Origin of the sequence: Dakarella massiliensis (assembly GCF_001182045.1) — a bacterium.
Classification (GTDB): Bacteria; Pseudomonadota; Gammaproteobacteria; order Burkholderiales; family Burkholderiaceae_F; genus Mesosutterella; species Mesosutterella massiliensis.
Window position 1 is genome coordinate 920,078 of record NZ_CVTY01000007.1, and the last position, 55,788, is coordinate 975,865.

Here is a 55,788-nt window from a genome sequence, read left to right on the forward strand (position 1 = left end):
ACGTTTTTCAGAAGATAGGCCATCTTCGGAATTGGTTTCCGGGTCGACTCATCAATCCGGAAACCGAGCTTCGCCGCGATGCGGACCGCGCGCATCATGCGAACCGGATCCTCGCGGTAACGCGCCTCAGGGTCTCCGATGATCCGCAGGCACTTATCCTTCAGATCCTCGTAACCGTTGTGATAGTCGAGCACTTCCTGTGTCGACGGATCGTAATAGAGGGCGTTGATCGTGAAGTCGCGGCGCGCCGCGTCTTCCCACATTTCGCCGAAGATGTTATCGGAAATCACGCGCCCCGCGGCGTCCTTTCTCACACCTTCGGTGTCCAGCGAACGGAACGTGGCGCACTCAATCACTTCACGCCCGAAAATCACGTGCACCAGACGGAAACGGCGGCCGATGATGATGGCACGCTTCTGGCAGGCCTTCACTTCTTCCGGCGTCGCGTCCGTCGCAACGTCAAAATCCTTCGGCTTGACGCCAAGCAGCATGTCGCGCACAGCGCCGCCCACCACATAAGCCTTGAAGCCGCGGCGCTGAAGCGCTTCACAGGTCCGGATCGCCTGCCAGGCGACGAGCTCCGGCCGGATTCCATGCACCGAGGCGGGAATGATCCGGGGAGTCTTCTGAATAACTCCGCCGGCGGAACCGCCAAGGAGACTTTTTACTTTACGTACAAATTTCTGCAAAACAGCCATTTTGAATAATTTTTATTAAGCATCTATCTTCTGGCGGTCACCCGGGAGGGCTTCTAGCCGCAACCGATCCCCCTGAAGTCAGTCGGTCACCATTTTAGGAGCGGACTCCTCGCGCACAGCGGCGTTCCTTGGAGGAAAACACTGACGCAGCAGAGTACGGGTGATCTTTTTTGAAGCTCCGAGCGCGAAGCGCTCCACTTCGAAGAGCGCTTCGGAAAGCGTTCCCATATCGCGGGGAAGATGTTCCAGCATCCACTGACGCGCGTCATCGGGCAGATCAATCCGGCTCTCTTCAGCAAGCTTTCTGAGCGCCGCATCCTTCTGCTCATCGGTAAGCGGATGCACCTGAAACACGAGTCCCCAGGAAAGACGTGAAATCACGTCCGGCCTTCCCTTCATCTGAAGCGGCGGAAGATCTCCTGCCGTAATCAGACGGTACTGCCCGAACGGGCCGCCGTCAGAATGACTGCGCACGTCGTTCATCAGTTCAAAGAGTTTCTGCTGAGACTCCTCTCCCAGCTCCTCAACATCATCCACGGTATAAATCAGGCGGCTCTCGGAAAAAGCGGGAACCCGCTCGACGCCGGCCAGAGGATCCATGGCATGGAGAAGATGCGTGCAGCCGACACCCGTCTCGCCCCACAGATACAGAAACTGAGGACCGGAGCCGGTTTCCGCCATCGTACGCAGCACGGACATCAGTTCCGCGTTGTCTCCGACAGCGAAATTATCGAGGCTCGGCGCAGGTCTAATCTGCAAGTTCAGAGTGAGCTGCTCTTGTTCCATGAATGAATATCCGGGGGACGCAGGGCAAAAACTACCCTTCCGTCTGAGGATGCATCGAATAAAATCTCTTAGAATGAGGGTAATGCGATAAACGGAAGTTTAGCGCGCCCACCTTTTCTCATGTTTCTTTGAGACATTTCTACTCATGACTCAACTCTCCTATGATGCAGCCGGCGTTTCCATTGATAACGGAGACGAACTGGTTGAGCGCATCAAGCCTTTTGCCAAGCGTACTCTGATCCCGGGCGTTCTCGGTTCCATCGGCGGCTTCGGCGCACTTTTCGAAATCAGCAAGGAATACAAGGAACCCGTCCTCGTGTCCGGCACTGACGGCGTCGGCACGAAGCTGATGCTCGCCTTCAAGCTGAACCGTCACGATACGGTCGGTCAAGATCTGGTGGCGATGAGCGTGAATGACGTTCTGGTGCAGGGTGCGAAGAACGTCTTCTTCCTCGACTACTTCTCCTGCGGCAAGCTGGATGTCAGCATCGCGGAGCGTGTCGTGAAGGGTGTCGCTCACGGCTGCGAACTTGCTGGCTGCGCGCTGATCGGCGGCGAAACCGCTGAAATGCCGGGCATGTATCCGGAAGGCGAGTATGACCTCGCGGGCTTTGCGGTCGGCGTGGTTGAGAAGAGCCAGATTATTGACGGCTCCAAGGTGAAGCCTGGTGACGTGGTCCTCGGCCTTGCCTCCTCCGGTCCCCACAGCAACGGTTTCTCCCTCATCCGCAAGATCGTTGAGGTGAGTGGCGCCTCCTGGGATATGCCGTTTGACGGCGCGACGCTCGCTGACCGTCTGATGGAGCCGACCCGCATTTACTGCAAGCAGGTCGCAAACGTGATGAAGAAGGTGCCGATCCATGCGATGGCCCACATCACGGGCGGCGGTCTCGTGGAAAACGTGCCGCGCGTTCTGCCTGAAGGCACGCAGGTCGTGATCCACCGTGACTCCTGGAAGCGTCCGGCGATTTTCGACTGGCTGCAGAAGGAAGGCAATGTGGCCGAAGACGAAATGCTCCGCGTCTTCAATAACGGTATCGGTCTCGTCGTGATTGTTCCGGCTGAAGCCGCTGACGCCGCTGTCTCTGCCTTTGAATCTGAAGGCGAAAAGGTTTATCGTCTAGGCGAAGTGGTCAATCGCGCAAACGCAGCTGATCCTGGCTGCGTCGTGATCTGACGAAGTAAAGACGGCCTGCTGTTCGCCCTCAGGCCGCCTCGCAGAAAAGGTCGGAACTTATTCCTCGGTTCCGGCCTTTTTTCATGCCTGGGAGGCAGGCCTCTGCAGATCCCAGTCAAGCGACAGCGCGTAGGCTTTCGCGTCCCGGAGCCCCGCCTCGGTATAGGGATCAAACGCCCGGATCTCATCCTTCATGGAGCGAAGCCATGTGATCTGGCGCTTCGCGAGCTGCCGCGTCGCGGCAATCGCCTTATCGCGGAACACCGCGTAGTTGGTTTCGCCTGCCAGGTACTCGAGCGCCTGACGGTATCCGACAGAACGCATCGCGGGAGACTCCCGGTCAAACCCCGGAAGCCCGGTGAGACGCCTCATTTCGTCGAGGAACCCGGCTTCGAGCATCGCGTCAAACCGCTCGGCAATCTTCGCGTGGAGCGCCGCGCGGTCTTCAGGAAGAAGCGCTATCGCGGCAATCCGAAAGGGCGGAGCTGAATGCGGCTGCTCCGCGATGATCGCGGACATCGGACGCCCGGTCATCCGGTAAACCTCAATCGCGCGGCTGATCCGCTGCCGGTCATTCGGTTTCAGACGCGCCGCGGTCTCGGGATCCACTTTGGCGAGCTCCTCCCGCATGGCGGGCCACCCCTTTTCCTCTCCTTCCACTGTCACCGCTTCCCTCACGGCGGGATCCGTCGCCGGAAGCTCGGCGAGTCCGTGCAGCAGCGCGTTCGCGTAAAGCATTGTACCACCCGCGAGAATCGGAAGCGCGCCGCGGGACCGGATTTCCGGAATGAGCCTCAGGCAGTCCTCCGTAAAGTCCGCGACGTTATACGGTTCACCGATATCGCGGATATCAATCAGGTGGTGCGGCACACCGGCCCGCTCCGCTTCGGTCGGCTTGGCGGTCCCGATATCCATTCCGCGGTAAACGAGCGCTGAATCCACCGAAATCACTTCGGCCGGAAGCTCGGATGCGATGGAGAGTGACAGCGCCGTTTTGCCGCTTGCGGTCGGCCCGAGAATCATCAAGGCGTCAAAGGCCATCAGCGCCCCCTCAGGAAAAGCTGGTCAAGATCGTCAAGCGACATCTGAATCCACGTCGGACGCCCATGATTGCACTCATCCGCGCGGTCTGTCTTCTCCATTTCACGGAGCAGCGCGTTCATTTCATCAAGGTTCAGAATGCGGTGGGCGCGGACAGCGCCGTGGCACGCCATGGTGGAAAGAATTTCGTTCCGATGCTTCTCAAGCACCTGCGTCCCGCCAAACTCCCGGAAGTCATCCAGAATGTCGCGGATAAGCCGCGGTCCCTCGTGCTCAATATCCGCGACGATCACGGCCGGAACGGTGCGGAGCGTAAGGTGCTCGGGAGACGCTGCGCCGACATCGAGCCCGAGGCTCTGAAGCTCCGCCTCATGCTCCTCGAACGCCGCCATCTCAAGCGGATTCACGGAGAAAACAAGAGGAATCAGAAGCTGCTGCGTCGGGATGCGGGAGGCATCCATCTGACGCTTCAGTTTTTCGTAGCAGATCCGCTCGTGGGCCGCGTGCATATCAACGATCACAAGGCCCTCGCGGTTTTCGGCGAGCACATAAATGCCGCCGACCTGAGCGAGCGCGCGCCCGAGCGGAAACGGGTTCTCGTCTGTCGGAATCGGGACGCCCTCAGGCACCTCAACGCCTCCCGTATGGCCGGCGGGCGTGCTGACGGTGAGAGGTGCCGCCGCGGGAACGGCTGCCGTCGGTGATGCGGGTTCAGGGGCGCTGCCTGACGCCGTTTCAGGAGCCGAAACCGGCGGCTGAGACTCCGTATGAGCAGGCTCTGACCCCGTATCAAAAAGCTTCAGATAGGCGGATCCGGGGAGCGGCGGTTTCTTCCGGTCCCAGCTCAGCGTTTCACTGCGGCTCTGCTGACCGTACCCCGGTCTCGGGCGGCTTTCAAAGACGTTATCCCGGATCTGCGGTGCGGACGAATGGCTGAAAAGCGGCTTCTGGGCGGCCGGAACAGGGCTCACACCGCCCGACACCTCGGCCTTCACGCCGGATGCCGCGCCGCCCGAAAGCCCGGAAGGCGCGGAGCCGCTTGAAATTGCGGGGGCGAGCGCCGCCTCCACCGCATGGAATACAAACTGATGCACCCGCTGTCCCTCGCGGAAACGGACTTCACTCTTTGTCGGATGCACATTCACGTCGACCTGCATGGGGTCAACGTCAAGGAAAAGGCAGAAGGAAGGCTGCGCGCCGTTATAAAGCACGTCACTGTAACCCTGCTTCACGGCGTGCAGCAGCGTCTTATCCTTCACGCAGCGGCCGTTCACGAAGAAGAACTGCGCGTCACTCTTCTGACGCGCCGCGGTTGGCGTCCCAACCCAGCCGGTTACGGTGAGACCGGGGGCCGACGCATAGACTTCGCGCGACGCATCCGCGAATTCCTTCGGGAGAATCATGTTCGCGCGTTCCCGCGGCGCCTGGGCGGGGAGCGCGTGAATCACGCGGCCGTTCGCCATGAAGCGCATATCAACATCGGGGTGGGAAAGCGCCGCGTGCTCAAACTGCCGGAGACAGTGCGCGGTTTCCGTCGCTTCGGACTTCAGGAATTTCCGTCTTGCCGGGGTCTTGAAGAAAAGATCCACCACTTCGATCTGAGTCCCCTGGCTGCCGGCCGCCGGCATCACGCCTTCCTCGCTGATCGACCAGGCGTGATCTTCTTCCGCCGTACGGCTGGTCAGGGTGAGAGCCGCGACCGACGCGATGGAAGCGAGTGCCTCACCCCGGAACCCGAGGCTTCGGACACTTTCAAGCTCAATCAGATTCCGGATCTTGCTCGTCGCGTGACGCTTCAGCGCGAGCGGCAGCTCTTCCTTCGGAATGCCGCAGCCGTTATCCGTCACGGATATGCGTCTGAGACCGCCGCCCTCGATCCGGACCTCAATCCGGGTCGCGCCGGCGTCAAGCGCGTTCTCGACAAGCTCTTTCACGACCGATGCGGGGCGCTCAACCACCTCGCCTGCCGCAATCTGGCTGATCAGCTGGTCCGGGAGCTCGGCGATCGAACGCCTCGCTGCCGGCTTCTCTTCCTTCTCAATTTCTTCCATTCACACTCCGCGGATCATGAAATTAGCCGATATCCCTACATTAGGTCCAATGATGGAACCCGCCTCAGTTGTTATGATAGGGAATTTCCGGTACTACTATCTGCCAGCGGCTAAAAAGCAAATTCCTCTATGGACTTGAGCGTCATACTTCAGCTATTCACCAACATGGATGCATTCCTGGTCAATCTGGCCTCGAATTACGGAACGATGATCTATGTGGTGATGTTCCTCATCTTCTATCTGGAAACGGGCGTCTTCGTCTTTTCCTTCCTTCCGGGAGACTCACTGCTATTCGTAGCCGGCACGGTGGCTGCCGCCGGTACAACGAGCCCCTTCGGACTGATGCTCGCCGTGATCATCGGTGCCATCGTCGGGAACACTCAGGCCTATTCATTCGGCCGCTGGTTCGGCCAGAAAATTTATACGAAGAACTTCCTCTTCCTGAAGCAGGATAAGCTCATGCGTGCGAAGGTCTTCTATGACAAGCATGGCGGAAAGACTGTGTTCCTCGGCCGCTTTGTGCCGATCATCCGCGCGTTCGTTCCGATCATCGCGGGCGCCGCGAGCATGAAGTCACTCCGGTTTGAGTTCTATTCGATGACAGGCGCCGTCGCCTGGGCGGTCGGCCTGATCGGCGCCGGATACCTTTTCGGCAACATCCCGATCGTGAGAAATAACCTCACCGTGATCCTTCTGATCGGTGTGGCGGGTGCCTTCTCAGGCCCCATCATCATCGCCTGGGTCCTCAGGATGCTGCATATGAGGGACGCCCGCAAGGGAACCCCGGTCACGCTGCCGAAGGACTGAGACCGGAAGCCTCCCTCCCCTTCTCTTCATCCGGAAAAGCGAAAAAGGAGCTGAAAAAATTCAGCTCCTTTTTTCATGCCGCTTATCTGAAGCGGTCAGACTCAGTCGTCCGCGCGGGCCTCAAGAGCCGCCACAGCGGGAAGCGTCTTGCCTTCGAGAAACTCGAGGAACGCGCCGCCGCCGGTCGAAATATAGGACACGCGGTCCGCGATGCCGAACTGCTTCACAGCGGACACAGTGTCGCCGCCGCCGGCGATCGAGAACGCGCCGTCGTCGGTCGCCGCGGCGATGGAATCAGCGAGCGCCTTCGTGCCGCCCGCGAACGGTTCCATTTCAAAGACACCGACCGGACCGTTCCAGACGATCGTCTTCGCGGCGCGCACTTCGCGGTCGAGTTCCTCACGGGACTTCGGGCCGATATCGAGAATCATCTCGTCGTCTGCCACATCGCTCACGCTGCAGACACGGACCGGACCTTCGGCGGAGAACGTCTTCGAGACGACGACATCCACCGGAAGCGGCATCGTGGCGTGCTTTTCTTCAAGCGTCTTCAGAACGCGGAGGCACTCCGGAACGAGATCGGGTTCAGCGAGCGACTTGCCGATCGGGAAGCCCTTCGCGAGAAGGAACGTATTCGCGATACCGCCGCCCACGACAAGACGGTCAACGGTCGATGCGAGGTGATTCAGAATCGTGAGCTTCGTGGAGACCTTGGAGCCCGCGACGATCGCCATCAGCGGATGACGGGCTTCCTCGACAGCAGCAGTCAGCGCTTCGATTTCACGGGCCAGCAGCGGGCCCGCGCAGGCGCACTTCGCGAAATGCGCCACGCCTTCCGTCGTCGCCTCAGCGCGGTGAGACGTGCCAAACGCATCATTCACATAGACATCGCAGAGCGCCGCATACTTGCGGGCGAGGTCTTCGTTGTTCTTCTTTTCGCCGACATTGAAGCGGCAGTTTTCGAGTATCACAACGTGACCGGGTTCAACCGTGACACCGTCCACCCAGTCGCGCACGAGCGGCATTTCGGTGCCAAGGAGCTCGGAGAGCCGGTCAGCCACGTGGATCAGGCTCTCAGCTTCAGTCGGAACGCCTTCCTTCGGGCGGCCGAGGTGGCTCACCACCATCACCGCGGCGCTGGCCTTCAGCGCCATCTGGATCGCAGGAACGGACGCCGTGAGGCGGGTCTCGTCCGTGATGCGGCCCGATTCATCGTGAGGGGCGTTCAGGTCGCTTCTGATCAGCACCCGTTTTCCCGAAAGCTTTCCGGCGTCAGCCAGTTCCTGCAGTGTCTTAACCCGCATGTATCACTCCGTACAAATGGTTGTTTTAACGGCTGAGGTCTTCATCCCGCCTCAGCCGGCGCACATATTCTAAAGTGAAGAATGGCTTTTTCAAGAAAAAAGTTATCGGTCTTTTCCGGCATGCCATCGCCCGGCATCCGGCGCCTCTGATGCCCCTGCTTCCTTTACAGACTCCAGCCACTGCGTGCGGGGCTTGATGACCGCGGCGCACACCGCGCGAAGGAGCACCACATCGTCCTCCGTCAGAGCCGCGCGGCTGAAGATTGTCTGAAGCCGGTTCATGATCTTCCGATGGTCCCCCGCTCTGGTCATCCCGACATGGATCAGCGCCTTTTCAAGATGCGCGATGAACCCCGCGACATCCGACGCGGAAGCAGGTTCCCCCGCCTTGAACCGCAGTTCCCAGGGAAGAAGGTCAGACGCCTTTCCTTCCGCCTCTCTCAGCGCTTCCCGCACTTCATACGCGCAGACCTGAACCGCCTGCGCGAGGTTAAGGCTCGGCATTTCGGAGTCAGCCGGGATCGCCGCGATCGCGTGGCAGAGCAGCACCTCTTTATTGGATAGGCCATCGCGTTCGGTGCCAAAAACAAACGCGATGTCACCTGAGGCGGAATCCCCCGCGGTCTCCGCGAGCAGCGCGGCCGATGACGCCGCCGCAGTCCGGAGCGGATAGATCTTGGGGCCGAACTCGTGGTTATAGCCTGAGAGCGCCCAGGCGTAGCGGACACCTTCCAGAGCCTCAGCGAGCGACGCGGTCTCGCGGCTCTCTTCCAGCACATCCTCCGCCTGAGTCGAGAGCCTCACCGCGTCCGGATCATGCCGATAGTCCTTCACCCGGGGATTCGATACCCAGAGCTTACGGAACCCCATCGTCTTGATCGCGCGGGCCGCCGCGCCGATATTCGCCGGAATACTCGGATCCGCCAGAATGAAGCGCACGCGGTCCGCCTTGAAACCCAGATCCATCTTTCTTTACCCGAAAAAAACGGAGGCTGCCGAAAAATCCGGAAGCCTCCATATTGCCTTCAGAAAATTTTCTGCCGGCGGATTACTTGGCGAGCGCCATCGCGCGGGCCGTGTCGATCATACGGCAGGAGAAGCCCCACTCGTTGTCGTACCAGGAGCCGACCTTCACGAAGTTCGACTTACCTTCGATCACCTTGGTGAACGTGGCGTCGAACGTGGAGGATTCGTGCGTGTGGTTGTAGTCGTGAGACACGAGCTTCTCTTCGGTGTAAGCGAGAACGCCGTGATACGCCGGATCCTGAGCGGCAGCCTTCATGATCTCGTTCACTTCTTCCACGGTCGTTTCACGGCCGGCGGTGAAGCAGAGGTCAACGAACGACACGTTCATCGTCGGGACGCGCATCGACACGCCGTCGAGACGGCCGGCGAGTTCCGGCAGCACGAGGCCGATCGCCTTGGCAGCGCCGGTCTTCGTCGGGATGATGGAGGAAACGGCGGAACGGGCACGGCGCATGTCCTTATGGAACACGTCAACCAGCACCTGGTCATTCGTGAAGGAGTGAATCGTGGTCATCAGGCCGCGTTCAATGCCGAGCGAGCTATTAAGAGCCTTCGCGATCGGGGCGAGGCAGTTCGTCGTGCAGGAACCGTTCGACACGATCTTCATGTCGGAAGTGAGCACATCATCATTCACGCCGTACACAACGGTCGCGTCGCAGTCCGTGCCAGGAGCCGAGATCAGCACCTTCTTCGCGCCGCTCTCAAGGTGATAGGCCGCCTTTTCACGCGTACGGAAAGCGCCCGTGCATTCGAGCACCACGTCCACGTCGCAGGAAGCCCAGTCGATCTCGTGCGGATCGCGGGTGGAGAACATCTTGATCTTGTCGCCGTCGACCGCGAAGTCCTGACCGTCGAGGATCTCAACCTTGGAAGCGAAACGGCCGTGGGTCGTGTCGTAGCGCAGGAGGTGCGCGTTGGTTTCGAGGTCACCGAGAGTGTTGATCGCAACAACCTGCACATCATCCCAGCGCTTTTCTTCGTAGAGGGCACGGAGAACGCAGCGGCCGATGCGGCCAAAACCATTAATGGCAAGACGAATAGTCATCTGTGGGGTCCTTTAAAAATCGTTTTCTCAGTGAAGGAGGTCCTTGACGCGGGCAACGCCGTTTTCAACCGTCAGACCGAAGAGCGGCCAGAGCTTCGAAGCCGGAGCCGAGGCGCCGAACTGATCGATGCCAAGCGACGCGCCGTTGCCGCGGGTGTACTTGTACCAGAGTCCCGTGCTGCCTGCCTCGATCGTGAGAACGGGGAGACCAGCCGGGAGAACGCTCTCGCGGTAAGCGGCGTCCTGGGCGTCGAACCGCTCCGTGCAGGGCATGGAGACGAGACGCACCGCGATACCTTCCTCAGCGAGCTTCTCCTGGATCGCGCTGCCGAGCGACACTTCCGTGCCGGTCGCGACGATCACAGCCTTCGGGCTTTCAGCGTCGGTGAGAATATACCCGCCTTTTCGGATCAGGTCAGCCTTGGCGCCCGCCTGATGCAGGAACGGCACGCTCTGGCGCGAGAAGATGAGTGCGCTCGGGCCGTTCTTCTTACCGAAGGCGCAGCCCCAGGCGACAGCGGCTTCCACCGTGTCGCACGGACGCCAGACATCCAGCCCCGGAATCAGACGCAGGCTCGCGGTCTGCTCAATCGGCTGATGCGTCGGGCCGTCTTCGCCGACACCGATCGAGTCGTGCGTGTAAACGAAGATCGAACGGATCTGCATCAGTGCGGCCATACGGATGGCGTTCTTCGCGTAGTCAGAGAACGTGAGGAACGTGGCGCCGAACGGGATGAAGCCGCCGTAGAGCGCGATGCCGTTCATAATCGCGGACATGCCGAATTCACGGACACCGTAGGAAATGTGGCGGCCGGCGAGGTTATCGGTGCCGAAAGCGGTGACGCCTTCCCAGTTCGTGAGGTTGGAGCTCGTAAGGTCAGCCGAACCGCCGAGCGTCTCGGGGAGCTTCGGGCAGATCGCGCTCAGAGCCTTCTGGCTCGCCTTGCGGGTCGCAACCGATTCAGCAGCCTTCTCGGCAGCTTCCACAGCCTGAGCGACCGTTTCCGCGTAGTTCGCGGGGAGGTCACCCGCAATGCGGCGCTTCAGTTCGGAGGCGAGTTCCGGGTACGCGGCAGCGTAGCCGTCAAACATCTTCTGGTAATCGGCTTCAAGCTTCTCACCCGTCGCGCGGGCGTCGAACGCGTCATACACGTCCTGCGGAATCTCAAACGGGCCGTACTCCCAGCCAAGCGCCTTCTTCGCCGCGGCGATTTCCTCGTCGCCGAGCGGAGCGCCGTGCACCTTGGAGGTGCCCTGGAACTTCGGGGAGCCCTTGCCGATCGTCGTCTTGCAGATAATGAGGGTCGGTTTTTCGCTCTGGGACTCGGCTTCATTGATCGCCTGGTCCACAGCGTCGATATTGTGGCCGTCGATCGGGCCGATCACGTTCCAGCCGTAGGCTTCGAAACGCTTTCTCGTATCGTCACCGAACCAGCCCTTCACGTTGCCGTCGATCGAAATACCGTTGTCGTCATAGAAAGCGACCAGCTTGCCAAGCTGCCAGACACCGGCGAGGGAGCACGCTTCGTGGCTCACACCTTCCATAAGGCAGCCGTCACCGAGGAACACATACGTGCGGTTATCGATCACGGGGAAACCGGGGCGGTTGAATTCAGCGGCGAGCATCTTCTCGGCGAGCGCCATGCCGATGCCGTTCGCGATACCCTGGCCGAGCGGCCCGGTGCTCGTCTCGACCCCCGGGGTCACGCCCACTTCAGGGTGCCCCGGCGTGCGGGAGTGCAGCTGACGGAAGGACTTCAGATCATCCATCGAAAGATCGTAGCCCGTGAGGTGCAGCAGCGCGTACTGCAGCATTGAGCCGTGTCCGTTCGACAGAATGAAGCGATCGCGGCCGAGCCACTTCGGGTCCTTCGGGTTGTGGCGGAGATGGCGGGTCCACAGGGCGACAGCAATATCTGCCATGCCGAGGGGCATGCCGGGGTGACCCGACTTGGCTTTCTGAATGGAATCCATGGCAAGTGCACGGATGGCGTTTGCGAGCTTCTGCGGCGAAACGGAAGAATTCGACATTTTTTCCGGATGTGTTTTTAAGAAGATAATGAATTGGATTTAAGATGCAGGAGGAAAGCTGCACCGGCGATACATGCTTAAAAAGCATGCAGCGGTTTTTTCAGCCCCTAGATTTTAATGACTTTCACGGTGAACTTAAACTCTGAATCTTCACTGTTTCTGTTTTGAACAAATTCATGCCGCCTTTCCTATGACGATTCCCCGCTTTTATGTCCCCGGTCCCTGGACCTCTGATCGGATCACGTTCCCTGAAAAAGCCTCTCACCACGCGATGCGCGTGCTCCGGATGAGAAACGGGGATGAGGCCGAGGTGTTTGACGGTGAGGGCCGGACCGCGAGGGGCCGGACGGAGTTCAGCAGTGAGGGGACCGTGCTCGTCGCCGAGTCCTACCCCGAGCACGGGCGTGAGTCGCCGCTCTTCATTACGCTCGCGCAGGCCTTCGTGTCGCCTGACAAGATGGAGTGGATCACGGAGAAAGCGGTTGAGGCGGGAGCCTCCCGGATCGTCTTTTTCCCGGCCGCCCGGTCAGTCACGAAGCTTTCTGGCGACAAGCTTACGAAGCGTCTTGAGAAACTCCGCGCCACCGCGGTCTCTGCCTGCGAGCAGTGCGGCCGGAGCCGGATTCCTGAGATCGAAGCCTTTGTCTCGGCTGAAACGGTGCTTTCCGGTCTGAAAGCGGATGCCCGCGTGATTCTCGCCCCGTCGAGCGATCCGGGACTCGCGCTTGGCGCCGCGCGCTCTGTCGTCTTCGCGGTCGGGCCTGAAGGGGGATTTTCTGAGGAAGAGCTGACGCTCGCGGACGGCGCGGGCTGGACCCGGGGGCTTCTCGGTCCCCGAGTTCTCCGGACGGAAACCGCGGGGCTTGTCGCGATTGCCTGCGCGAACGCTGTCTCTGGCGACTACGACATCACGGGAAGCCGCGCCTGAAAAATTCGATTGGGGACGGCGGCTGCGGTCAGCCGCCGAAGCGGGTGCGCGTGATCCGGGTCAGAATGGATTCAATCACGCCGCCAAGCGTCCAGTCCCAGGCGAGCGAAAAGGCGGCTGAAACCGCGGACAGTATGGCAGCGCCGATCCCGACCGGGAAATAGAGATCAAAGAAACTCCGGACCGCGGGCTCAAGCGCCGGGGAACTGATACTGAGATCCGTGAGATCCTCGAGAATCAGGGTCGCCGCGTAGGAAATCAGGAAAGGCGCGAGCGCGAGAAGCCCGATCACGAGCAGCACCGAGAAGATTTTCTTCACAGGTCGGTTCAGCGCGATCGTCCGGTCCATCACAAAGGGCCCCTTATAGCGGAGGCTCTCCTTCCAGAGTCCAATCACGAGACCGACAAAGAAAAGCAGCGTGCTCAGATCCAGAATCAGGATCGTCATCCCCTCAATGGCTCTGAGGAGCCCGTGCATCGCGAGAAGCGGGAACGTGAGGAGAAAGACCGCGAGGGGGAAAAGCCCCCAGCGGAACGCCGTGCCGACAGCGCCCTTTCCGCCGATCTTCGTAAACTGCCGCGCGACATAGGCGCAGAGTCCGATTCCCAGCGCGAGGCCGAAAGCGACGATGAGAGTCCGAATCCACATGATGCGTGCGCCCTTATAAGACCGCCGCGGCTATTTTTCGCGAATCCGGTGCAGGATCTCGTAGTCGTCCGATGTGTACCAGTATTCACCGCTCGTGGCGTAATTGTTATCGCGACCGGCCCCGGCGACGATGCGCCGCTTGCCGAGACCTTTCACGCCCGGCGTGGGGACGATATAGACACGATAATAGCCTTTCCGCTTGATCGGCAGCTTTTTGTTGCCGTTGCGATACCGGATTCCGTCGTCTTTATAAGGAAAGGGGCCGCCCGCCTTGATGAGTTTCAGTTTCTGCTGAGCCTCAGGCGGAAGCTCCGCGACGGTGACATCCTCCGCTTCCCCCCAGAGACTGCCCCAGCTTCCATCCTGGTCGTGTCCGTTCACCAGCACGACGGCTGCAATGGCTATGGTGGCAATCACGGCGATTGCGCCGACGCTGAAGAGCGCCTTGGATTTGGTGAGCAGGCTTTTTAGCATTTTCGGGTTCTTTTATTGACAGTCGGGCCCATCCGCCTCAAAGGCGGAGCGCCCAGCCGTCAGCTTTTGTTAACCAGACTATCGGTTATCAGAAGAAGATCCGGAAAGCCAGTCTTTGAATTCTGAGAAAGTGCCGGAAATCCGTTCAGAGATAGACTCTGCCGGCTTCCTCGCGCGCTTAAGGCGAACAGCCTGATTGACGTCGCCTTCCGCAGCAAGGCGGAGACGGCTGTGTTCGCGTGTAATTTTATTGCCATACGAGCTGTCTGTGGAACTGGCGCCCACGCCGACATAGCTCTTAAGTCCGCGCTGCAGGGATCCGGTGTCGTCGATCATGTCACGCAGAAGCTCGGACCCGACCTGCATATTCGTATGGATATCAAAGATTTCGCCGCCATGACGCTCCACCCGCTGGGAGTGCGCATTCGGCATGATCTGCATGAGACCGCTCGCGCCGGAGCGGCGATTCTTCGCGAGAGGATTGAACGTGGATTCCGCGGCCGTGATGGAGAGGAGCAGCAGCGGATCGAGATTATTCTTGCGGCCGGCTTCAATCGCCGCGTCAATAATCTGGCTGATACGTTCCTTCGGCACCTGGTAGGCGCGGCTCACGTAAGCGATGAGGTTAGCCTTGAGGTCGCTTGTCGATTCAGATGTCACCTGAGCCGATGCAGCGCCCGAGGCCGCTGCACTTCCACCCTTCGGTTCCGCCGCTCCGGCAGCCGCAACAGCGGTCACCCCGGCGACCAGAACGGCCGTACGGAGAAATTTTGCGGATTGATGGCGGAGTGAAAAATAAAATGATCGGCTCAAAAGTTTCATAGCATCGTTTTTACGCTCTGGGCCCCTCGGCGGAAAAAAGCAAAAAACAACACTCCGCCGCGCCCAGGAGACAGGCCCAACCGGGCCTTCCTCAAGCGTTTTTGTATTTAATTCGTCCTTTTAGGGTGGAAAATTACGGGGGCGCAAGTTCCCCCTGACCACTCATTTTACTGATCTAGTTTAACGGATTCAGAGCTAACCCGTTTTGCAAATTGCAAATTTTGGTGACAGAGGCGGTTTCTCAGCGGAAGAAAACCGTCGCGAGAGACAGGAAAATCAGGAATCCGCCCGAATCTGTCATGAAGGTGAGAAGCACCGATCCGCCCATCGCCGGATCGCGTCCAAGCGCCTTGAGAAGCATCGGAACAGCCACACCCACGACGGCGCCAAGCAGAATATTGAGCATCATCGCGAGGAACATCACGAACCCGAGCTTCATGCCCTGAGCCGTGCCAGCGTAGAGAAGCCAGGCGAGCGATCCGGCCACCACGCCGCAGAGAATACCGTTGCAGATTGCCACCATCACTTCGCGGCGCACCACTTCAGGCGCGTTGCTTTCCGTCACCTGGCCCATCGCCATGGAGCGGACAAGAAGCGTGAGCGTCTGGTTTCCGGAGTTGCCGGCCATACCGGCGACAATCGGCATCAGGGCGGCAAGCGCCACGACCTTCTCGATCGTCTCATCAAAAGCACTGATCACGCGAGAGGCAAAGAACGCAGTGCAGAGGTTCACACCGAGCCAGAGCCAGCGGCTTTTCGCGGTTTCCCAGACACTGCTGAAAATATCCTGGTCTTCGTCCAGACCGACGGCGCCGTACGCGTCCTCTTCGCTTTCCTCTCGGATCACGTCCACCACTTCGTCAACCGTGAGACGGCCGACGAGGCGTCCGGTCTCATCCACCACAGCGGCGGACACGAGGTCGTAGCGCTCGAACGCCTGTGCGGCGTCCCCCACATCGTCAAGCGGCGAAAGCGTGAGCACATCCTTCTGCATCAGGTCGCGCACCAGGCTGTCGGGAGCAGAAACCAGAATCTTGGTGAGGAGCAGCGTGCCCTTGAAGTGACCGTGACGGTCAACCACGAACACCTTGTCGGAGTGGTCCGGCAGAGAATCAAAGCGCCTGAGGCATGCGAGCACGGCGGCGAGCGTCGACTCCTCGCGTACGGACACCATTTCGAAGTCCATGCGCGACCCGACGCTGTCCTCCGGGTACGACATAGCGGCCCGCAGCTGTGACCGTTCTTCAAGCGACAGGGTCTCCTGCACCTCGGCCGTCACATCAGGCGGCAGATCCGGCACCAGGTCAGCGATTTCGTCGGTGTCGAGGGTTTCAACGGCGTCGACCAGTTCGTCGCGGTCCATCGCGTCGATCAGGGTCTCTCGGACGCCGTCATTCACTTCAATCAGAATCTCGCCGTCCCGCTCACTCTTTACGAAATTCCAGAGCGCGAGTCGCTCATCAAGCGGCAGCGCTTCGAGCACCCAGGCGATATCGGACGGATGGAGTTTTTCGCAGATTTCCCGGAGTTCTTCAGCAGCCTCAGGCGTTACCGGTGCGGCCTCGGATTTCTCCTCGTCCTCCCCGGACTCTTTCTTCTGGTGCTTGTTTTCCGGCAGGTCTTCTAGCCGCTCAAAAATCTGCTGGACGCGGGCGAGAGCGTTGCTCGCATCATCGGGATCGCGGGTCAGAGTGGACTCATGGCCAGGTGTCTGATCAGCGGCGGCAGCGCCCTCCGCCTTTTCCTCTTCCCTGTTTTCGTTCATTTCTGCCATGAAACTCGGCTCCGTTGCTGGATTACGGGCGGGATCGCCCGGAGTGGATTGTACCCGCTCAGGCACTCCTTTCGGAAAAACACTTACCTCACGACGCTTTCTTTTGCGGCCCGGAGCGGCGTGTCACCCATGTAGGCCTGAATACGGCTGGCCTTTCTCTGGATATAAGCTGAATTCCTGTGTACCTGATAATACTTTGGCCGGGGCAGTATAGCGGCAAGGAACGCGGCCTGAGATCGGGATAGCTGAGAAGCGTTACAGCCGAAGTAATAGCGTGACGCCGCCTCAACGCCGAAGATCCCCTCTCCGAACTCAGCCGTATTGAGATAAACCTCAAGAATCCGGCTCTTAGGCCAGATATAGTCGAGAACGAGAGAAATCAGGATTTCCCGGCCTTTGCGGATATAGCTTTTCTTATGCGAGAGAAAGACGTTCTTCACGACCTGCTGCGTGATCGTTGAACCGCCGCCGCCCTTCCCCTTCTCAATATGCTTCTCCATCGCGAGTTCGAGCGCGTCCCAGTCGACGCCGTCGTGATGCAGAAACTTCTGATCTTCAGACGCGATCACCGCCCGCTTGATGTTATTGCCCATGCGGGAAAGCGGGATCCACTGATGACGCAGCTTCACCCCCGGCTTCTCAGCCTTCAGACGCGCCTCCTCGAGCTTCATGTAGGGCGTCACCTCCGGGTTGATCCAGCGGTAGGCGAACGCCTCTCCGATGATGAAAAGGTGCCAGAGGAGGGCTGCCGCGATGAGCAGCAGAAAAACCGTCGTGAGGATACCGCGGCGCTTTTTCACAGGCGTCACTTCGCTGCGCGCTCCCGGATGAGACGGCGGATGAGATCGTAGGTCTTCGACGTGTCCGGACGCGTGCCTCTCCAGTCGGCATAGCTTTCCGCAGCCTGCTCAATCAGCATGCCGAGGCCGTCCGCCACTTTCTTCGCGCCGCCCTTCTTCGCGAGTTCCATGAAGGGGGTGGGTTCCGCGCCGTACACGAGGTCATAGGCGAGCGTCACTTCGCCGAACACCGATTCCGGAACCGGGGGCGCGATATTGGAGAGGCTGGTTGATGTCGCATTGATCACGAGATCAAAGTGTTCCGCCGCGGTAGCTTCATACGCAATCGCGTCGATCCCGAAGACGTCCGCGAGCGTCTGGGCCCGCTCCAGCGTGCGGTTCGCGACCGCGATCCACTTCGGGTTCTGCTCAAGAAGCGACGGGAGCAGCCCTCGGACACCGCCGCCCGCTCCCAGCACGAGAATCGAGGCATTCGTGATATTGAAGCCGAGCCGGGACGTGATGTCGGTGACAAAGCCGATGCCATCCGTGTTGTCGCCGAGAATCTTGTTCCCGAACACGAGCGTATTCACGGCACCGCAGCTTCTCGCGCGCTCCGTGAGCTTATCGGCAAACTTATAGGCGTCGAGTTTGAAAGGCAGAGTGATATTGCAGCCCTTGTAGCCCTCATCGAGAAGCTCTTCCGCTTTTTCCGCGAACTGACCGATAGGCACCTCGATTTTCTCGTACGAGATGTTCTCCCCCAGCTCTGCGGCGAAGCTCTGGTGGATTTCTGGAGAAAAGCTGTGCTGAATCGGATGACCCAGCACCGCGTAACGGTCAGGCTTTGTCATTTCAACGCACTCCTTTTTGCCGGAATTCGGGGCTTTGTCTGTCGCAAAGCCCTTTTTCTATCTTTCTAGCATAAGCAGGAAAAAAGCGGAACACTCCTTTGTCACTACGGCGCCGAAGGGGCGGCGGATTCCGGGGCAGTTTCAGCCTCGGCTGACGGGGCGTCGGCCGGAGCTTCAGGCGCGCCGGCTTCAGAGGCCGGGGCCGCTTCCTCGGGAGCGGCTTCCGGCGCCTCTTCCTCAGGCTCCTCGTCACCCAGCTCCTGCACTTCGTCTCTCACTTCCTTAAGGCGCACCTCGAGGACGAGCCCGATGTAGTCAAGACCAAGAATATCGAGCACCACTTTCTTGCCGCGCGGCAGCTCAGGGAGCCCCGGCACGCGCTGCGTGAACGGGATGCCGTCAAAGCGGACAAGGTCCCCCTTCACAACGATGCCCTCAATCTGCTTCACGTTCTCCTGCGCGATCCAGCGAAGCGACCTGTAGCGCTCCATCCGGGTCTGGAAGTCCTTGTAGAGCCCGTAAATGTTCTCAAACTGCGCAACGATCATGAAGAAGTCGGAGTCATTCCGCTCGTAGGGAGGCTTTTCTCCCATCACGATCGCGATGATCTGCTGCTGATTCACGAGGTCAACGTAGCGGCGGAGCGGCGACGTGCACCAGGAGTAGCGCGCCACGCCGAGACCATCGTGCGGACCACCGACTGTGCTCATGCGGACGCGGCCCATTCTCTGGCTGCGGTAGATGCCGGCCGTGCCGTGCTCCTCAAGCCACTCACCCCAGACGCTGTTCGCGAAAATCATGGCTTCAGCCACCACGAGGTCGAGCGGTTCGCCGCGGCGGCGTCCCTTCACGTGAATGATGGCGTCTTCGCCTTCACCCTCAAGATCAAAGAACCAGTCAATCTTTCCCTTCACCTCGGGGCGGCCCCGGACGGCTTCGCGTTCCGCCTGCAGGTGCTTCGCGAAGTGCCAGAGGTAGCGGATATCCTCCGCGTGCGGAATCGTGAGCGTACCGGCCTCAACCGCCTCTTCTGACACCTGTTCATCCCACTGGTCGTAGCGGAGGTTGTCGCCCATCCGGATCCGCTCAAGACGCGTATCGGTGGAGAGAACGCGCATCGTCTCATCATCCACCATCGCGTAAAGCGAGAGACAGGGAACAAGGCGGCCTTCATCAAGCGAATACGCCTTCACCCAGTTTTCCGGGAGCATCGTGGTTTTGAGACCCGGCGCATAGACGGTCGACATACGGTTCCGGACGAAGAGATCCATCGGGTCTCCGCGCTGCATGCCGATCGAAGGCACCGCGATATGGATACCGATCCGGGTCTTGCCGCCTTCCATATGCGTCACGGACGTGGCGTCATCAATTTCCGTCGTGCTCGAATCGTCGATCGAGAACGGCACGGCGTCAGAGACCGGAAGGTCGTCCCCCCGGCCTTCAGGCGGCTGCGGGAGCGTATCCGGGAAACCGGCGCCCTCCGGGAAATTTTCGGCGTAGAACGAATCGACGTGCCAGTGCCACGGGGACGAGATTGCCTTCAGATCGAGGAGGAGCTTAAGCGGCGTCATGCGGCGTTCGGCCGCGGCGTCAGAAAGCGCCTTCCACTCGATGCTGTTTTTATCCGCGTGAATCAGGAGCCCGATCGGATCAGCGCCGATCTCAGGCGGCACGGTGCCCGAGACGAGCTCCGCGGTGATGGCTTTCTTATGCTCTTCCTGCTTACGCTTTCGCTCAAGCGCCTCAAGCGCCCGTTTCAGGATTTCTTCCGGGGCCGCCTTGAAGCGGCCGCGGCCCTTGCGGTAGAAGTAGACCGGCGACTCATAAAGCCTCATCAGGAGTCCGGCCTTCGCGGTATTCGTTTCCTCATCCCCGAAATACTCAGCCGCCAGATCCTCGTAGCTGAACTCGTCCTTCGGCGCCACCTCCCAGAGGAAGCTCGGATCGAGTTCCGCGGCCTGCGCCTGGGCCTTCTCCATGAAGGCCTGGGGCGACGGCTGCTCGAAGCTGAAGAAGACCTTGGAACCCTTCACCTTCGTGCGCTTTCCGGTCGAAAGCTCCACCTGATAGGTTGCGCTCGTCGAAGAAAGTACAGACCCGGCCTTGAAGGAGCCGTTGTCGTCAAAAAAAAGATTGGTCATATGTGTTGCAGCCGGTATTCAGTTTGAGTCATCCGGCGAAAGAGCCGCTTCAGGCCGCATGGCGCAGAAGTCGGTTATTGCCGGACTGTATTGATCAAAGTTGCTGATCTGATGATCGCCCTGCGGCACCAGTACGCGTTTCGCCGCCTGGTATTTTCTGTCCGCCCCGTGCCAGTCAAGGACTTCATCCGATGTGGAGAGCAGCACGAGATAGCGGGTAGGCATTGTAATCGCAGGCGTATCGAGCCTGAGGAGCTGATCAGCGTAGTCCTCAGTGATCACCACGCGGCGCTTGCCGCCGTAGGTTTCCTGTTCGCCCAGAAAATCCCGGACAAGCTCCCAGGGGCGCACCACCGGATTCAGGAGCACCGCACGGCACCCGGTTTTCTCCGCGAGCCACGTCGCGTAAAACCCGCCGAGACTGGATCCCACGACAGTGAGCTCCTCAGGGGGCATCCCCGCCGTGAATCTCGTGAGCATCGCTGATACCTGCTCAGGAGACATGGTGAGATCCGGGGCGAAAAAGGGAATCCCCCGCTTCTTATGCTCGAGCGCGAGGATTCTCCCCTTTTTGGAGTCAGGAGATGAGAGAAAACCGTGAAGATAAATCGTCGCCATCCGGTCTCAGCCCTCCTCCCGTTCAGGATGCTTTTTCGCGGAGCGCGGCAAGGAGCTTTCCATGCACGCCGCCGAAGCCTCCGTTGCTCATCACAAGGATGCTGTCGCCGGGAGCCGCATAGGCTGCCGCTTCCTTTACGAGAAGATCCAGATCCGTGTAGGTGTGTGCCTTGTCGCCGAGCGGTGCGAGCGCTTCCGCCTCATTCCAGCGGACACCGGCACCGGCGTAGCAGAACACCTGGTCCGCGTCACTCAGAGACCCGGGGAGTGCGGCGCGCATGGTGCCCATCTTCATCGTATTGGAGCGGGGCTCAAGCACAGCGATGAGGCGTCCCTTGCCGTAGCCGATCTTCCCGCGGAGCGCGGCGATCGTTTCGCGGATCGCGGTCGGGTGATGCGCGAAGTCATCGATCACCGTGACACCGTCCTCGGTTCCTTTCACTTCAAGACGGCGCTTCACGCCGGAGAAACTTTCCATTGCGGCGATCGCCTCACGCGGATCCACGCCCGCGTCACGCGCCGCGGCAATGGCGGCAAGTGTATTCAGCTGATTGTGACGCCCGAGGAGCGGGCTCTTCAGGATACCGAAAGACTCACCCTGGAAGGCCACTTCGCCATCCTCGGAAATCGTCCAGCCGTTCTCCGAATCAAACCGCTCCACGCGGCTCCAGCAGCCCATCTCGAGCACCCGGTCCAGCGTCGCGCTCTGACCGTTCGCGACGATGAGCGCCTGCTGCGCCATCGTACGCACGAGGTGGTGGAAACTCTTCTCGATCGCCTCAACGTTCTCAAAAATGTCCGCGTGGTCGTATTCGAGATTATTCAGGATCGCGGTGCGAGGGCGGTAATGCACAAACTTGCTTCTCTTATCAAAGAAGCAGGTTTCATATTCGTCACCCTCAATCACAAAGTAGGGGCTCTCGGGCGACAGCCGCGCGCTGTGGCTGAAGTTCGATGGCACGCCGCCGATCAGGTAACCCGGTGCCTTTCCGCACGCCTCGAGAATCCAGGCGAGCACCGAGCTCGTCGTGGTCTTGCCGTGCGTACCGGCCACCGCCATCACGTGGCGTCCCTGCAGAATATGTTCGCTGATCCACTGCGGACCCGAGGTATACGGTTCCCCGGCATTCAGAATCGCTTCGAGGAGCGGGTTGCCGCGCGAAATCGCGTTTCCGATCACCCAGAGATCCGGGTGAATCGACATCTGCTCCTCACCATACCCTTCGTAAAGCTCGATACCGAGACCGCGAAGCTGATCACTCATCGGCGGATAGACCCCCGCGTCGCACCCCGTGACCTTATGCCCCGCCTGAACCGCGAGCTGCGCCACGCCGCCCATGAAAGTTCCGCAAATTCCTAGGATATGTATATGCATCGAATAACGCCTGCATCCGGCCGCGTCCGGCTTCGGATGCCTCAGAAAAAAGATGTCCCTAATTGTAGCGGCTGAGGCAGACCCGCTAAGGCGTCTCCGCTAGACTAGCCGGGGTGAATTGTTTCAGAGTGAAGCATGGATACTGAAATTGAAGAAGCCGCGGCTTACGCGGCGCGGCTGATTGTGGATCAGCACTGCAGCTGGGCGCTCGCCCGGACAAAACTCACCGAGGCGTTCGGCAAACGCTGCCCGATGCCGTCGGGAGCGGATGTGGAAACCGCCGTGCGGGAGCATCTCAGCATCTTTTACCCGGATCATCCGGCGCTGCTTGCCGCGCTCCGGGCTGAGGCAGCGGCTGTCATGCGGAACCTCGCTGAGGCCGGCATCACAGCGTACCTCGCGGGCCCCGTGCTGAACGGCGCGGCGACAGACGACTCCAACATCACGCTCGAATGCTTCGCGGAAAGCGGCAAGGACGCGGAACTCGCGCTCCTTAATCTCAATATCAATTGGGAGCCGATTGACCCGCAGGCCACGCCGTCGCTTCACCCGATCGAGGCGCTTGGGTGGCTTCGCCCCATCCGGCGGAGCTCCCCGCTCTCTCGCCTCCTCCCCTTCGCGCACTCAGTCGGCGTATCGCTTGAAGTGCTGCCGCTTCGGGATCTCGGCGCGAACCCGCGAAGGCGCGCTCCCGATATCTACCAGACCGATATCGAGGCCTCAGGCCGCGCGTCACTCGACGACCTCCTCAGCCTGCTGCGCGACTCCTCACATCATCCGGATTAACCTATTTTTGAGAATCCGGGGTTTTCCGATCTACGGATTGTCTCTTACAATCGCAGTCGGAGATTTTTAACGCTTTTTAGCGACATTTCACGGCAAAATAGAGGTTGCCCGCTTTTTCCGGGACTCCCGCAAGACGCGAAAAGCACTGAGAAAAGCGAAAAATTCTGAAGTATCTCTATAAGTTATCTACTGATACCGGTTTTTGCCGCGTTACAGGCACTGCCGGCTTGTTAAGACAAAATCGGACGGCTTTCCTACCCGGTAAAAGAGCCAGTCTGAAGCGAAGGACATTATGGATCTGAGAAAAATTAAAACCCTGATCGACCTCGTGCGCGAAAGCGGCGTTGCTGAACTCGAGGTTAATGAAGGCGAAGATCATCTCCGTATTGTGAACACCCACGGCACCGCCTCGCCCCTGCCCGCAGGCACCGTGCTCACCGACCTTTCCGCGTTTTCCGCTCCGGCCGCTGCCGTTCCCGCGGTTCCGGCCGCCGCTGCCGCTCCGGCTGCCGCAGAAGCTGCTCCGCAGCCCGCTGTTCCTGCCGGCAAGCCCGTGACGAGCCCGATGGTCGGTACGTTCTACCGTTCTCCTTCGCCTGAAGCGAAGCCGTTTGTCCAGGTGGGTGATACGGTGAAGAAGGGCGACACGCTCTGCATCATCGAAGCCATGAAGCTGCTGAACGAGATTGAAGCGGAAGAAGACGGCGTAATCAAGGAAGTCCTCGTTGAAAACGGACAGCCTGTTGAATTCGGTCAGCCCCTCTTTATTCTTGGATAAAACCCATGTTTGGAAAGATTCTTATTGCAAACAGAGGGGAAATCGCGCTGCGAATCCAGCGTGCCTGCCGCGAGCTCGGCATTAAAACGGTAGTCGTTCACTCGATGGCGGACGCTGACGCGAAGTACGTCCGCCTCGCCGACGAGAGCGTCTGCATCGGACCCGCTCCCTCCTCTCAGTCCTACCTGAATATTCCCGCGATCATCGCTGCGGCCGAAGTGACGGACGCCGAGGCGATTCACCCGGGCTACGGCTTCCTCTCTGAAAACGCGGACTTTGCGGAACGCGTTGAGCAGTCAGGATTTGCCTTCATCGGACCCCGTCCTGAAACGATCCGCCTGATGGGCGACAAGATTCAGGCGAAGAAAGCCATGATTGAAGCCGGCGTGCCCTGCGTGCCGGGCAGCGAAGGCGCTCTGCCGGACGATCCGGATGAGATCCGCCGTATCGCGCGCGAGGTCGGCTACCCCTGCTTCATCAAGGCGAGCGGTGGCGGCGGCGGACGCGGCATGCGCGTTGTCCGCAGCGAAGCCGCTCTCATCAACTCCGTGAAGCTCACGAAGCAGGAAGCGAAATCCGCTTTCGGCAATCCTGAGGTCTACATGGAGAAGTTCCTCGAGAATCCGCGCCACATCGAAATCCAGATTCTCTGCGACAACTTCAGAAACTGCGTTTACCTCGGCGAGCGCGACTGCTCGATGCAGCGCCGCAACCAGAAGGTGATGGAAGAGACGCCGGCTCCCGGCATTCCGCGCCGTCTGATCGACCGCCTCGGCAAGCGCTGCGTGGAAGCCTGCAAGAAGATCGGCTACCGCGGCACCGGCACCTTTGAGTTCCTGTACGAAAACGGCCAGTTCTACTTCATCGAAATGAACACCCGAGTGCAGGTTGAGCACACGGTAACCGAGGAAGTGACGGGCGTCGATATCGTCGCGGAGCAGATCAAGATCGCGGCCGGCGAACGGCTCGAGCTGAAGCAGCGCGACATCCAGATCAACGGCCACGCGATCGAGTGCCGAATCAACGCTGAGGATCCGTACACCTTCGTGCCGTCCCCCGGAAAAGTCACTGCCTGGCATCTGCCCGGCGGCCCTGGCATCCGTATCGACACGCATGTGTTCGCCGGCTACACCGTGCCTCCTTACTACGACTCGCTCATCGCGAAGCTCGTGGCGCACGGCCATACCCGCGAGCAGGCTATTGCCCGTATGAGCATCGCTCTCTCGGAATTCGCGGTTGAAGGCATCAAGACCAATATCCGGCTTCACCGCGATATCATGGCGGACGAAAAAGTGCGCCAGGGCGGTGTCAGCATCCACTATCTGGAAGAAAAGCTGAAAACGCTTCATCCCTGATCGGCAGTGCCCCGGCATCCTAGGAGAAAAAATGCAGGAAATTACGCTTTACGCCGACCGCGGCAATGCTGAAGCGATCGGCGACATGCTGATGGAAGCCGGGGCTAGCAGCTACACGACGCAGGACGCAGACGCGGATACGCCGTCTGAGTCCCCCCTCTTCGGCGAACCGGGTCTGGAACCGAAGGTCCAGGCCTGGAACCGCTCGCTTCTGACGGTCCTCGCGGACGACGGTTTCGACTGGAAAACGTCGCTCGCCGTGATCGAAAAGGCGCTCGGCATTGAGAAGCTCGAAGTGAAGTCCGTGGAAGCTGTGCCCGATGTTGACTGGGTCCGCATCACGCAGGCCCAGTTCCAGCCGATCCAGGCCTCGCGCAGGCTCTGGATCGTGCCCTCCTGGTCCGAACCGCCGTCCCCTGACGCGCTCAATATGAAGCTCGATCCGGGCGTCGCTTTCGGCACCGGAAGCCATCCGACCACGCATCTCTGCATTCAGTGGCTTGATGAAAATCTGAAGAAAGGCGAAACCGTTCTTGACTACGGCTGCGGCACCGGCATTCTCGCGATCGCGGCTGCCATGTTCGGCGCGGGCTCGGTCGAAGGCTGCGACATTGATCCGCTCGCGGTTGAAGCCTCCCGTTTCAACGCCGAAAACAACGGCGTGACCGGAAACTTCTGCCTCCCTGACGGGATTCCCGCCGGGAAGCCGTATGATATCGTCATCGCCAACATCCTCTGCAATCCGCTGATCTCGCTTTCTCCCACGCTCTGCGGCCATGTCGCCGAGGGCGGGCAGCTGGTGCTGTCGGGCATTCTCGATGACCAGGTGGACCGCATCATTGAAGCGTTCCACAAGGCGGATCCTGCCATCACGCTCTCGCGGTGGCGTTCTGAAGAGGGCTGGAATGTCCTCAGCGCCCGGAGGGCGGCTTCGCTTTAAAAAGGCTTCATCTCTATGGCTCTTGTTGTTCGCTGTCCCATCTGCGGCTGCATCTATCAGGTAACTCCGGAAGAACTCGAGGCCGACAACGGGCGGCTCCGCTGCGGCATCTGCCAGACCCGGTTTGATGCCTCGGAGACGCTGCGCAAGGTGGATGACGACGTGCTCGACGGTCTTCTGAACCGCCGCGGATCTGCCCCCGAACCGAGAGCCGCGGAGACCCCGGCCGCTCAGCCCGCCGCGGCGCGCCCCGCGGCTTTTTCTGCCTCTCCCGCATCGGAACGTTCTGTTCCGAACGACACCGTGGCAGAAAAGCATCCGGTTTTCTGCCGCCTGAATTCACTTTCCCCGAAACTCGGCTCAGTCGCCATGCCGACCGTCGTGAAGCGGGGAAACCGTCTTTTCTGGCCGATCGGCGTTGTTGTCCTGATCCTTGTCATTCTCTGGCAGCTGCTGTCACTCTTCGGCCCCGTACTCGGCCGCTATGTGCCGGCTGTGCTTTCAGCCCGCCAGGCGGTCTGCGGCGTGATTCCCTGCCCGGGTCCCGGCAGCGAAGGCGTGAATCCCTTCGCGGTTGAGAATTTCGCCCTGACCCCGATCACGATGGATAGCTATGAGATCCACCTGACGCTTGCGAATAACGGCGCGGAAAGCCTCCCGCTTCCGGTGCTTGAAGTCACGTTCACCGATGACCGCGGTCTCATCGCGATCCGCCGTCTCGTGAAGCCTGAGGAATACGCGGGACAGGGGTCCGGCACGCGGCTTGGCGCCGCGAAGACGCTTCCTGTGCGTTTTGCCTTCACGCTTTCCGGAAGCCACCCCGCCTCCTGCACCGTGCGCGCGGTGCCTCAGCGCTGATCGTCCGGGCGGGGAACCGCGATGGCCATTCTGATTTCAGGCTCCGTCGCCTATGACAGCGTCTGCTCCTACAGCGGGCGCTTCGACGAGATGCTGCTCCCGGATGAGCTTTCGCACCTCAACCTCACCTTTCTCGCGGATACTCTGGAACGCTATTTCGGCGGCTGTGCCGGAAATATCGCCTGGGCAATGAAAGCCGCGGGCGGTTCTCCGCGGCTTCTCGCGATGCTCGGGAAGGACGGGAACGCTTACCGTGACCACCTGGACAAAGCCGGGATTGATTCCCGCTTTGTGAAGGACGCGCCGGATGAATGGACCGCTCAGGCCTTCATCACCACGGATTCCCTCGGAAACCAGCTCACCACATTTCACGCCGGCGCGATGAATCTTCTCCAGGTGCCGGACCGTGAGGCGCTTTCAGGCGTCACTGCCGCGCATATCGCGCCGGGCGGCCTTCGCTCCATGGTGTCCCAGGGGGAGCTCTATCGGAAGCTTGGCATTCCCTACGTCTTTGACCCCGGTCAGGCGACGTCTCAGCTCTCGCCCGCGGCACTGAAAGAGCTGTCGCTCGGCTCCATGCTGATCTGCGTTTCCGAATACGAGGAAAAGCTTCTCGCGGACCGTACGGGGCTCGAAAGAAAACAGCTTGTCACTCCTTCCCGCTCGCTCCTCGTCACGCGGGGAGGCGAGGGCTCCGTGATTTATACCGCGGAGCGGGAAATCCGGATCCCGGCTGTGCAGCCGCTCCGTATTGCGGATCCGGTGGGAGCCGGGGACGCCTACCGCGGAGGACTTCTTCGGGGCCTTGAACTCGGTCTGCCGCTTGAAACCTGCGGCCGTATCGGTTCCACCATCGCATCCTTCAAGCTTGAGGCGCCGGGAGGCCAGGCGTACAGCCCGTCTCTGAGCGACATCGCCGCCCGCTACCGGATGGTCTGGGGTGAGACCTATCCGGGATAATCAAACGCCGTCCGATCATTGCTGAAAGGACGGCGTCTTTCTTAAAACTCCAATCGCTTACTTCGAGTCGATCGGATCGAAAGTGAGTGTCACTTCGCCCGGCATCGGCGTACCCGGTACGGTCGGGAACTTCGGGCACTTCGCGATCGCGCGCTCAACCGCGCTGTCATACCCCGGGAGCCCGGAGCCGCGGGTCTTATGCGGGGCGCCGATCTGATCTCCGGTCGGCATGAGCCTCACGCGGTACACCGCCTGATGCTGGCCGCGGCGGACGCCGGACGGAACGTTAAAGATGATGTTCGGACGGATGCAGGCAGTCACGCGGGCAATGAAAGCCGCTTTCGCGGAGCCCGAGAGATTCTGGAACTGCGCTGTACGGTCACCCGTCGGTACGCCGGCGGTCGTCTGGGAGGGCTTTCCGCCCGCCACACGGGCCAGTTCCTGGCCTCTCACCTTGGCCATGGCGTTCTGCCTCGCAGCCTGGGCGAGACGGGCAGCCTCAGCCTGACGGACTTTCTCCATCTGAGCCTTGGCAGCTGCCTGACGGCGCTGCTCATCGGCAATGGCTTTCTTCTTCGCTTCATCAGCCGCGCGCTTCGCGTCCGCGATCCGCTTCTGCTCTGCCTGCTGCTGCGCCTTCAGCTGCTCAGCCTTCTGCTTCTTCGCTTTTTCCTGGGCAGCCACAATATCAGCCTTCCGTTCTTCAGCAAGCGTCTGCTTCGGAGCCGGAGCGGGAGCAGGTGCCGGTTTCGGAGCCGGCGCGGGCGGTTCAGGCTTAGGCTCGGGGGCCGGGGTGGATTCCGGAGGCGGGGGCTCCGCCGCGCCGTCATCTCCCTTCACCGGGCCGCCATGCTCAGATGTGCCGCTTGTCGGCACCGAGGCCCAGAGCTCCGCGTACACCTCTTCATTCTGCGTCTTCCACTGGAAGGCGAAGAGCAGAGCGACGAAAAGCGCCGCATGGATCGCAAGCGCGAGGAGAAAGGCCTTCTTCAGGTCTCTCTTCCGGGGCGTCGCGCCAGGGCGGGCGTCCGTTTTCGTGCTGGAGGAACCAAGCTTCATTTTCATAGGATGCTATTTCCCGCCGTCAATCTGAAGGGCGAGCCCGACCCTCTCGACATTGGCTTTCTGAAGGTTCTTCATCACGTTGATCACCTGGTCATACTTCACGTCACGGTCTGCCGAAATCACGACAGGAACAGGGTTCCCGCCGCTCGCCTTCTCGGCATCCTGAACGTAGCTGATGAGACCGGGCATATCCTGCGGCGTGAGTTTCGCGCCATCCTTGATCGCGAGCGATCCGTCTGCCTGAACAACAACGGAAATTACTTTGTCAGGGGCTTTGGAAGCCTTCGCGACCGTCGGCAGATTGACAACGGAGGGTTCAACAAACGGCGCCGACACCATAAGAATCACGACGAGAACGAGCATCACGTCGATATACGGCACGACGTTGATTTCTGACATCACCTTGCGGCGGCTGCCTTCCGGCCGAAGTGAACTCATGGCTCTCAGCTCCTCTGCCTTTCGAGAATATTCAGGAACTCCTCGGTGAAGGCATCAAACCGGTTGAACAGGCGTCCGGTGGACGTGGCGTAGAAGTTATACGCGGCCACAGCCGGAATAGCCGCGAAAAGGCCGATAGCGGTCGCGACGAGCGCTTCCGCGATGCCAGGCGCCACCACGGCGAGCGACACATTGGTGAGCGTGGAGAGACCGGTAAAGGCGTTCATCACACCCCAGACCGTGCCGAAAAGACCGATGTAAGGAGAAACCGAACCGATGGAGGCGAGAATCGAAAGACCGCTCTCGAGGCTGTCCATTTCACGCTGATAGACCGCCCGCATGGCGCGCTTCACGCCGTCCAGCACGTGGGCTGAGTCAATGCCGCGATCCTGCAGTTTCGTGTACTCGGCCATGCCGGCCGCGAAAATCTTTTCCTCCGGACCGCTCTTATCGCGGCGCATCTGCGCGCCCTCAAAGAGCGAACCGAGATCGGCGCCGCCCCAGAACCGCTTTTCAAAATCTTCCGTTGCCTTCTGTGCACGCTGCACCTGGAACCACTTCTGGAAAATCATGGTCCAGCTGATCACGGAGAGCGCGAGGAGGATGGTAAGGACAATCTTCACGACGATAGAGGCGTGAAGAATCAGAGAAATAATGGACAAGTCTGCCGAGGCTGTCATTTATGGGCCTTTTATCCCTGTAACAGAAACAGGAGTACTGAAATGTTCCGTGACAAAGCACCGAAAATAATCGGCTAAAGTATAGGCGGTGGCAGGGACAGCGTGTTTCGGGGAAACATTAGGAAACTTTTATGGAGTTCAGTCTTTTCAGCCCGAAAGCGGCTCGGTCGGCAGGACGCCGTTTTCTTTTGCTCACGTCCCTCGGACTCGCGCTGCTCGTCTCGGCCTGCGGTCCGGTGAATTCACCGAGGCCCGGCACCAATGGCAGCGAAAATACGCTGTACTCCCCGTTCTCCGGCAGAAGCCCGAAAACCCTGGATCCCGCGGTTTCTTATTCGTCTGACGAAACCGCCTACGTGTACAGCATATACGAGCCACCCTATCAGTACCATTACCTGAAAAGACCGTATGAGGTGGTACCGCTCACCGCGGTGACTCTCGCGGTCCCCCGCTATTTCGATAAATCGGGCCGCGAGCTCCCGCAGAACGCGGACCCGTCACTCATTGCGGAAAGCCGCTACAGCATTCCGATCCGATCCGGAATCCGTTTCGCGCCGCATCCTGCCTTCGCGAAGACCTCAGACGGAAAACCCGCCTACTTTGATCTCGCCCCCGAAAAAGCCGCGGCTCTGAAGAGTCCGCTTGACCTTCCGCTCAAAGGCACCCGCGAGCTTACGGCCGAGGACTACGTCTACGCGATCAAGCGGATCGCGTCGCCCCGCGTCGTCAGCCCAGCCTTCTCAACGCTTTCCTCTCACATCATCGGGCTCCGCGAAATGCGGGACGCCATCCGGCGGGAGGATGCCGCCGAGCACCATCCAGCGTTTCTTGATCTGAGAAAGATCCCGTTCCCGGAGAAAGGTGTGTCGGCTCCTGACCCGCATACGCTCGTGATCCGGATCCGGGGCAAGTACCCGCAGTTCCAGGACTGGCTCACGATGAGTTTCTTCGCCCCTGTGCCGTGGGAAGCCGAGGCGTTCTACGCGAATCCGGGGTTTAAGGAGAACAGTATCGGGCTCGCCTGGTGGCCGGTCGGCACCGGTCCCTACATGATGACCGCGTACGAGGAAAACCGCCGTCATGTGCTCTCACGGAATCCGGATTTTCACTTTTCCGCCTACCCCTGCGAGGGGGCCCCGGGGGATCGTGAGAAGGGACTGCTCGCGGGCTGCGGAAAGCCCCTCCCCTTCATTGACCGCATCGTTTTCACGATGGAGAAGGAAGCGATTCCGCTCCGCACCAAGTTCCTCCAGGGCTACTACGACAGCCCCGCGATTGACCGCTCGGATGTCGGACAGGGGTTCCTTGTCGAAGCCGCGGATTCACCTGAACTCGCCCGCGAATACGCTGAGAAGAAGATCCAGTTCCCCCGCACCGTTGACCTCTCAAACGGCTACCTCGGCTTCAACATGATGGATCCGGTGGTGGGCGCCGGGAAGACGCCTGAAGAGGCCGCGCGCCACCGCGCGCTCCGTCAGGCGATTTCGATTGCGATCGACTGGGAAGAGGAAATCGCGATTTTCCAGAAGGATCAGGCGATCCCCCTCATGGGGCCGATTCCGCCAGGCATTGATCCCCGGTTTAATGAGATGAATCCGGTGGTGTACCGCAGATCCGCTTCCGGCCGCCCCGCGCGGCGGTCGCTCGCGGACGCCCGGGCGCTCATGGTGAAGGCAGGCTACCCCGGAGGCCGTGACCTCAGAACCGGGCGTCCGCTGACACTCGCGCTCGACTTCCAGCAGTCTGCCTCAGGCGCGAAGCCGCTCCTCAACTGGTATCAGAAGCAGTTCGCGAAGCTCGGGATTCAGCTTGAGATCCGCGCGACCGACTACAACCGGTTCCAGGACAAGATGATCCGGGGATCCGATCAGATCTTCCTCTGGGGATGGCTCGCTGACTATCCGGATCCGGAAAACTTCCTCTCGCTGCTCTACGGGCCGAACGCCAAAGCCGTGACCAAGGGAAGCGGGGAAAATGCCGCGAACTACCGGTCGCCTGAATTCGACCGGCTCTTTGACCGCATGAAATACCTCGACGAGGGTCCGGAAAAAGATGCTGTCGTGCAAAAAATGATTCAGATTGTTCAGGAGGACGCGCCCTGGAGCTTCGGTTACGCGCCGCGGTCCGCCGCTGCCTACCATCAGTGGGTGGGTAACGCGAAACCCTCCGCCATGGTCCGGAATTCGCTTCAGTACCTGAAACTCGATACATCGCTCCGGGCGGAGAAGATCCGTGAGTGGAACCAGCCCGTCTGGTGGCCGCTTATTCTCCTCGCGCTGGGAGGCGCCGCGGCTGCCGCACTCCTTATTCGCGCCGTGAAGAAACGCTCCCGGCTTGACGCCTTCGGCCGCGACACCGGAAAGGAGAAATCATGATCCGCTATCTGCTCCGCCGGATTGTCTACGGGTTCCTGAACCTGCTTGGCGTGAACCTGCTTACCTTCCTCATCTTTTTTGCCGTGAACACGCCAGACGACATGGCGCGCATCGCGATCGGCGGCAAATACGTGTCCGCCGAAGCGATCGCGGACTGGAAGCACGTGCATGGGTACGATAAGCCGCTCATCTGGAATGGCAGCGCGCCCGGCGCGGAAAAGGTGACAAAAACGATTTTCTGGGAACGGTCCGTGCCGCTTCTCCGGATGGATTTCGGGACGAGCGACCGGGGCCGCAGCATCAATAAGGAAATCGCGGACCGCGCGTGGCCGTCGCTTGCGCTCGCGCTTCCGACATTCCTGCTCGGCGTGATCGCGATGACGAGCCTCGCTCTCCTCATCGTGCTCTTCAGGCGAAAGCGGCTTGAGTCCGGAGGACTCATTGGATGCGTCATCCTGATGTCAATTTCAAGCCTCTTCTACATCATCGTGGGGCAGTGGCTTTTCGCCCGCCTCATGAAACTCGTGCCGATCTCGGGATACGCGAACGGCTGGCACGCCGCCGTGTTCCTGATTCTTCCGGTCGCGATCGGGGTGCTCTCCCGTATGGGGAGTGACACGCTGCTCTACCGCACGATGTTCCTCGAGGAGATCGGAAAGGATTACGTGAGAACAGCACGCGCGAAAGGGATGCCCGAATCCCGGATTCTCTTCCTTCACGTTCTCCGGAACGCGTCTCTTCCGATCATCACGTCGACCGTTGCCGTGATCCCGCTTCTCTTCATGGGGTCGCTTGTCATGGAAAGCTTCTTCGGGATCCCCGGGCTCGGCAGCTACACGATCGACGCGATCAATGATCAGGACTTTTCGATTGTCCGCGCGATGGTCTTCCTCGGCACCGCGCTCTATATCCTCGGTCTGATCCTCACCGACATTGCTTACACGGTCGCGGATCCCCGGGTGAGACTGAGCTAGGAGGTTCGGAATGCCGCTTTTCGTCTTTCTGCCGACTGACGCCGTGATGTGGCTCATCACCGCGGTCCTGATCGCGTCCTTCATTTACGTGCGCCGCAGCCCCCGGACGCGGGAAAAATGGAGCCGGGTCTTTTCCCGTCCCATCCCACAGGCGTCCTGCGTGATCCTCCTCGTTTTCTTCGCGCTGGGACTCGCGGACTCCATTCACTTCAGGCCGCAGCTCGCGTCTGCCTCGGGAGAGTCCACGGTGTATTCCGCCTCCACCGAGTCACTTCTCGACAGCTCCGTGGGGAACTGGATCGCGGGGCGCGAGCGGAGCTACTCCTCTCCCTTCGCGATTACGGAGTTTGATAAAACCTCGGCTCTCGTGGACGGGAAACCCGTCCGGATCTTCGCTCACCTGAAGGGGATCACACCGGAGGCGAAGACCGCGACTGACCGGAACCGCGACGCGGCGCTCCGGACGCTTGCCGCGCTTTCAAACTGGGTTCTCGTGTCGGCCGCCGCGGCCGCGCTGATCCTCAGCCGGACACCGGCGGTCCCCGGGGAGAAGTGGCCCGCGCGCCTCAGACGGGCAATCAGGGGCCGCGGAGGGTTCGCCGCGGCCGCTTCCGGCCTCATCCTCGCCGCCCTCCTTCTTCTCTTCCTCTGGGGTGCCTATCACCCGTTCGGCACGGATAAAACCGGGAACGACGTTCTCTATCAGGCGGTGAAGAGTCTCCGCACGGCCTTTGTGCTCGGGGCGCTCTCCACGATCACGATGCTCCCTTTCGCCGTGTTCTTCGGGATCGCCGCGGGATTCTTCCGCGGCTGGGTGGATGATGTCGTGCAGTACCTCTATACGACGATCAGCTCCATCCCCTCGGTGCTCCTGATCGCGGCCACCGCGCTCATGATTCAGGTGTTTATCGATCAGCATCCGCTGCTCCTCCCGACCTCGCTTGAGCGGGGTGACGCGAAGCTCTTCTTCATCGCCGCGATCATCGGTGTCACGGGCTGGGCGTCACTTGCGAGACTCCTTCGCGCCGAGACGATGAAACTCTCGGGGCTTGACTTCATTACGGCAGCCCGCGCCTGCGGAACACCCTCCGGCGTTATCATGCGGCGGCATATTCTCCCGAATGTCCTTCACATCATCCTCATTGTGTCGGTGATCGGGTTCTCGGACATCGTGCTTTACGAAGCGGTGCTTTCCTATATCGGGGTCGGCGTCGATCCCTCGATGAATTCCTTTGGCTCGATGATCAACGCGGCCCGGAACGAAATGTCCCGGACGCCGACCGTCTGGTGGAATCTTTTTGCGGCCTTCATCTTCATGGTCGCCGTGGTGCTGAGCGCGAATCTCTTCGCCTCCGCGGTCCGCGACGCCTTTGACCCGAGGTCTTACAGCGGGAGCGGAAAATGACGGACGAAAAAACACTCCTTGAACTCCGGAACCTCGAAATCGAGGTGGATACGCCGCGCGGGCCGATCCGCCCGGTGAGCGGCATTTCGCTCAGTATTCCGAAAGGGAAAACGCTCGCGCTGGTCGGTGAATCCGGCTGCGGAAAATCGATGACTGCGCTTTCCGTTATGCGGCTGCTGCCTGGAAACGCCCGGATTCTCTCCGGCACGGATACGCTCTCGGGTGAGGACCTTTTCCCGGTTCCGGAGAGCGTCATGCAGGCCGTACGGGGCCGCCGGATCGGAATGATCTTCCAGGAGCCTTCCACATCGCTTAACCCCGTCATGACGGTCGGGGATCAGATCGGCGAAGTGCTCTCCCGGCACCTCGGGCTGAAGGGAAAGGAGAAAGTCGAGGAAGAGATTGCCTGGCTCCGCCGTGTCGGCATTCCGGAGCCCGAGAAACGCGTGAACGCGTTCCCGTTCCAGCTTTCAGGCGGCCAGAAACAGCGCTGCATGATCGCGATGGCGCTCGCGGGCGACCCGGACCTCGTGATCGCGGATGAGCCGACCACGGCGCTCGACGTGACGCTGCAGAAGCAGATTCTTGATCTGCTTCTCAGGCTCCAGGCGGAACGCAGCCTGTCTCTGCTCCTCATCACGCATGACCTTGCGGTTGTCCGCAAGATGGCGCATTACGTCGCGCTGATGTACGCGGGTGAAATCGTGGAGCAGGCGCCGGCAGATGAATTCTTCTCTCACCCGGCTCACCCCTACGCGAAACAGCTTCTCGCGGCTCTCCCCTCAACCGCCCGGAAGGGAAAGCTCCTCGCGAGTATCCCCGGCACCGTCCCGGACTTCCTGCAGCCGATCACCGGCTGCCGGTTCGCGCCCCGCTGTCTCTGGGCCGTGGACGCCTGCCGCGAGGGGACGATTCCTTTGAAACCGATCTCTGACGTTCACGCCTGCGCCTGTATCCGGCCTTACTCAGAAAAGACCCGGACTGACGAAGAGCCGCCGCTTCCCCCGAAGGCATCCCCAGGCCGCACGCTTCTCGAAGCGAAGGGGCTCCGCGTCTGGTTCCCGGAAGGGCGGAAACTCTTCCGCACGGATAAGGACTATGTTCACGCGGTGGATGGGATCGATATCACGCTGCGGGAGAATGAGACGCTCGCCCTGGTCGGCGAGTCCGGAAGCGGAAAAACCACGGCGGGGAAAGCGATCCTGAGGCTCCTCGGGAAGGAAGCGAAAATCTCGGGAATCATCCGGATCTGCGGCGAGGATGCGGCTTCACCGAAGGGGAAAAACCTCAAAGCGCTGCGTCAGGCGGCGCAGATCATTTTTCAGGATCCCTTCTCGTCACTCGACCCCCGGATGACTGTCGGCGAAACGCTGCTTGAAGCGCTTGAAAGCCTGCGCCCCGATATGAGCCGGGAGGAAAAGTCAGAGCGGATCCGGGGACTACTCAGCCGAGTGGGACTCCGGGAGGATGCCCTGAGACGCTATCCGCATGAGTTTTCAGGCGGTCAGCGGCAGCGTATCGCCATCGCGAGAGCGCTCGCTCCGGAGCCGAAACTCATCATCTGTGATGAACCCACTTCAGCTCTGGACGTTTCAGTTCAGGCGCAGATTCTGAATCTCCTCGGACGCATCCAGCGGGAAACCGGAATCGCGTACCTTCTCATCACGCATAACTTCGGCGTGGTTGAATACATCGCCGATCGGGTGGCGGTGATGAAGTCCGGGAAGATTGTGGAAGAGGGGCCGCTTGAAGACGTGCTTCAGCACCCCGCCTCCGCCTATACCCGGGAGCTGCTGGACGCAGTCCCGAGACTCGGCGATATTTAGAAGATTAGAAGAGGTCAGACTGACCGCCCTTCGATTGCGTATAGCCGAAGTGGCGGTAGGAGGCTTCGGTCGCCACGCGGCCACGCGGGGTCCGCTGAATGAAGCCCTGCTGGATGAGGTACGGCTCGACAACATCCTCGAGCGTGTCGCGCTCTTCGCCGACCGCGGCCGCGAGGTTATCAATACCGACAGGACCGCCTCCGAATTTCTCGATAATCGAGAGAATGAAGCGCTGATCCATGCCGTCAAGCCCCTTCGCGTCGACCCCCAGCATCCGGAGGGCACCGTCCGCGACGTCCCGCGTGATCACACCGCCATGCTTCACCTCCGCGTAGTCACGGACACGGCGAAGAAGCCGGTTCGCGATACGGGGCGTGCCGCGGCTTCGCTGAGCGATCTCACGGGCCCCGTCAGGCTCCACCTCGACATTCAGAAGCTTCGCCGACCGGCAGACAATCTTCGAAAGTTCCTCGACCGTATAGAACTGCAGCTGATTCACAATGCCGAAACGGGCCCGGAGCGGGTTCGTGAGCATGCCGGAGCGGGTTGTCGCGCCGATCAGCGTGAAAGGCGGAAGATCGAGCTTGATCGAGCGGGCAGCCGGCCCCTCGCCGATCATGATGTCAATCTGGAAATCTTCCAGCGCCGGGTAAAGGATTTCCTCGACGACAGGGGACAGACGATGAATTTCATCGATGAAGAGGATGTCCCCCTTCTCGAGATTCGTAAGGATGGCGGCAAGATCCCCGGGGCGCTCAAGCACGGGGCCTGAGGTCTGACGGAGATTCACCCCCATTTCGTTTGCCACGATGTGAGCGAGCGTCGTCTTTCCAAGGCCCGGAGGCCCAAAGAGCAGCAGGTGGTCGAGCGGTTCGCCGCGGCGCTTTGCCGCCGCGATGAAGATCGACAGCTGATCGCGCACAAGCTCCTGACCAACATACTCGGAGAGCATGGTCGGGCGAAGCGCCCGGTCGACGTTTTCTTCGTTCGGCGAAACGGCTGCCGCCGTCACGATCCTTTCAACATTTTCCATTCTTTCTGTCCTGCCTTATCTAGCCCCGGCGTGCCGTCTCAGTTCCGATAGCGAAGCGCGATACGGATGCCTTCGGCGGCCGTCGCGTCAGGCGGAATATTGCGGGCAGCAGCCGCAGCATCGCGTTCGCTGTAGCCCAGCGCCACGAGACCCGCGATAACATCGGCCTGCACGCTGCTCGGCGCGGTCCCCTGGGGGCCCACGGCGGCGGCTTCGAGTTCCGGTCCCAGCTTTCCCTTCAGCTCGAGAACGAGCCTTGCCGCGGTCTTCTTCCCGATACCCGGAACACGCGTGAGGAGATCACTCTGCTCATGCGACACGGCGGCTGCGAGATCCTGCACTGACATCCCGGAGAGGACAGCGAGCGCGGTCTTGGATCCGATACCGCTCACCTTCACAAGCTCCTGGAAAGCGGACTTCTCCTCACGGGTCAGGAACGCGTAAAGCAGAATCGCGTCCTCACGCACCACCATCTGCACGTAGAGCCTGACCTCACGCCCCGCATCCGGCAGATTGCAGAAGGTCGACATCGGAACGGCAAGCTCGTAACCCACACCGTTCACGTCGAGCACGATGCCCGTTGTCTGCTTCTCTTCAAGCTTTCCCTTGAGGATCGCTATCACGGTTTATCTCCTTTCATTTCCGCGACCCGGGCAGCCCATGCCCGGCGGGATGATTTCGCGCCGCCGCGCGAAGTGAACCGGGCGTTGCCCATCGAGGTTTTGGCGGCCCCGGTAAGCGCTGTCATCGCTTCAGTCTGCGCGGCTGTCAGCGCGCAGGCCATGGCGTCAGCCGCGTCAGCCTGAGGGTTCTCCGGCAGGCTGAAGATACGGACCATCATCGCCTGGATCTGGGGCTTCTCAGCCCGTCCGGAGCCGGTGACGGCCTGCTTGATTTCGGTCGGCGTGAATTCCCGCACCGGGAGTCCCGCGACCGCGGCGCTGCAGATCGCGGCGCCGCGCGCCTGTCCTAGGAGCAGCGTCGACTGCGGATTCACGTTGACAAAGACTTTTTCACACGCCGCGATATCAGGATGGTACTCAGAGGCGAGCTCCTGAATGCAGCGGAAAATGTGGGAGAGCCTTGAAGACAGCTCTCCCTTAGGCACGCGGAAGACGCCTGCGGTGATCAGCGTAAAACTGCCGGCATTCATGTCGATCACGCTGAACCCCGTTTTATTGAGACCAGGGTCGATCCCGAGAATCCTCATTCCGCGGTTTACTCCTTACAGGATCAGAAAGGACGGCCGCCGCCGAAGCCCGGGAGCCCTCCCCCCATACCGGGGAAACGGCCGCCGGCCATGCGGAGCAGCTTCGAGAGTCCGCCCTTCTTCATACGCTTCATCACTTCAGTCATCTGATCGTACTGCTTCAGAAGCTTGTTCACTTCCTGCACCGGAAGTCCGGCGCCGGCAGCGATGCGGCGCTTGCGGCTCGCCTTGATGAGATCCGGGTGACGGCGCTCCGCAGGCGTCATCGAGTCGATGATGCCGATCGTGCGGCGGATCATACGGTCCGCATCCGCGTCAGACACATTCTGCTTTGCGGCCGCTTCCTGCATCGCGGCAGGAAGCTTATCGATGAGGCTCGACATGGATCCCATGCCGCGCATCTGAATCATCTGCTCGCGGAAGTCATTCAGATCGAGACGGCCGGACTTTCTCACGCGGTCAGCGATCTTCTTCGCCTTTTCGGCGTCGATATTCGACGTAACATCGCGCACGAGGGCAACGATGTCACCCATGCCGAGAATGCGGCTCGCCATGGCTTCCGGATTAAACGTATCGAAGCCGTCGAGCTTTTCACCCGTACCGATGAACTTGATCGGCTTACCGGTCACCTGGCGGACAGAAAGCGCTGCGCCGCCGCGGGAGTCACCGTCCACCTTCGTGAGGATGATGCCGGTGAGCGGAAGCCGGTCATTGAAAACTTTAGCCGTGTTGATCGCGTCCTGACCCACCATCGCGTCGACCACGAAGAACGTTTCGATCGGCTTCAGGAAGGCGGACAGGTCTGATGCTTCCTGCATCATGCGTTCATCGATCGAGAGGCGGCCGGCCGTATCGACGATCAGCACGTCAAAGAAATGACGCTTTGCGTAGTCGAGCGCCGCGGCCGCGATATCAAGCGGCTTCTGATCCGTCGTGCTCGGGAAGAATTCAGCGCCGGCCTGCTCGGACACCGTCTTCAGCTGTTCGATAGCCGCGGGACGGTAGACGTCAGCGGAAACCGTAAGTACCTTCTTCTTCTGATTGCGGATCAGCCAGCGGGCGAGCTTGCCGGCGGTCGTCGTTTTACCAGCACCCTGAAGACCGGCGAGCAGGATGATCGCGGGAGGCGTGCAGGCGAGATTGATCTCGCGCTCCTTCTCGGGAAGATCGCCGCCGATCACGGCGGTCAGCTCACGCTGCACGATGCTCACGAGAACCTGGCCCGGATTCAGGCTTCCGACCACTTCCTCGCCGAGCGCCTTTTCCTTGATGCGGTTCGTGAGTTCACGCACGACCGGCAGCGCGACGTCGGCCTCCAGCAGCGCCAGCCTCACCTCGCGGAGCATCTCCTTCGAGTTTTCTTCCGTAATGCGGGCCTGACCCCGCATGGTCTTCACAACTTTGGCTAAGCGCTGGGTAAGAGTATCAAGCATTTTTCTGTATGAATAATAGGGTGGCCCGGGAGGACATCCGGCGCGGATAGGATCCATGCGCCTGCCCGCCAGAGCAGAGAATTAGCGTTCGGCGGCGTCAGCGAGACGCCGCCCGTGCTGTGTGATTTTAAAGTGTTGGGAGCTCAAATAGTGAGTCCGCACGCTTTAAAGAACGGAAAGGAGACCCCGCAGCCAAGGATCTCAGGTACCGCGAGCCGGCTCCAGTCAAAGAACGGACCCGGATCGGTCTTCCGGCCGGGCGCGATATCGCTGTGACCGGCAACGGCCCGGATCGGGTAGCGGAGGATGATCGCCCGGGCGAGCCTCACGAGAGACGCGTACTGCGCCTCTTCAAAGGGACAGAAATCCGTTCCCTCAACCTCGATGCCGATCGAAAAATCATTGCAGCGGCTCCGGCCTTCAAAGGACGAAATACCGGCGTGCCAGCCGCGGGCCGTACAGGGGAGAAACTGCGTCACGGTTCCCGTGCGTTCAATCAGGAAGTGAGACGCGACATGAAGGTCGCGGAGCGACTCAAAAGTCGGATGCTCATCCACTGACAGGCGGTCCGTGAAGAATCGCTGCACGCATCCCGTCCCGAACTCTCCGGGCGGAAGCGAAATATTGTGGATCACGAGAAGATCAATCGGAGACCCCGCCGGACGTTCGTCCGAGTGAGTGCTCGGGCAGCGGACGGCGCCCTCTGCCCACCCCTCATCGCTGATCCTGAAAGACGGCTCGCAGCCTGTTTTCCTCAGCATGCTCTTCTTCTCAGTCGAGCCTCGCGCACTTCTTCGAGCAGTAGAGCTTGCCGTTCTTCACGACGCCCTCATTCTTCGGGAAGAACGTGCCGCAGTGAGGACACTGCGCCATTTCACCCGCGGAGGCCACATCACGGTTCCGCTCACGCTCCTGGAGCCGGCGGCGCATCTCGCGCAGTTCTTCCTCCATCTGCTCCTTCTCGCGGCGCTGCTTCTGGCGGGAGAAATAGACTAAGGCAACAACAATGATGATGATCCACGGGAGTAGTTTTATCAGGCCCATTTGGCTCTCACTTCTCAGAGGAGAATGTATTCAAGGAAGAAAGCGTATCCGAGATACGCAATCACATAAACGCCGCACAGGATCCAGAACCAGGCGAGAGCCTTTCTGCCCCGCCAGCCGAGAACCCAGTGTCCCGCGGTCAGAATGCCGCAGAGCAGCCAGCTCGCCCAGGTGAGGAAGGTCTTGTGATCGAGATGGAAGAGCGTCCCATAATACTGCTGCGTCACGAGGGCTCCTGTTACGAGAAGTACAGAAAGCACGAGGAACGCGGTGAGAAGGATATAGAAAAAAACCTGTTCCATCACCATGATTGGGGGAAGCGTGGAGAGAATGCCGCTCTGAGGAACCGGATCCGACGAGAAACGGAACCGCCGGTTCTGGCACTCCATCAGAATCGCCTGCACAACATCCACCGCGAGAAGCCCATAGGTGAGGAGCCCGAGCGACAGATGCACCCGGAATAGCGGAGTCCACTCCGTCATTTCAATCGGTTCACCGGGGAACACCAGCGGCATCAGGGCAGCCACTGCGGTGATAAACGCGCTGACACCGAACACCGGTCCGACGCGCTTCACCGCGGACACCAGCGCGAGCACCGTGAATCCGAGCAGCATCGCGCCGGACACCGCGGGACCGAAACCAAAGAGCGTCTGACCGGGGGCCGGGAAGATCTGTGTCTTCAGGGCAAAGCCATGCAGCACCACAGCGGCGACAACAATAAGCAGCATCCAGGTCGGCACCTTGGCGCCCCGCTTCCGGAGTGAAGAGAGCACCACGCCACCCGAGACGCAGTAAATGGCCGCAGCGGCCAGCGACAGCAAAATTCCGTTTTCCATCTTGAAGATTCTTTCCCTGCAGAGCGTCAGGCGGTCAGAGGTGCCGCGCGGCCCGGCAGGATTTCTTAGTCATGTGGGCATTTTAGGCGAAACACGATTAATGCCCACGGTCAAAAGATTCCCTTCAATTGTGAATCAGTTAATATGCAGGTACAAGAGAAAACTCGTATTGCACTAATCCTGAATGAATACTTTTGCTCATCTACTCGGTTACCTCGTTGATCTGTTCACAGCACTGCTTGGCTCAGTGCTGCTCCTGAGGGCCTGGGTCTACGCTCAGGCTATCCCGACAGCGGATCCGATCGCGCGGTTCTGCATCGCGCTGACCGACTGGCTCGTGCTGCCGGTGGCGAAGACCATGCGCGCGTCCGGCAAGTGGCACTGGCCGGCTATTCTGTCCGCGTTCGGTGTCGCGATCCTGTCCTCCATCCTCTCGCGTCTTCTTTTCGGCATTCCGATGTCGATTCTCGGTCTGGTGGTGTCGCCTTTCGCGCTCCTGATCCGCTGGGGCACTGAGATGGTGCTCTGGGGCACCGTGATCTGGGTGGTGCTTTCCTGGCTTCAGTCCGCGTCTCCTGTCACCCGGACGCTTGGCTACCTCGTCGATCCGTTCCTGCGTCCCGCGCGCCGCCTGATTCCGATGATCAAGGGATTTGACCTCTCTCCGATCCTCGTTTTCATTCTCTGCCAGGTGATTCTGATCATCATCCCCCCGCTCGCCCGCGGGATTGTCTGATCCATTCATTCCGCACATAGCAAAAGCCGGATCACTTTCGTGACCCGGCTTTTTTGATGCCTTCAGCCTATCAGGCCTTCAGCTTGCTCTTGATAAAGGCAACGGCGTCTTCAACCTTCACCATTTCCTTCTGATCGAGCGTGCGGCGGTTCGCGTATTCAATTTCGCCGTTCTTCAGGCCGCGGTCGCCGACCACGATGCGGTGCGGAACACCGATCAGCTCCCAGTCAGCGAACATCGGACCCGGACGCAGATCACGGTCATCGAGGATCACGTCAATCCCTTCAGCCGCAAGCTTGTCATGCAGTTCGTCGCAGACCTTCTGCACGGCCTCGCTTCTCTTGTAGCCCATCGGGCAGATCGCGACCGTGAACGGCGCGATAGCGTCCGGCCAGATCATGCCGCGGTCGTCGTGGTTCTGCTCAATGGCAGCGCCCGCGACGCGGGAAATACCGATACCGTAGCAGCCCATTTCGAGAACGCGGGACTTGCCCTCTTCGTCGAGGTAGGTCGCGTGGATCGCTTCGGAATACTTGGTGCCGAGGTAGAACACATGGCCCACTTCGATGCCGCGCTGCAGCTTCAGCGTGCCCTTGCCGTCCGGCGACGGGTCGCCTTCGACGACGTTGCGGAGATCCGCCACTTCGGGTTCGGGAAGATCACGGCCAAAATTCACGCCGCGGAGGTGGAAACCTTCCTCGTTCGCGCCGACCACAAAGTCGCTCATGTTGATCACGGAGCGATCCGCATAGATCTTCACTTCCTTCGGGTCGAGACCAACCGGTCCGAGGTAGCCGGGCTTGCTGCCGAAAGCCTTGAGGATTTCAGCTTCAGTCGCGAAGCGGAAGCCATTCTTCAGCTCGGGAAGCTTGCCGGCCTTCACTTCATTCAGGCTGTGGTCACCGCGGAGCAGAATGAGAACGATCTTCGCGGGAAGAACATTGCCTTCTTCGTCACGCTCGTCAGAGGCAAGCACCACGGACTTCACGGACTTCGTGAGCGGCAGGCCAAGGAGTTCCGTCACGAGTTCGCACTTGTCGCGGCCCGGGGTCGGAACCTTCTGCATTTCTTCCGTCGCTGCCGCGCGTTCGCCGCCGACCTGCACGGCCTCTGCGAGTTCAATGTTCGCGGCGTACTGGGAATCCGGGCAGTAAGCAATCAGATCTTCGCCGGTGTCAGCGATCACCTGGAATTCATTCGAACGGTTGCCGCCGATGGAACCCGTGTCAGCCGCGACCGGGCGGAACACAAGGCCCGTGCGGTTGAAAATACGGCAGTAGGCGTCAAACATCGTCTCGTAGCTCTTGCCGGCAGCGTCAGCATCACGGTCGAACGAGTAGCCGTCCTTCATGATGAATTCACGGCCGCGCATCACACCAAAACGGGGACGACGCTCATCGCGGAACTTCGTCTGAATCTGGAAGAGATTCACCGGCAGCTGACGCCAGGAGGTGATTTCCTGACGGGCAATGTCCGTGATCACTTCTTCAGAGGTCGGCTGAATCACGAAGTCGCGCTGATGACGATCCTTGAAGCGGAGCAGCTCAGGGCCGTACTTTTCCCAGCGGCCCGACTCAACCCAGAGCTCGGCCGGCTGCACGATCGGCATCAGGAGTTCGACTGCGCCCGAGCGGACCATTTCCTCACGGACGATATTCTCGATCTTGCGGATGACGCGAAGCCCCATCGGCATGTACGTATACACACCGGCGGCCAGCTTCTTGATCATGCCGGCGCGGATCATCAGCTGCTGGCTGACGATGTCGGCGTCAGCGGGCGCTTCTTTCAGAGTGGAAATAAAAAATTGACGGGCTTTCATGAAAATTCCGCTGTTAAAAATAGAGATTTGAATTACAAAACGCGAGAGGGACAACCGGCCGCGAAAGATTCACGCATTCTATAACGCAGCCGCTTGTGATGGAAACCGGGGTGGGAGAACTCCTCGCCCGGCTCCGCTCACCGTCCTAGTCGCGCGTAATGACGAGATTGTCTTTGTGGATCAGCTCAGGCTGCTCAATGAAGCCGAGGATCCCTTCGATCTCTTCAGTGTGGTGACCGGCAATGCGCACCGTGTCGCTGCTCGAGTAGCCGGCAAGCCCCCGGGCGAGCTCATCCCTCTCAGGCGACAGCACCGCGATCACATCGCCGCGCTTGAAGTCGCCGCGCACTTCTTTCACGCCCACCGGGAGCAGGCTCGTATTGCCCTTCACGATGGCACGCGCGGCACCCGCGTCGAGGAGCACAGCGCCTTCAATATTGAGATGATCCGCGATCCAGGACTTGCGGGCGAGGATCCGCGGCTGATAGCAGACGAGTTCGGTTCCGATCGTCTCACCGGCCGCCAGACGCTGAAGCACCCGGGGCTCACGCCCATAAACGATGACAGTCGACGCGCCGGACTGCGCGGCGCGCTTCGCAGCGATCACCTTCGTGATCATGCCGCCCTTCGAGAAGGAGCTTGCCGCGCCGCCCGCCATCTTTTCCAGAGCCGGATCGCCGGCACGGGCACGATCCACAAAGACCGCATCCGGATTTTTCCTCGGATCAGCCGTGAAGAGCCCCTTCTGATCCGTGAGGATCACAAGGGCATCGGCTTCAATGAGGTTCGTCACCACGGAACCCAGTGTGTCGTTATCACCCACCTTGATTTCGTCCGTGACAACCGTGTCGTTCTCATTGATCACGGGAACGACGCCAAGGGAGAGCAGCGTGAGGAGCGCGGAGCGCGCGTTGAGGTAACGCGTGCGGTCAGCGAGATCCGCTCCGGTGAGGAGAATCTGCGCGGTTTTCACGCCGCGTTTCGCGAATTCCGTTTCGTACGCCTGGGCAAGACCCATCTGGCCCACGGCAGCCGCGGCCTGCAGCTGACCGACCTCAGTCGGGCGGCGATCCCAGCCGAGGCGACGCACGCCTTCAGCGATGGAGCCAGAAGAGACGAGAACCACTTCTCGGCCGAGCTTCTGCACCGCGGAAAGCTCTTCCGCAAGATTGGCGATCGCCTTCTCGTCGAGCCCCCGGCCGTTATCCGTCAGCAGCGCTGTGCCGACCTTGATGACGATGCGCTTCGCATCCGCAACCACTGATTTGATCGCTGTCATGCCTTCTCCCCCAGGCAATAAAGGGGGCCGGAATATCCGGCCCCGCAGTTGTTACTCCGAATCAGCCTTATCGCCAGCCGCTTCTTCAGAGGCGGTTTCGGCAGCGGGCTCTTCGGCAGCTTCATCCGTGTTGGCAAAACGCGGATTCCGCTCGGCCTCAGCCTTGAGGCGCTCAGCGCGGCGCTGTTCGTCGAGGAACTGAGCAATCGCCATCACGACTTCCTTCGTGCCTTCTCGCGTTGCCGCGGAAATCGCGAAGAACGGATGACCGTCCGGGCAGAGCGCGTCGCGCAGCTTCTTCACAAGCGCTTCGCGGTCTTCGGCAGGCACCAGGTCAAGCTTGTTCACGACAACCCAGCGGGGCTTCGCGAGCAGCGTGTCACTGTACTTGCCAAGTTCACGCACAAGCGCGTGAGCCTTCTCAATCGGATCCTCGCCATCAAACGGCATCGCGTCGATGATGTGTAGAAGGAGCTTCGTACGCTCGAGGTGCCGCAGGAACTCGTGGCCGAGTCCGGCGCCTTCAGCCGCGCCTTCGATAAGGCCCGGAATATCAGCGATCACAAAGCTGTTTTCCTGCTCGATACGGACAACGCCGAGGTGAGGCGACATCGTGGTGAAGGGATAGTCCGCAATCTTCGGGCGGGCATTCGACACCGCCGTGATGAAAGTGGACTTGCCCGCGTTCGGGTAGCCGAGAAGACCGACGTCAGCGAGGACCTTCAGCTCGAGCCTGAGAGAACGCGCCTGGCCGGGTTCACCGAGCGTGAACTGACGGGGAGCGCGGTTCGTCGGGCTCTTGAAGTGAAGGTTGCCGAGACCGCCCTTGCCGCCAGCGGCGACCAGGGCCTTTTTGCCGTTTTCGGAAAGGTCAGCGATCACTTCACCGGACTTTTCGTCCGTGATGATCGTGCCGACCGGCATGCGAAGGATGATGTCCTTGCCGGCCCGGCCGTAGCAGTCGGAGCCCATGCCGTGTTCGCCTGACGGCGCCACAAACTTTCTCGTAAAGCGGTAGTCGATCAGCGTGTTGATATTCTCATCGCCGACAGCCCACACCGAGCCGCCACGTCCGCCGTCGCCGCCATTCGGGCCGCCGCGGGGAATAAATTTTTCACGCCGGAACGATGCGGAGCCATTGCCGCCGTTCCCGCCAATTACATCAATAGATGCTTCATCAATAAATTTCACAGCAAGTTCCGTCCTTGTTGCCTGATTCTTTCGTATGGGCCTGATGCCGTCCGGCACCGATGGCCCCCTTGTGGTTTCCTGCGAGGCGGATCATTCCGCCCGTATTCATTTACTTAGGAGCCCAGCCTTTGTTTTCACCTTCCGGGATAAGTCCCGGAGCGGCTCCTTCAACACCAGTCTTTTGAGTATATCTACAAACCGCGTCCGGCTTTCCTGCCGCGCGGCGCGATGCCTCTGCCGATGTGTTTTCCGGCAGCTTGCTGCTTAATGGGCGATCCGGAGAGGATGGCTCCCCGGTTTCTGCCCTCCCCCTGCCGGAAGAGGCTTTATTTCTTTCCAATCAACAAAAAAACCCTGCCGCAAAACGACAGGGCTCTTGCATTCAAAGCTGCCAGCTGCCCAATTAGGCGGCCAACGGGACAACCTTGACGTACTGGTGGTTCTTGGGTCCCTTGACTTCGAACTGAACCGTACCAGTAACGGTAGCAAACAGCGTGTGGTCACGGCCCATGCCGACGTTGTCACCGGCGTGGAAGCCAGTGCCGCGCTGGCGAACAATGATGGAACCAGCGTTGATCACCTGGCTGCCGAAAACCTTGACGCCCATGCGATGAGCCTTGGAATCGCGTCCGTTGCGGGTCGAGCCGCCGCCCTTTTTATGTGCCATTTTTTCCTATTCCTCTAGAAAAAACTTAATTAAATTAAGCCGCGATCGTTTCGATCTTCAGCTCGACGTAGTACTGACGGTGGCCAGCGCTCTTCTTGGAGTGCTTGCGCTTGCGGAACTGGAAAATGCGAACCTTATCGGCACGGCCTTCGGAGACCACGGAAGCGGTCACGGAAGCGCCTTCAACCGTCGGGGTGCCGACCTTCAGTTCCTTGCCTTCGCCAACGGCGAGCACTTCGGACAGGGTGACTTTGTCGCCAACCTTGACGTCGCCGAGGAGTTCAACCTTGAGCAGGTCGCCTTCGGAGACACGGTACTGCTTGCCGCCGGTCTTGATAATTGCGTACATGTAATTCCTCACTGTTTCACTCAGCTGCTGCTGTGAAACCTTCTTGTATCGGGATAGCATCGGACGGTCTGTCCGACGCTGCTCTGGAAATCGGTACCCTTGAAAGGGAATCGAGCTAGTTATTATCATAGATTTTTAAAGTAAAGTCAAACGCTTTACGTTCTGTCCCTTCCCATCCGGAAAATTAAAATGAAAAAGTTCTTGACATTTTCTGAAAACGGATTATCATTTGAATTCTTCGAACCGTTTAGCTCCTAAAAACAGCTATTCTGCGAAGCTCGGGGTGTGACTCAGCCTGGTAGAGTGTCACGTTCGGGACGTGAAAGTCGGAGGTTCGAATCCTCTCACCCCGACCAGATTTCAAAAAGGAGATGTCGAAAGACATCTCCTTTTTTCGTTTCTGCGCCCCATCCTTCTTTTCTCCCCTATCCCCGCCATTACCCCGAGTTCCGATACGTACAGGAATCGATTCCGATTGTGTTTACGTAACTAAATAGATTACAATATCGGCATACACACCGACGGATCTTCTTCTTTGCCCCCGGTATCAGGGGTTCCTTGAGAAAACACCGTGCGGACCACCCCAACCGGAGACACCATGCCGAAACTTGTGCTTTACGCCGCGGCAGCCATCATCGCGGCGGCCGCGCTTCCTCTTCCCTATGGAATCTATGTCTTCATCCGGATCATCGGGACGATCACCTTCGCGTGTCTCGCCTATGAATCCTGGAAGCAGGGGCATGAGCTGCTCCCCTGGGCGTACGGCGCGGCAGCCATTCTCTTCAACCCCATTATTCCGATTCATCTCAGCAAAACGCTCTGGACAGTGATTGACCTCGCGGCCGCGGCGATCATTTTCTTTTCCGCTGAGAAATTTTCGAAAAAGGCCTGATCATGAGATCCATCTTCTCCGCCATTTTGACGATTCTTTATATCGGGTACGGCATCACGGCTTTTATCTTCGCCTGGGACGCAGTCAGCTACTTCTCCGGAGTGCATTCATTCTTCGGGCTGACGCTTATCTGGTTCCTGATCATTCCGGTGCTGCTGATGATCCCATTTGCTCCTGCCGCCATGATCTGCGCCCTGATTTACTATCTCGCCGCCATTCGGGGCTGGGGCTACCTCCTCGCGATCATCTACTGCTTTCCGTCCATCGGCCTCGTGATTCTTTCCATGATCTGCGGGGGAGTGGGCGCGATCTCAGGCTGGCTTTCAGAAAAGTATCAGCGGTTCTGAAAACCGTCAGTCAGTGCCTCCGCATTGCGTAGAATGAATCGGGTAATTTTTTAAGAGGCTTCCGCCTTCTCCTGTTTCATCATGACAAACAGCAAACCCTGGGTTCTGGGACTCACCGGGGGCATCGCCTCCGGGAAAACGACCGTGTCGGACTATCTCGCCAGCAAGGGGTGCCTTGTCGCTGACGCGGATGCGGAGTCCCGGAGCCTCACCGCTCCGGGTGGTGCCGCGATGCCGGAAATTGAACGGATTTTCGGCGCGGACTTCATCCGCCCGGATGGCGCGATGGACCGCGCGAAAATGCGGGAGCTCGTGTTTGCAAATGATGCCGCGCGCCGGACGCTTGAATCCATCATTCATCCGCTTGTTCGGAAAGCTCTGATGGAAAAGATCCGGACCGGCGCGGAAAATTCCCCCTACGCCGTCATCGCGATCCCGCTTTTTCCTTCCATTCTTCAGCTTCGGCCGATTCTCAGCCGGCTTCTCGTAATTGACTGCCCGATGCCGCTCCAGTGCGAACGGCTGCGGAGCCGCTCAGGCTTAAGCCGCGAAGAGTCTCTCGCCATCATCCGGGCTCAGTCCCGACGCTGGGAGCGGATTGAAGAAGCGGACGATGTGATCGTGAACGCGGGGAGCCTCCCCGAACTTTTAAGCGCAGCCGATACCCTTCACCAGCGCTATCTCAGAGCGGCAGAAGCCGCTTGAGGATCAATTGATATGACAGAAGAAAAGAATTCTGAAAAGCCCTTTACCGTCAAGTGCCCGACCTGCGGGAAAGAGGTCGTCTGGAGCACCGATAATCCCTACCGCCCGTTCTGCTCGGAACGCTGCCGGATGATCGACCTCGGGGAATGGGCGAGCGGGGGCTACCGGATTGAGGGAGCCCCCGGAAGCGCGGATCAGCTCGATCCGGGTGACTTTACGACTGAAGAGACTGACCCCGGAAAAGGCCGGGGAAACCGCTAAAACTCAAGCCACACGCCCTGAGCTCCGGCCTCTTCCGCGGCAGCCGCTTCAGATGCCGACTCAGCCGGGAGATACACCGGAATTTCGTGCTCTTCGCCGAGCCCTGTGACTCCCTTGCGGATAAAGGAGAAGTCCGCGCGGTTCGCCGCAGCGAGACTCACCTCGGCTTCGCTCCGCGCGAAACTCCCGGTCCAGCCGGAATCACTGCTCACGGGCTTCTCGCCCTCAACCCAGATAAGACCGGCACCGGCTTCCTTCGCCCGTACCACCCGGGCCTCGATATCTCCGCCCTTCTGCGGAATCCAGGCCGCCACGCGGGGGAGTTCAATCCAGCCCGCGATCAGATCATCCATCGGGAGCAGCTCACCTGCGGGAAGCCGGGCCCGGTGATAGAACCCGAACTGCTGATGCTCCATGGAACGGGGTTCTCCCTTCCAGTCATGACACTTCCGGAAGTGAAGTCCCACGCGGGCATGCGGATAGTCGATCACCTTCACGAGCCACGGGGTTGACGCTCCGATATCCAGATCCAGCTCCTCGCGGAGTTCACGCGCCAGCGCTTCATGCGCGGTTTCTCCGGGCTCGAACTTCCCGCCCGGGAATTCCCAGTACCCCGCGTAGGGTTTGCCTTCTGGCCGCGACCCCATCAGGATCGTGCCGTCCTTACGGATAAGAATGCCGGCGGCCACTTCGACCGCCTTCCGTTCCACCTGCTGCTCTGCCATTTTTTACGGAAGTCCTTTCCCCAGAGCGAGCCGCGATGCGGCCGCCCGTGCAAACTGCTGCGCCACCCGGCCGGAACGGGATCCCCGCTCAAGCGCGAACTGCAGCGCAGAAAAACGCATGTCGTCAGAGGCTGCCCGCTCCGGGTCAACCTTCAGTACGGCAAGCCACTTTTTCACAATATCGAGATACTCATCCTGCGAGAACGGATAGAAGGAGAGCCAGATACCGAACCGCTCCGAGAGCGAAAGCTGCTCCTCGATTGTTTCTGCCGGATGCAGCAGGCCGTCTTCATCAAGGCGGCTCTCCAGGTTATCGCTTGCCTTCTCCGGCATCAGGTGACGCCGGTTTGAGGTGGCATAAACGATCAGGTTGTCGCCGCCCGCGGAAATCGATCCGTCGAGCACGGCCTTCATCGCTTTGTAGCTTCCCTCGCCCGCCTCGAACGCGAGGTCATCGCAGAAGAGAATGAAACGCTCCGGGCGCTTTGAAATGATCCGGACAATATCCGGAAGATCCATCAGATAGTCGCGGGTCACTTCGATCAGCCGCAGCCCCTCTTTCCAGTACGCGGCGAGACAGGCGTGAATGAGGGAGCTCTTCCCCGACCCTCTCGCTCCGGTGAGGAGCACGTTATTTGCCGGAAGCCCCTTCACGAAACTCTCGGTATTCGCGAGGATGATTTCTTTCTGACGGTCAACGTGGAGAATATCCGCGGCGTCAATCGTCGCGATGTTTTCCACAGGCTCCAGCCTTCCGGCGGTCATCCCGAGATACTGGCGCCTCTCCCAGCGGAACGCGGGACGGCTCCAGTCAACCTGATCCGCGGGCGGCGGAAGAAGGGACGATATCTGCTTCGCGAGCCCAAGGAGCGACTGCTCAAGTTCTGTATTCATATCAGGCCCCTTACCGGATCAGACGCTTTCTGCCCGCGCGGCATCTGAGAGCCCCGCTGCCAGCATGGCGTAGAAACTGTCGATTGAGATCTTCCCGGCGTCCTCGTTTTCATGCGGCGCGTCAATCAGCACAAAAGCCTCCGCGCCGGAATCGCTGAATGCCCTGCTCGCTGCTTCATCCGCGGCGTCATGAGTCAGCGGCGCGTCGGTCGCCGCGATCACGAGGTACCCTCTCGGGGTTTCAAGGCGGATGACATCGAGTGTCACCGGAATAAATTCCACGAAGCACTTGAGAGCGGCCGCGGTGGCTTCGCTGCCGTCAGAGGAAAATCGGCGGATAGCCCGAAGCCAGCCGTCCTCAGAGAGCTCGTCCCGCACCTCCTTCACACTCGACTTATCGGGCACACGGCCATCAGAGATAAGGCAGAGGAGCCGGTGCTTGCGGGGCTTTGCGCCCTCGCCTTCATCTCCTCTCAGAACACAGAAGGAGTGGAGAGACTTCTCCGGTCTCACAAAAGGCATGCCGCCTGAAGACTTGACCCAGACCCCGCTTTTCTCCGGAAACCGGATACAGAGCACATCTTCGAGTGCCCCGATCTCCACTTTACGGATCGGTTCAAGCCCTACCCGCATCGCCTTCACCATCTCTTTCGCATTCATTCGATCGCCTTCCTTCCCGTCCGGTTCGTTCACCCGCCGGACGCTTTGTGTCTTGAGTCGGAATCTCTCCGGCTGTTACTGCTGACGATAACAGAAAAAGCGCGGCCCCGACTGAGGCGGTCCGCCGCGCGGGACGCTCTTCGCCCGGGCGCAAAAAAGCCTGGCCGCGGATCACTCCGCCTGAGGCCAGGCTTTCATTTCCTTATCGGAAAACGGCGTCTGATCAGCTCAGCTTGCCGTGGCAGTCCTTGAACTTTTTGCCGGAACCGCACGGGCAGGGATCGTTGCGGCCGACACCGGCAAAAGCGATGTCATCCACCGTAGGTTCCTGGGCCTCGAGCTCATTCTCCGGCGCGGTGAGGGAGGTGAACTCAGCCTGGGAAGCCTGAGCGGCATCCACCTGACGCTGGGCTTCTTCTGTCGCTTCGTGTTCAGCCTCTTCAGCCTCTTCCGGCATCTGGATCTGAACCTGCATCAGGATGCGGATCACGCCTTCACGCGTCAGATCAAGAAGCTCCTCAAACATCGTGAAGGCTTCCTTCTTGTACTCCTGCTTCGGCTGCTTCTGAGCGTAGCCGCGCAGGAAGATGCCCTGACGCAGAAGGTCAAGCGCGCTGATGTGCTGGCGCCAGGTCTGGTCCAGCACCTGCAGCAGCACCGAGCGGCAGAAACCGTTCCAGGCATCGGCGCCCACGAGCTCGACCTTTTCGTTATAGACGCGGTCGGCTTCGTCAAGCACCTTCTGCTCGAGGTCTTCGTCCGTACGGCTCTCGTCCTCTTCCATCCAGGCCTTGGTATCGAGGTTCACCGCCCACTCGCTGCGCAGCGTGGAGGTGAGGCCATCGAGATCCCACTGATCTTCCACCGTCTCGGCCGGCACATACTGACGGACGAGGTCGGAGTAGAAACCGTGACGCATTTCGCGGACGCTTTCGGAGAGATCCTGAGAGTCGAGAATCTCGTTTCTCACCTTGTAGATCTCATGACGCTGATCGTTCTGGACGTCATCGAACTCGAGCAGCTGCTTACGGATGTCGTAGTTGCGGGCTTCGACCTTGCGCTGAGCGTTTTCGATCATGCGGGAGAGCATCTTGCTCTCGATCGGAATGCCTTCCTCGAGCTTCAGGTGCGTCGCCATCGCCTTCATGCGGTCACCGCCGAAGATCTTGAGGAGGTTATCCTCCATCGAGAGGTAGAAGCAGGTGCTGCCCGGGTCGCCCTGACGGCCGGAACGGCCGCGGAGCTGGTTATCAATACGGCGGGATTCGTGACGCTCGGAACCGATGATCCGGAGACCGCCGCTCTTCACCACCTGTTCGTGAACCGTCTGCCAGGCGGCCTTCTCTTCGTCGATCTTCGCCTTCTTCTGCTCTTCAGTCAGCGATTCGTCATGGCGGATCGCATCCACCACCTTCGAAATGCTGCCGCCGAGCACGATATCGGTACCGCGGCCTGCCATGTTCGTGGCGATCGTCACAGCCCCCGGACGGCCGGCTTCGGCAACGATCTGAGCTTCACGCTCATGCTGCTTCGCGTTCAGGACGTTATGCGGAATGCCTTCCTTCTCCATCAGGTGGCTGAGGAGCTCGGAATTCTCAATCGAGGTCGTACCGACAAGCACCGGCTCGCCGCGCGAGTAGCAATCCTTCACATCCTTCACGATCGCATCGTACTTTTCCTTCGCGGTCTTGAAGACCTTGTCCTGCTGATCGATACGGATCATCGGACGGTTGGTCGGGATCACGACGGTTTCCAGACCGTAAATGTCCTGGAATTCGTACGCTTCGGTATCAGCCGTACCGGTCATGCCGGACAGCTTGTCATACATACGGAAGTAGTTCTGGAAGGTGATGGAGGCCATCGTCATGGTCTCCTGCTGCACCTTCACGTGTTCCTTCGCCTCAACAGCCTGATGAATACCGTCGCTCCAGCGGCGGCCCGGCATCAGACGGCCCGTGAATTCGTCGACGATGATCACTTCGCCGTTCTGCACCACGTATTCCTTGTCGCGCTGGAAAAGCGTATGAGCCTTCAGCGCGGCGATGAGGTGATGCATCAGCATGATGTTCTGAGGCGAGTAGAGACTGCGGCCGTTCGTAATCAGACCGCGCTCGGTGAAGATCTTCTCCACAGTCTCGTGACCCTGGTCAGAGAGGTAAACCTGATGCTGCTTCTCATCCACCCAGTAGTCACCCGGTTCCTTCTCGCCCTTCTGACGGGTGAGGAGCGCCGGAATCTGATCCATCGCCTGATAGAGATCGATATTGTCTTCGGCCGGACCCGAAATGATGAGCGGGGTTCTCGCCTCGTCAATCAGAATCGAGTCCACTTCGTCGACGATCGCGTAGTTCAGCGGACGCTGACGGCGGTTCCCGGGTTCGTACTCCATGTTGTCACGGAGGTAATCGAAACCGAATTCGTTATTCGTGCCGTACGTAATATCAGCAGCGTAAGCGGCGCGCTTCACAGCCGGATCCTGCTCGTTCGACAGAATCACGCCGACCGTGAGGCCGAGCCACTCATAGAGCTGCCCCATCCACTTTGCGTCACGGCTGGCGAGGTAGTCGTTCACGGTCACCACGTGCACGCCCTTGCCGGGCAGCGCGTTCAGGTAAACCGCAAGCGTGGCGGTCAGCGTCTTGCCCTCGCCGGTGCTCATTTCAGCGATCTTGCCATCATTCAGCACCATACCGCCGATCATCTGCACATCGAAGTGACGCATGCCAAGCACTCGCGAAGAGGCCTCACGCACAACAGCGAAAGCTTCCGGCAGCAGGTCGTCCAGCGTTTCGCCCTTCTGGAGCCTGTCGCGGAATTCTTGAGTCTTCGCCTTCAGTTGATCATCGGTGAGCTTCTTCAGCTCAGGTTCCAGCTTATTGATCTGGGC

At 59.9% G+C, this 55,788-nt stretch carries 54 protein-coding genes and 1 tRNA gene (2 of these 55 only partly in view); 19 read left to right on the forward strand and 36 right to left on the reverse strand.

What is annotated here, in order from left to right; all coding sequences use genetic code 11:
- A protein-coding gene (gene pcnB, locus BN1936_RS10575) for a polynucleotide adenylyltransferase PcnB (protein WP_082164579.1) crosses the window boundary here: on the reverse strand, positions 1 to 698 show its 5' portion. Its footprint begins 841 nt before the window's first position; only the first 698 of its 1,539 coding nucleotides appear in the window; the start codon lies at positions 696 to 698; the stop codon falls past the left edge of the window.
- A gap of 78 nt (positions 699 to 776) precedes the next feature.
- Positions 777 to 1,484 carry an HdaA/DnaA family protein gene (locus tag BN1936_RS10580; protein ID WP_022443445.1) on the reverse strand — a complete coding sequence of 236 codons (708 nt, stop codon included), beginning with the start codon at positions 1,482 to 1,484 and terminating at the stop codon, positions 777 to 779.
- 145 nt (positions 1,485 to 1,629) lie between these two features.
- Between BN1936_RS10580 and purM the strand changes: the two genes are divergently transcribed.
- On the forward strand, positions 1,630 to 2,661 hold the full coding sequence (gene purM / locus BN1936_RS10585; protein WP_022443446.1) for a phosphoribosylformylglycinamidine cyclo-ligase: 1,032 nt from the start codon (positions 1,630 to 1,632) through the stop codon (positions 2,659 to 2,661).
- 81 nt (positions 2,662 to 2,742) lie between these two features.
- On the opposite strand, the gene miaA is transcribed toward purM, so the two are convergent.
- Entirely contained in the window at positions 2,743 to 3,702 is a 960-nt protein-coding gene (miaA, locus tag BN1936_RS10590) for a tRNA (adenosine(37)-N6)-dimethylallyltransferase MiaA (RefSeq protein WP_022443447.1), read from the reverse strand.
- Complete coding sequence (gene mutL / locus BN1936_RS10595; RefSeq protein ID WP_049687369.1) at positions 3,702 to 5,753, reverse strand: DNA mismatch repair endonuclease MutL; 2,052 nt, start codon at positions 5,751 to 5,753, stop codon at positions 3,702 to 3,704. Before mutL ends, miaA begins: the two co-directional genes overlap by 1 nt.
- Before the next feature lie 165 nt (positions 5,754 to 5,918).
- On the opposite strand from mutL, the gene BN1936_RS10600 reads away from it, so the two are divergent.
- Positions 5,919 to 6,560: a DedA family protein gene (locus tag BN1936_RS10600; protein WP_232422101.1), complete on the forward strand. Its 642-nt coding sequence runs from the start codon at positions 5,919 to 5,921 to the stop codon at positions 6,558 to 6,560.
- 101 nt (positions 6,561 to 6,661) lie between these two features.
- On the opposite strand, the gene BN1936_RS10605 is transcribed toward BN1936_RS10600, so the two are convergent.
- The 4 genes from BN1936_RS10605 to tkt all read right to left on the reverse strand — a co-directional run bounded on the left by BN1936_RS10605 (position 6,662) and on the right by tkt (position 11,966).
- Complete coding sequence (locus BN1936_RS10605) at positions 6,662 to 7,864, reverse strand: phosphoglycerate kinase (RefSeq protein WP_022444045.1); 1,203 nt, start codon at positions 7,862 to 7,864, stop codon at positions 6,662 to 6,664.
- A gap of 102 nt (positions 7,865 to 7,966) precedes the next feature.
- The gene (locus BN1936_RS10610) at positions 7,967 to 8,830 is read right to left on the reverse strand and encodes an RNA methyltransferase (protein WP_022444046.1); all 864 of its coding nucleotides are present in this window, start codon (positions 8,828 to 8,830) and stop codon (positions 7,967 to 7,969) included.
- An 82-nt stretch (positions 8,831 to 8,912) separates the two neighbouring features.
- Positions 8,913 to 9,935 carry a type I glyceraldehyde-3-phosphate dehydrogenase gene (gap, locus tag BN1936_RS10615; protein ID WP_022444047.1) on the reverse strand — a complete coding sequence of 341 codons (1,023 nt, stop codon included), beginning with the start codon at positions 9,933 to 9,935 and terminating at the stop codon, positions 8,913 to 8,915.
- Positions 9,936 to 9,962: 27 nt separating this feature from the next.
- Positions 9,963 to 11,966: a transketolase gene (tkt, locus tag BN1936_RS10620; RefSeq protein WP_049687370.1), complete on the reverse strand. Its 2,004-nt coding sequence runs from the start codon at positions 11,964 to 11,966 to the stop codon at positions 9,963 to 9,965.
- A gap of 190 nt (positions 11,967 to 12,156) precedes the next feature.
- Between tkt and BN1936_RS10625 the strand changes: the two genes are divergently transcribed.
- The gene (locus BN1936_RS10625; RefSeq protein ID WP_049687371.1) at positions 12,157 to 12,894 is read left to right on the forward strand and encodes a 16S rRNA (uracil(1498)-N(3))-methyltransferase; all 738 of its coding nucleotides are present in this window, start codon (positions 12,157 to 12,159) and stop codon (positions 12,892 to 12,894) included.
- Between the two features lie 28 nt (positions 12,895 to 12,922).
- Here the strand turns inward: BN1936_RS10625 and BN1936_RS10630 are convergent, their stop codons facing one another.
- From BN1936_RS10630 to mpl, 9 genes are all read right to left on the reverse strand, one after another.
- Positions 12,923 to 13,543 (reverse strand): hypothetical protein, encoded by a 621-nt coding sequence (locus tag BN1936_RS10630; protein ID WP_049687372.1) that lies wholly within the window; start codon positions 13,541 to 13,543, stop codon positions 12,923 to 12,925.
- Between the two features lie 30 nt (positions 13,544 to 13,573).
- On the reverse strand, positions 13,574 to 14,017 hold the full coding sequence (locus BN1936_RS10635; RefSeq protein ID WP_022444052.1) for a ribonuclease domain-containing protein: 444 nt from the start codon (positions 14,015 to 14,017) through the stop codon (positions 13,574 to 13,576).
- A 78-nt stretch (positions 14,018 to 14,095) separates the two neighbouring features.
- Complete coding sequence (locus BN1936_RS10640) at positions 14,096 to 14,755, reverse strand: transglycosylase SLT domain-containing protein (protein WP_157274794.1); 660 nt, start codon at positions 14,753 to 14,755, stop codon at positions 14,096 to 14,098.
- A 325-nt stretch (positions 14,756 to 15,080) separates the two neighbouring features.
- Positions 15,081 to 16,613, reverse strand: a complete 1,533-nt coding sequence (gene mgtE, locus BN1936_RS10645) for a magnesium transporter (protein ID WP_232422102.1) — start codon at positions 16,611 to 16,613, stop codon at positions 15,081 to 15,083.
- Positions 16,614 to 16,696: 83 nt separating this feature from the next.
- Positions 16,697 to 17,422, reverse strand: coding sequence for a monofunctional biosynthetic peptidoglycan transglycosylase (gene mtgA, locus BN1936_RS10650; RefSeq protein WP_049687373.1), 726 nt, complete (start codon positions 17,420 to 17,422; stop codon positions 16,697 to 16,699).
- The gene (gene aroE, locus BN1936_RS10655; RefSeq protein WP_022444056.1) at positions 17,419 to 18,246 is read right to left on the reverse strand and encodes a shikimate dehydrogenase; all 828 of its coding nucleotides are present in this window, start codon (positions 18,244 to 18,246) and stop codon (positions 17,419 to 17,421) included. The genes mtgA and aroE overlap by 4 nt, the downstream gene beginning before the upstream one ends.
- A gap of 104 nt (positions 18,247 to 18,350) precedes the next feature.
- Positions 18,351 to 20,387, reverse strand: a complete 2,037-nt coding sequence (locus tag BN1936_RS10660) for a ribonuclease catalytic domain-containing protein (protein WP_049687374.1) — start codon at positions 20,385 to 20,387, stop codon at positions 18,351 to 18,353.
- A gap of 18 nt (positions 20,388 to 20,405) precedes the next feature.
- Positions 20,406 to 21,005 (reverse strand): YqiA/YcfP family alpha/beta fold hydrolase, encoded by a 600-nt coding sequence (locus BN1936_RS10665; RefSeq protein ID WP_049687375.1) that lies wholly within the window; start codon positions 21,003 to 21,005, stop codon positions 20,406 to 20,408.
- 22 nt (positions 21,006 to 21,027) lie between these two features.
- Complete coding sequence (gene mpl, locus BN1936_RS10670; RefSeq protein WP_049687376.1) at positions 21,028 to 22,380, reverse strand: UDP-N-acetylmuramate:L-alanyl-gamma-D-glutamyl-meso-diaminopimelate ligase; 1,353 nt, start codon at positions 22,378 to 22,380, stop codon at positions 21,028 to 21,030.
- A gap of 135 nt (positions 22,381 to 22,515) precedes the next feature.
- On the opposite strand from mpl, the gene BN1936_RS10675 reads away from it, so the two are divergent.
- The 6 genes from BN1936_RS10675 to BN1936_RS10700 all read left to right on the forward strand — a co-directional run bounded on the left by BN1936_RS10675 (position 22,516) and on the right by BN1936_RS10700 (position 28,057).
- Entirely contained in the window at positions 22,516 to 23,166 is a 651-nt protein-coding gene (locus BN1936_RS10675) for a hypothetical protein (RefSeq protein WP_022444060.1), read from the forward strand.
- A 292-nt stretch (positions 23,167 to 23,458) separates the two neighbouring features.
- The gene (gene accB, locus BN1936_RS10680) at positions 23,459 to 23,944 is read left to right on the forward strand and encodes an acetyl-CoA carboxylase biotin carboxyl carrier protein (RefSeq protein ID WP_022444061.1); all 486 of its coding nucleotides are present in this window, start codon (positions 23,459 to 23,461) and stop codon (positions 23,942 to 23,944) included.
- 5 nt (positions 23,945 to 23,949) lie between these two features.
- Positions 23,950 to 25,299 carry an acetyl-CoA carboxylase biotin carboxylase subunit gene (gene accC / locus BN1936_RS10685; RefSeq protein ID WP_022444062.1) on the forward strand — a complete coding sequence of 450 codons (1,350 nt, stop codon included), beginning with the start codon at positions 23,950 to 23,952 and terminating at the stop codon, positions 25,297 to 25,299.
- A gap of 31 nt (positions 25,300 to 25,330) precedes the next feature.
- Positions 25,331 to 26,239: a 50S ribosomal protein L11 methyltransferase gene (gene prmA, locus BN1936_RS10690; protein WP_022444063.1), complete on the forward strand. Its 909-nt coding sequence runs from the start codon at positions 25,331 to 25,333 to the stop codon at positions 26,237 to 26,239.
- A gap of 15 nt (positions 26,240 to 26,254) precedes the next feature.
- Positions 26,255 to 27,097 (forward strand): zinc-ribbon and DUF3426 domain-containing protein, encoded by an 843-nt coding sequence (locus BN1936_RS10695; RefSeq protein ID WP_022444064.1) that lies wholly within the window; start codon positions 26,255 to 26,257, stop codon positions 27,095 to 27,097.
- A 21-nt stretch (positions 27,098 to 27,118) separates the two neighbouring features.
- A complete protein-coding gene (locus BN1936_RS10700) occupies positions 27,119 to 28,057 on the forward strand; it encodes a carbohydrate kinase family protein (RefSeq protein WP_049687377.1) in 939 nt (312 codons plus the stop codon).
- Between the two features lie 57 nt (positions 28,058 to 28,114).
- On the opposite strand, the gene tolA is transcribed toward BN1936_RS10700, so the two are convergent.
- The 3 genes from tolA to tolQ are packed head-to-tail and all read right to left on the reverse strand — an operon-like array spanning position 28,115 to position 30,240.
- Positions 28,115 to 29,122 (reverse strand): cell envelope integrity protein TolA, encoded by a 1,008-nt coding sequence (gene tolA / locus BN1936_RS10705; RefSeq protein ID WP_022444066.1) that lies wholly within the window; start codon positions 29,120 to 29,122, stop codon positions 28,115 to 28,117.
- 6 nt (positions 29,123 to 29,128) lie between these two features.
- Entirely contained in the window at positions 29,129 to 29,560 is a 432-nt protein-coding gene (locus tag BN1936_RS10710) for a biopolymer transporter ExbD (protein WP_022444067.1), read from the reverse strand.
- 5 nt (positions 29,561 to 29,565) lie between these two features.
- Complete coding sequence (tolQ, locus tag BN1936_RS10715; RefSeq protein WP_022444068.1) at positions 29,566 to 30,240, reverse strand: protein TolQ; 675 nt, start codon at positions 30,238 to 30,240, stop codon at positions 29,566 to 29,568.
- 131 nt (positions 30,241 to 30,371) lie between these two features.
- On the opposite strand from tolQ, the gene BN1936_RS10720 reads away from it, so the two are divergent.
- The 4 genes from BN1936_RS10720 to BN1936_RS10735 are packed head-to-tail and all read left to right on the forward strand — an operon-like array spanning position 30,372 to position 36,820.
- Positions 30,372 to 32,615: an ABC transporter substrate-binding protein gene (locus BN1936_RS10720; RefSeq protein WP_053101869.1), complete on the forward strand. Its 2,244-nt coding sequence runs from the start codon at positions 30,372 to 30,374 to the stop codon at positions 32,613 to 32,615.
- The gene (locus BN1936_RS10725; RefSeq protein ID WP_049687378.1) at positions 32,612 to 33,589 is read left to right on the forward strand and encodes an ABC transporter permease; all 978 of its coding nucleotides are present in this window, start codon (positions 32,612 to 32,614) and stop codon (positions 33,587 to 33,589) included. Before BN1936_RS10720 ends, BN1936_RS10725 begins: the two co-directional genes overlap by 4 nt.
- Positions 33,590 to 33,599: 10 nt before the next feature.
- The gene (locus BN1936_RS10730; RefSeq protein ID WP_049687379.1) at positions 33,600 to 34,994 is read left to right on the forward strand and encodes an ABC transporter permease; all 1,395 of its coding nucleotides are present in this window, start codon (positions 33,600 to 33,602) and stop codon (positions 34,992 to 34,994) included.
- On the forward strand, positions 34,991 to 36,820 hold the full coding sequence (locus BN1936_RS10735; RefSeq protein WP_022444073.1) for an ABC transporter ATP-binding protein: 1,830 nt from the start codon (positions 34,991 to 34,993) through the stop codon (positions 36,818 to 36,820). Before BN1936_RS10730 ends, BN1936_RS10735 begins: the two co-directional genes overlap by 4 nt.
- A gap of 4 nt (positions 36,821 to 36,824) precedes the next feature.
- Here the strand turns inward: BN1936_RS10735 and ruvB are convergent, their stop codons facing one another.
- The 7 genes from ruvB to BN1936_RS10770 form a co-directional block, all read right to left on the reverse strand.
- Positions 36,825 to 37,853: a Holliday junction branch migration DNA helicase RuvB gene (gene ruvB / locus BN1936_RS10740; protein ID WP_049687380.1), complete on the reverse strand. Its 1,029-nt coding sequence runs from the start codon at positions 37,851 to 37,853 to the stop codon at positions 36,825 to 36,827.
- A gap of 38 nt (positions 37,854 to 37,891) precedes the next feature.
- Positions 37,892 to 38,476: a Holliday junction branch migration protein RuvA gene (gene ruvA / locus BN1936_RS10745; RefSeq protein ID WP_049687381.1), complete on the reverse strand. Its 585-nt coding sequence runs from the start codon at positions 38,474 to 38,476 to the stop codon at positions 37,892 to 37,894.
- Complete coding sequence (gene ruvC / locus BN1936_RS10750) at positions 38,473 to 39,063, reverse strand: crossover junction endodeoxyribonuclease RuvC (protein ID WP_022443766.1); 591 nt, start codon at positions 39,061 to 39,063, stop codon at positions 38,473 to 38,475. The genes ruvA and ruvC overlap by 4 nt, the downstream gene beginning before the upstream one ends.
- A 23-nt stretch (positions 39,064 to 39,086) precedes the next feature.
- Entirely contained in the window at positions 39,087 to 40,496 is a 1,410-nt protein-coding gene (ffh, locus tag BN1936_RS10755) for a signal recognition particle protein (RefSeq protein ID WP_022443767.1), read from the reverse strand.
- Positions 40,497 to 40,639: 143 nt separating this feature from the next.
- Entirely contained in the window at positions 40,640 to 41,257 is a 618-nt protein-coding gene (gene ampD / locus BN1936_RS10760; protein ID WP_022443768.1) for a 1,6-anhydro-N-acetylmuramyl-L-alanine amidase AmpD, read from the reverse strand.
- A gap of 10 nt (positions 41,258 to 41,267) precedes the next feature.
- Positions 41,268 to 41,540, reverse strand: coding sequence for a PP0621 family protein (locus BN1936_RS10765; protein ID WP_022443769.1), 273 nt, complete (start codon positions 41,538 to 41,540; stop codon positions 41,268 to 41,270).
- Between the two features lie 14 nt (positions 41,541 to 41,554).
- Entirely contained in the window at positions 41,555 to 42,376 is an 822-nt protein-coding gene (locus BN1936_RS10770; protein ID WP_049687382.1) for a cytochrome C assembly family protein, read from the reverse strand.
- 184 nt (positions 42,377 to 42,560) lie between these two features.
- Between BN1936_RS10770 and BN1936_RS10775 the strand changes: the two genes are divergently transcribed.
- Positions 42,561 to 43,112 carry a YggT family protein gene (locus BN1936_RS10775; RefSeq protein WP_022443770.1) on the forward strand — a complete coding sequence of 184 codons (552 nt, stop codon included), beginning with the start codon at positions 42,561 to 42,563 and terminating at the stop codon, positions 43,110 to 43,112.
- A gap of 70 nt (positions 43,113 to 43,182) precedes the next feature.
- Here BN1936_RS10775 and BN1936_RS10780 read toward each other — a convergent pair whose 3' ends face one another.
- The 5 genes from BN1936_RS10780 to rplU form a co-directional block, all read right to left on the reverse strand.
- Complete coding sequence (locus BN1936_RS10780; RefSeq protein WP_022443771.1) at positions 43,183 to 44,931, reverse strand: proline--tRNA ligase; 1,749 nt, start codon at positions 44,929 to 44,931, stop codon at positions 43,183 to 43,185.
- A gap of 145 nt (positions 44,932 to 45,076) precedes the next feature.
- A complete protein-coding gene (proB, locus tag BN1936_RS10785; RefSeq protein ID WP_049687383.1) occupies positions 45,077 to 46,210 on the reverse strand; it encodes a glutamate 5-kinase in 1,134 nt (377 codons plus the stop codon).
- 51 nt (positions 46,211 to 46,261) lie between these two features.
- Entirely contained in the window at positions 46,262 to 47,401 is a 1,140-nt protein-coding gene (obgE, locus tag BN1936_RS10790; RefSeq protein ID WP_049687384.1) for a GTPase ObgE, read from the reverse strand.
- Between the two features lie 403 nt (positions 47,402 to 47,804).
- Complete coding sequence (gene rpmA, locus BN1936_RS10795; RefSeq protein WP_022443774.1) at positions 47,805 to 48,068, reverse strand: 50S ribosomal protein L27; 264 nt, start codon at positions 48,066 to 48,068, stop codon at positions 47,805 to 47,807.
- Between the two features lie 34 nt (positions 48,069 to 48,102).
- A complete protein-coding gene (gene rplU / locus BN1936_RS10800) occupies positions 48,103 to 48,417 on the reverse strand; it encodes a 50S ribosomal protein L21 (protein WP_022443775.1) in 315 nt (104 codons plus the stop codon).
- A gap of 279 nt (positions 48,418 to 48,696) precedes the next feature.
- On the opposite strand from rplU, the gene BN1936_RS10805 reads away from it, so the two are divergent.
- The 5 genes from BN1936_RS10805 to yacG all read left to right on the forward strand — a co-directional run bounded on the left by BN1936_RS10805 (position 48,697) and on the right by yacG (position 50,622).
- Positions 48,697 to 48,773, forward strand: a tRNA-Pro gene (locus BN1936_RS10805).
- A 242-nt stretch (positions 48,774 to 49,015) separates the two neighbouring features.
- Positions 49,016 to 49,309 carry a DUF6804 family protein gene (locus BN1936_RS10810; protein ID WP_022443776.1) on the forward strand — a complete coding sequence of 98 codons (294 nt, stop codon included), beginning with the start codon at positions 49,016 to 49,018 and terminating at the stop codon, positions 49,307 to 49,309.
- Positions 49,310 to 49,311: 2 nt separating this feature from the next.
- Positions 49,312 to 49,656 (forward strand): hypothetical protein, encoded by a 345-nt coding sequence (locus BN1936_RS10815; protein ID WP_022443777.1) that lies wholly within the window; start codon positions 49,312 to 49,314, stop codon positions 49,654 to 49,656.
- A gap of 81 nt (positions 49,657 to 49,737) precedes the next feature.
- The gene (gene coaE / locus BN1936_RS10820) at positions 49,738 to 50,361 is read left to right on the forward strand and encodes a dephospho-CoA kinase (protein ID WP_049687385.1); all 624 of its coding nucleotides are present in this window, start codon (positions 49,738 to 49,740) and stop codon (positions 50,359 to 50,361) included.
- A gap of 12 nt (positions 50,362 to 50,373) precedes the next feature.
- The gene (gene yacG / locus BN1936_RS10825; protein WP_022443779.1) at positions 50,374 to 50,622 is read left to right on the forward strand and encodes a DNA gyrase inhibitor YacG; all 249 of its coding nucleotides are present in this window, start codon (positions 50,374 to 50,376) and stop codon (positions 50,620 to 50,622) included.
- Here the strand turns inward: yacG and BN1936_RS11415 are convergent.
- From BN1936_RS11415 to secA, 4 genes are all read right to left on the reverse strand, one after another.
- Positions 50,619 to 51,347 (reverse strand): NUDIX domain-containing protein, encoded by a 729-nt coding sequence (locus BN1936_RS11415; RefSeq protein WP_082164581.1) that lies wholly within the window; start codon positions 51,345 to 51,347, stop codon positions 50,619 to 50,621. The two genes, yacG and BN1936_RS11415, sit on opposite strands and share 4 nt — an antisense overlap.
- Positions 51,348 to 51,350: 3 nt before the next feature.
- Complete coding sequence (locus tag BN1936_RS10835) at positions 51,351 to 52,241, reverse strand: ATP-binding protein (RefSeq protein ID WP_022443781.1); 891 nt, start codon at positions 52,239 to 52,241, stop codon at positions 51,351 to 51,353.
- Between the two features lie 18 nt (positions 52,242 to 52,259).
- On the reverse strand, positions 52,260 to 52,901 hold the full coding sequence (locus BN1936_RS10840; protein WP_022443782.1) for a hypothetical protein: 642 nt from the start codon (positions 52,899 to 52,901) through the stop codon (positions 52,260 to 52,262).
- A 223-nt stretch (positions 52,902 to 53,124) separates the two neighbouring features.
- Positions 53,125 to 55,788, reverse strand: the 3' portion of a protein-coding gene (secA, locus tag BN1936_RS10845; RefSeq protein WP_022443783.1) for a preprotein translocase subunit SecA. It continues 75 nt past the right edge of the window; only the last 2,664 of its 2,739 coding nucleotides appear in the window; its start codon lies beyond the right edge, outside the window; its stop codon occupies positions 53,125 to 53,127.

Excerpts from the sequence above, each read along its gene's own strand:
- ruvB (WP_049687380.1), bottom strand. The coding sequence starts at position 37,853 with ATGGAAAATGTTGAAAGGATCGTGACGGCGGCAGCCGTTTCGCCGAAC.
- BN1936_RS10770 (WP_049687382.1), bottom strand. The coding sequence starts at position 42,376 with ATGGAAAACGGAATTTTGCTGTCGCTGGCCGCTGCGGCCATTTACTGC.
- BN1936_RS10780 (WP_022443771.1), bottom strand. The coding sequence starts at position 44,931 with ATGAAAGCCCGTCAATTTTTTATTTCCACTCTGAAAGAAGCGCCCGCT.
- mpl (WP_049687376.1), bottom strand. The coding sequence starts at position 22,380 with ATGCATATACATATCCTAGGAATTTGCGGAACTTTCATGGGCGGCGTG.
- BN1936_RS10635 (WP_022444052.1), bottom strand. The coding sequence starts at position 14,017 with ATGCTAAAAAGCCTGCTCACCAAATCCAAGGCGCTCTTCAGCGTCGGC.
- BN1936_RS10720 (WP_053101869.1), top strand. The coding sequence starts at position 30,372 with ATGGAGTTCAGTCTTTTCAGCCCGAAAGCGGCTCGGTCGGCAGGACGC.
- ampD (WP_022443768.1), bottom strand. The coding sequence starts at position 41,257 with ATGCTGAGGAAAACAGGCTGCGAGCCGTCTTTCAGGATCAGCGATGAG.
- miaA (WP_022443447.1), bottom strand. The coding sequence starts at position 3,702 with ATGGCCTTTGACGCCTTGATGATTCTCGGGCCGACCGCAAGCGGCAAA.
- BN1936_RS10730 (WP_049687379.1), top strand. The coding sequence starts at position 33,600 with ATGCCGCTTTTCGTCTTTCTGCCGACTGACGCCGTGATGTGGCTCATC.
- BN1936_RS10625 (WP_049687371.1), top strand. The coding sequence starts at position 12,157 with ATGACGATTCCCCGCTTTTATGTCCCCGGTCCCTGGACCTCTGATCGG.
- BN1936_RS10600 (WP_232422101.1), top strand. The coding sequence starts at position 5,919 with ATGGATGCATTCCTGGTCAATCTGGCCTCGAATTACGGAACGATGATC.
- BN1936_RS10700 (WP_049687377.1), top strand. The coding sequence starts at position 27,119 with ATGGCCATTCTGATTTCAGGCTCCGTCGCCTATGACAGCGTCTGCTCC.
- BN1936_RS10775 (WP_022443770.1), top strand. The coding sequence starts at position 42,561 with ATGAATACTTTTGCTCATCTACTCGGTTACCTCGTTGATCTGTTCACA.
- BN1936_RS10725 (WP_049687378.1), top strand. The coding sequence starts at position 32,612 with ATGATCCGCTATCTGCTCCGCCGGATTGTCTACGGGTTCCTGAACCTG.
- BN1936_RS10810 (WP_022443776.1), top strand. The coding sequence starts at position 49,016 with ATGCCGAAACTTGTGCTTTACGCCGCGGCAGCCATCATCGCGGCGGCC.
- BN1936_RS10835 (WP_022443781.1), bottom strand. The coding sequence starts at position 52,241 with ATGAATACAGAACTTGAGCAGTCGCTCCTTGGGCTCGCGAAGCAGATA.
- BN1936_RS10665 (WP_049687375.1), bottom strand. The coding sequence starts at position 21,005 with ATGGCGACGATTTATCTTCACGGTTTTCTCTCATCTCCTGACTCCAAA.
- accB (WP_022444061.1), top strand. The coding sequence starts at position 23,459 with ATGGATCTGAGAAAAATTAAAACCCTGATCGACCTCGTGCGCGAAAGC.
- rplU (WP_022443775.1), bottom strand. The coding sequence starts at position 48,417 with ATGTACGCAATTATCAAGACCGGCGGCAAGCAGTACCGTGTCTCCGAA.
- tolQ (WP_022444068.1), bottom strand. The coding sequence starts at position 30,240 with ATGACAGCCTCGGCAGACTTGTCCATTATTTCTCTGATTCTTCACGCC.
- BN1936_RS10675 (WP_022444060.1), top strand. The coding sequence starts at position 22,516 with ATGGATACTGAAATTGAAGAAGCCGCGGCTTACGCGGCGCGGCTGATT.
- BN1936_RS10815 (WP_022443777.1), top strand. The coding sequence starts at position 49,312 with ATGAGATCCATCTTCTCCGCCATTTTGACGATTCTTTATATCGGGTAC.
- mutL (WP_049687369.1), bottom strand. The coding sequence starts at position 5,753 with ATGGAAGAAATTGAGAAGGAAGAGAAGCCGGCAGCGAGGCGTTCGATC.
- tkt (WP_049687370.1), bottom strand. The coding sequence starts at position 11,966 with ATGTCGAATTCTTCCGTTTCGCCGCAGAAGCTCGCAAACGCCATCCGT.
- BN1936_RS10580 (WP_022443445.1), bottom strand. The coding sequence starts at position 1,484 with ATGGAACAAGAGCAGCTCACTCTGAACTTGCAGATTAGACCTGCGCCG.
- purM (WP_022443446.1), top strand. The coding sequence starts at position 1,630 with ATGACTCAACTCTCCTATGATGCAGCCGGCGTTTCCATTGATAACGGA.
- BN1936_RS10710 (WP_022444067.1), bottom strand. The coding sequence starts at position 29,560 with ATGAGTTCACTTCGGCCGGAAGGCAGCCGCCGCAAGGTGATGTCAGAA.
- coaE (WP_049687385.1), top strand. The coding sequence starts at position 49,738 with ATGACAAACAGCAAACCCTGGGTTCTGGGACTCACCGGGGGCATCGCC.
- BN1936_RS11415 (WP_082164581.1), bottom strand. The coding sequence starts at position 51,347 with ATGGCAGAGCAGCAGGTGGAACGGAAGGCGGTCGAAGTGGCCGCCGGC.
- BN1936_RS10765 (WP_022443769.1), bottom strand. The coding sequence starts at position 41,540 with ATGGGCCTGATAAAACTACTCCCGTGGATCATCATCATTGTTGTTGCC.
- tolA (WP_022444066.1), bottom strand. The coding sequence starts at position 29,122 with ATGAAAATGAAGCTTGGTTCCTCCAGCACGAAAACGGACGCCCGCCCT.
- ruvC (WP_022443766.1), bottom strand. The coding sequence starts at position 39,063 with ATGAGGATTCTCGGGATCGACCCTGGTCTCAATAAAACGGGGTTCAGC.
- accC (WP_022444062.1), top strand. The coding sequence starts at position 23,950 with ATGTTTGGAAAGATTCTTATTGCAAACAGAGGGGAAATCGCGCTGCGA.
- BN1936_RS10630 (WP_049687372.1), bottom strand. The coding sequence starts at position 13,543 with ATGTGGATTCGGACTCTCATCGTCGCTTTCGGCCTCGCGCTGGGAATC.
- aroE (WP_022444056.1), bottom strand. The coding sequence starts at position 18,246 with ATGACAAAGCCTGACCGTTACGCGGTGCTGGGTCATCCGATTCAGCAC.
- BN1936_RS10840 (WP_022443782.1), bottom strand. The coding sequence starts at position 52,901 with ATGAATGCGAAAGAGATGGTGAAGGCGATGCGGGTAGGGCTTGAACCG.
- BN1936_RS10660 (WP_049687374.1), bottom strand. The coding sequence starts at position 20,387 with ATGACCAATCTTTTTTTTGACGACAACGGCTCCTTCAAGGCCGGGTCT.
- rpmA (WP_022443774.1), bottom strand. The coding sequence starts at position 48,068 with ATGGCACATAAAAAGGGCGGCGGCTCGACCCGCAACGGACGCGATTCC.
- yacG (WP_022443779.1), top strand. The coding sequence starts at position 50,374 with ATGACAGAAGAAAAGAATTCTGAAAAGCCCTTTACCGTCAAGTGCCCG.
- BN1936_RS10735 (WP_022444073.1), top strand. The coding sequence starts at position 34,991 with ATGACGGACGAAAAAACACTCCTTGAACTCCGGAACCTCGAAATCGAG.
- gap (WP_022444047.1), bottom strand. The coding sequence starts at position 9,935 with ATGACTATTCGTCTTGCCATTAATGGTTTTGGCCGCATCGGCCGCTGC.
- mgtE (WP_232422102.1), bottom strand. The coding sequence starts at position 16,613 with ATGGCAGAAATGAACGAAAACAGGGAAGAGGAAAAGGCGGAGGGCGCT.
- BN1936_RS10695 (WP_022444064.1), top strand. The coding sequence starts at position 26,255 with ATGGCTCTTGTTGTTCGCTGTCCCATCTGCGGCTGCATCTATCAGGTA.
- ffh (WP_022443767.1), bottom strand. The coding sequence starts at position 40,496 with ATGCTTGATACTCTTACCCAGCGCTTAGCCAAAGTTGTGAAGACCATG.
- BN1936_RS10610 (WP_022444046.1), bottom strand. The coding sequence starts at position 8,830 with ATGGATCTGGGTTTCAAGGCGGACCGCGTGCGCTTCATTCTGGCGGAT.
- prmA (WP_022444063.1), top strand. The coding sequence starts at position 25,331 with ATGCAGGAAATTACGCTTTACGCCGACCGCGGCAATGCTGAAGCGATC.
- BN1936_RS10605 (WP_022444045.1), bottom strand. The coding sequence starts at position 7,864 with ATGCGGGTTAAGACACTGCAGGAACTGGCTGACGCCGGAAAGCTTTCG.
- proB (WP_049687383.1), bottom strand. The coding sequence starts at position 46,210 with ATGACAGCGATCAAATCAGTGGTTGCGGATGCGAAGCGCATCGTCATC.